The 57,671-nt window shown below is 63.9% G+C and carries 44 protein-coding genes (2 of these 44 only partly in view); 26 read left to right on the top strand and 18 right to left on the bottom strand.

Annotation, left to right across the window (positions count from 1 at the left end):
* A protein-coding gene (locus tag OPIT5_30470) for a hypothetical protein (GenBank protein AHF93850.1) crosses the window boundary here: on the bottom strand, positions 1 to 282 show its 5' portion. Its footprint begins 138 nt before the window's first position; 282 of the gene's 420 nt are visible here — the first part of the coding sequence; the start codon lies at positions 280 to 282; its stop codon lies off the left edge, out of view.
* Positions 283 to 543: 261 nt separating this feature from the next.
* On the opposite strand from OPIT5_30470, the gene OPIT5_30465 reads away from it, so the two are divergent.
* Positions 544 to 2,205 carry a sodium:proton antiporter gene (locus OPIT5_30465; protein AHF93849.1) on the top strand — a complete coding sequence of 554 codons (1,662 nt, stop codon included), beginning with the start codon at positions 544 to 546 and terminating at the stop codon, positions 2,203 to 2,205.
* 359 nt (positions 2,206 to 2,564) lie between these two features.
* Here the strand turns inward: OPIT5_30465 and OPIT5_30460 are convergent, their stop codons facing one another.
* On the bottom strand, positions 2,565 to 4,772 hold the full coding sequence (locus tag OPIT5_30460) for a hypothetical protein (GenBank protein AHF93848.1): 2,208 nt from the start codon (positions 4,770 to 4,772) through the stop codon (positions 2,565 to 2,567).
* 216 nt (positions 4,773 to 4,988) lie between these two features.
* On the opposite strand from OPIT5_30460, the gene OPIT5_30455 reads away from it, so the two are divergent.
* The 3 genes from OPIT5_30455 (at position 4,989) to OPIT5_30445 (ending at position 9,171) form a co-directional block, all read left to right on the top strand.
* Positions 4,989 to 8,024 (top strand): hypothetical protein, encoded by a 3,036-nt coding sequence (locus OPIT5_30455; protein ID AHF93847.1) that lies wholly within the window; start codon positions 4,989 to 4,991, stop codon positions 8,022 to 8,024.
* A gap of 309 nt (positions 8,025 to 8,333) precedes the next feature.
* The gene (locus OPIT5_30450) at positions 8,334 to 8,792 is read left to right on the top strand and encodes a hypothetical protein (protein AHF93846.1); all 459 of its coding nucleotides are present in this window, start codon (positions 8,334 to 8,336) and stop codon (positions 8,790 to 8,792) included.
* Positions 8,793 to 8,853: 61 nt separating this feature from the next.
* Positions 8,854 to 9,171, top strand: a complete 318-nt coding sequence (locus OPIT5_30445) for a heme biosynthesis protein HemY (GenBank protein ID AHF93845.1) — start codon at positions 8,854 to 8,856, stop codon at positions 9,169 to 9,171.
* A 220-nt stretch (positions 9,172 to 9,391) separates the two neighbouring features.
* Here the strand turns inward: OPIT5_30445 and OPIT5_30440 are convergent, their stop codons facing one another.
* Positions 9,392 to 11,977 carry a glycogen phosphorylase gene (locus tag OPIT5_30440; GenBank protein AHF93844.1) on the bottom strand — a complete coding sequence of 862 codons (2,586 nt, stop codon included), beginning with the start codon at positions 11,975 to 11,977 and terminating at the stop codon, positions 9,392 to 9,394.
* A gap of 234 nt (positions 11,978 to 12,211) precedes the next feature.
* On the opposite strand from OPIT5_30440, the gene OPIT5_30435 reads away from it, so the two are divergent.
* From OPIT5_30435 to OPIT5_30415, 5 genes are all read left to right on the top strand, one after another.
* Positions 12,212 to 13,000 carry an inositol monophosphatase gene (locus OPIT5_30435; protein AHF93843.1) on the top strand — a complete coding sequence of 263 codons (789 nt, stop codon included), beginning with the start codon at positions 12,212 to 12,214 and terminating at the stop codon, positions 12,998 to 13,000.
* A gap of 111 nt (positions 13,001 to 13,111) precedes the next feature.
* Complete coding sequence (locus tag OPIT5_30430) at positions 13,112 to 14,227, top strand: LacI family transcriptional regulator (protein AHF93842.1); 1,116 nt, start codon at positions 13,112 to 13,114, stop codon at positions 14,225 to 14,227.
* Between the two features lie 399 nt (positions 14,228 to 14,626).
* Positions 14,627 to 16,021 (top strand): MFS transporter, encoded by a 1,395-nt coding sequence (locus OPIT5_30425; GenBank protein ID AHF93841.1) that lies wholly within the window; start codon positions 14,627 to 14,629, stop codon positions 16,019 to 16,021.
* A 19-nt stretch (positions 16,022 to 16,040) separates the two neighbouring features.
* Positions 16,041 to 17,936 (top strand): alpha-galactosidase, encoded by a 1,896-nt coding sequence (locus OPIT5_30420; protein ID AHF93840.1) that lies wholly within the window; start codon positions 16,041 to 16,043, stop codon positions 17,934 to 17,936.
* 6 nt (positions 17,937 to 17,942) lie between these two features.
* The gene (locus OPIT5_30415; protein ID AHF93839.1) at positions 17,943 to 20,084 is read left to right on the top strand and encodes an acetylesterase; all 2,142 of its coding nucleotides are present in this window, start codon (positions 17,943 to 17,945) and stop codon (positions 20,082 to 20,084) included.
* Between the two features lie 103 nt (positions 20,085 to 20,187).
* Here the strand turns inward: OPIT5_30415 and OPIT5_30410 are convergent, their stop codons facing one another.
* Positions 20,188 to 21,039, bottom strand: coding sequence for an AraC family transcriptional regulator (locus OPIT5_30410; GenBank protein AHF93838.1), 852 nt, complete (start codon positions 21,037 to 21,039; stop codon positions 20,188 to 20,190).
* 72 nt (positions 21,040 to 21,111) lie between these two features.
* On the opposite strand from OPIT5_30410, the gene OPIT5_30405 reads away from it, so the two are divergent.
* From OPIT5_30405 to OPIT5_30395, 3 genes are all read left to right on the top strand, one after another.
* The gene (locus OPIT5_30405) at positions 21,112 to 21,789 is read left to right on the top strand and encodes a demethylmenaquinone methyltransferase (protein AHF93837.1); all 678 of its coding nucleotides are present in this window, start codon (positions 21,112 to 21,114) and stop codon (positions 21,787 to 21,789) included.
* 44 nt (positions 21,790 to 21,833) lie between these two features.
* Positions 21,834 to 22,607, top strand: coding sequence for a 3-oxoacyl-ACP reductase (locus OPIT5_30400; GenBank protein ID AHF93836.1), 774 nt, complete (start codon positions 21,834 to 21,836; stop codon positions 22,605 to 22,607).
* Between the two features lie 156 nt (positions 22,608 to 22,763).
* A complete protein-coding gene (locus OPIT5_30395; protein ID AHF93835.1) occupies positions 22,764 to 23,834 on the top strand; it encodes a D-mannonate dehydratase in 1,071 nt (356 codons plus the stop codon).
* 467 nt (positions 23,835 to 24,301) lie between these two features.
* Here the strand turns inward: OPIT5_30395 and OPIT5_30390 are convergent, their stop codons facing one another.
* Positions 24,302 to 26,464 (bottom strand): hypothetical protein, encoded by a 2,163-nt coding sequence (locus OPIT5_30390; protein ID AHF93834.1) that lies wholly within the window; start codon positions 26,462 to 26,464, stop codon positions 24,302 to 24,304.
* A 284-nt stretch (positions 26,465 to 26,748) separates the two neighbouring features.
* Here OPIT5_30390 and OPIT5_30385 point away from each other — a divergent pair, with 284 nt between their 5' ends.
* Positions 26,749 to 29,736: a hypothetical protein gene (locus OPIT5_30385; GenBank protein ID AHF93833.1), complete on the top strand. Its 2,988-nt coding sequence runs from the start codon at positions 26,749 to 26,751 to the stop codon at positions 29,734 to 29,736.
* Here the strand turns inward: OPIT5_30385 and OPIT5_30380 are convergent.
* On the bottom strand, positions 29,710 to 30,810 hold the full coding sequence (locus OPIT5_30380) for a LacI family transcriptional regulator (GenBank protein AHF93832.1): 1,101 nt from the start codon (positions 30,808 to 30,810) through the stop codon (positions 29,710 to 29,712). The two genes, OPIT5_30385 and OPIT5_30380, sit on opposite strands and share 27 nt — an antisense overlap.
* A 182-nt stretch (positions 30,811 to 30,992) precedes the next feature.
* Here OPIT5_30380 and OPIT5_30375 point away from each other — a divergent pair, with 182 nt between their 5' ends.
* The 13 genes from OPIT5_30375 (at position 30,993) to OPIT5_30315 (ending at position 44,836) form a co-directional block, all read left to right on the top strand.
* The gene (locus OPIT5_30375; GenBank protein ID AHF93831.1) at positions 30,993 to 32,153 is read left to right on the top strand and encodes an anchor protein; all 1,161 of its coding nucleotides are present in this window, start codon (positions 30,993 to 30,995) and stop codon (positions 32,151 to 32,153) included.
* A gap of 73 nt (positions 32,154 to 32,226) precedes the next feature.
* The gene (locus OPIT5_30370; protein ID AHF93830.1) at positions 32,227 to 33,003 is read left to right on the top strand and encodes an N-terminal cleavage protein; all 777 of its coding nucleotides are present in this window, start codon (positions 32,227 to 32,229) and stop codon (positions 33,001 to 33,003) included.
* 95 nt (positions 33,004 to 33,098) lie between these two features.
* Positions 33,099 to 34,766, top strand: coding sequence for a hypothetical protein (locus OPIT5_30365; GenBank protein ID AHF93829.1), 1,668 nt, complete (start codon positions 33,099 to 33,101; stop codon positions 34,764 to 34,766).
* Positions 34,767 to 34,854: 88 nt separating this feature from the next.
* The gene (locus OPIT5_30360) at positions 34,855 to 36,462 is read left to right on the top strand and encodes a hypothetical protein (protein AHF93828.1); all 1,608 of its coding nucleotides are present in this window, start codon (positions 34,855 to 34,857) and stop codon (positions 36,460 to 36,462) included.
* A 20-nt stretch (positions 36,463 to 36,482) separates the two neighbouring features.
* Positions 36,483 to 36,734 (top strand): hypothetical protein, encoded by a 252-nt coding sequence (locus OPIT5_30355; protein AHF94943.1) that lies wholly within the window; start codon positions 36,483 to 36,485, stop codon positions 36,732 to 36,734.
* A 123-nt stretch (positions 36,735 to 36,857) separates the two neighbouring features.
* The gene (locus tag OPIT5_30350; GenBank protein ID AHF93827.1) at positions 36,858 to 37,613 is read left to right on the top strand and encodes an N-terminal cleavage protein; all 756 of its coding nucleotides are present in this window, start codon (positions 36,858 to 36,860) and stop codon (positions 37,611 to 37,613) included.
* Positions 37,614 to 37,716: 103 nt separating this feature from the next.
* Positions 37,717 to 38,553 (top strand): anchor protein, encoded by an 837-nt coding sequence (locus OPIT5_30345; GenBank protein ID AHF93826.1) that lies wholly within the window; start codon positions 37,717 to 37,719, stop codon positions 38,551 to 38,553.
* 109 nt (positions 38,554 to 38,662) lie between these two features.
* Positions 38,663 to 40,270: a hypothetical protein gene (locus OPIT5_30340; GenBank protein AHF93825.1), complete on the top strand. Its 1,608-nt coding sequence runs from the start codon at positions 38,663 to 38,665 to the stop codon at positions 40,268 to 40,270.
* 44 nt (positions 40,271 to 40,314) lie between these two features.
* The gene (locus OPIT5_30335; protein AHF93824.1) at positions 40,315 to 40,518 is read left to right on the top strand and encodes a hypothetical protein; all 204 of its coding nucleotides are present in this window, start codon (positions 40,315 to 40,317) and stop codon (positions 40,516 to 40,518) included.
* The gene (locus tag OPIT5_30330; GenBank protein AHF93823.1) at positions 40,515 to 42,665 is read left to right on the top strand and encodes a hypothetical protein; all 2,151 of its coding nucleotides are present in this window, start codon (positions 40,515 to 40,517) and stop codon (positions 42,663 to 42,665) included. The genes OPIT5_30335 and OPIT5_30330 overlap by 4 nt, the downstream gene beginning before the upstream one ends.
* A gap of 247 nt (positions 42,666 to 42,912) precedes the next feature.
* Positions 42,913 to 43,926, top strand: a complete 1,014-nt coding sequence (locus OPIT5_30325) for a glycerate dehydrogenase (protein AHF93822.1) — start codon at positions 42,913 to 42,915, stop codon at positions 43,924 to 43,926.
* Between the two features lie 170 nt (positions 43,927 to 44,096).
* Entirely contained in the window at positions 44,097 to 44,402 is a 306-nt protein-coding gene (locus tag OPIT5_30320) for a hypothetical protein (GenBank protein ID AHF93821.1), read from the top strand.
* Positions 44,399 to 44,836, top strand: a complete 438-nt coding sequence (locus OPIT5_30315) for an XRE family transcriptional regulator (protein AHF93820.1) — start codon at positions 44,399 to 44,401, stop codon at positions 44,834 to 44,836. The genes OPIT5_30320 and OPIT5_30315 overlap by 4 nt, the downstream gene beginning before the upstream one ends.
* Positions 44,837 to 45,147: 311 nt before the next feature.
* On the opposite strand, the gene OPIT5_30310 is transcribed toward OPIT5_30315, so the two are convergent.
* The 12 genes from OPIT5_30310 to OPIT5_30255 all read right to left on the bottom strand — a co-directional run.
* Positions 45,148 to 46,968, bottom strand: a complete 1,821-nt coding sequence (locus OPIT5_30310) for a GTP-binding protein (protein AHF93819.1) — start codon at positions 46,966 to 46,968, stop codon at positions 45,148 to 45,150.
* A gap of 425 nt (positions 46,969 to 47,393) precedes the next feature.
* Positions 47,394 to 47,771, bottom strand: coding sequence for an ArsC family transcriptional regulator (locus OPIT5_30305; GenBank protein AHF93818.1), 378 nt, complete (start codon positions 47,769 to 47,771; stop codon positions 47,394 to 47,396).
* Between the two features lie 45 nt (positions 47,772 to 47,816).
* Positions 47,817 to 48,770 (bottom strand): alpha/beta hydrolase, encoded by a 954-nt coding sequence (locus tag OPIT5_30300; GenBank protein AHF93817.1) that lies wholly within the window; start codon positions 48,768 to 48,770, stop codon positions 47,817 to 47,819.
* A gap of 169 nt (positions 48,771 to 48,939) precedes the next feature.
* Positions 48,940 to 51,291, bottom strand: coding sequence for a TonB-denpendent receptor (locus tag OPIT5_30295; protein AHF93816.1), 2,352 nt, complete (start codon positions 51,289 to 51,291; stop codon positions 48,940 to 48,942).
* Positions 51,292 to 51,372: 81 nt separating this feature from the next.
* Positions 51,373 to 51,804 carry a membrane protein gene (locus tag OPIT5_30290; protein ID AHF93815.1) on the bottom strand — a complete coding sequence of 144 codons (432 nt, stop codon included), beginning with the start codon at positions 51,802 to 51,804 and terminating at the stop codon, positions 51,373 to 51,375.
* Between the two features lie 61 nt (positions 51,805 to 51,865).
* Complete coding sequence (locus OPIT5_30285; GenBank protein AHF93814.1) at positions 51,866 to 52,699, bottom strand: hemin ABC transporter ATP-binding protein; 834 nt, start codon at positions 52,697 to 52,699, stop codon at positions 51,866 to 51,868.
* Complete coding sequence (locus OPIT5_30280; GenBank protein AHF93813.1) at positions 52,696 to 53,808, bottom strand: ABC transporter permease; 1,113 nt, start codon at positions 53,806 to 53,808, stop codon at positions 52,696 to 52,698. The genes OPIT5_30285 and OPIT5_30280 overlap by 4 nt, the downstream gene beginning before the upstream one ends.
* A 107-nt stretch (positions 53,809 to 53,915) precedes the next feature.
* Positions 53,916 to 54,776, bottom strand: a complete 861-nt coding sequence (locus tag OPIT5_30275) for a hypothetical protein (GenBank protein ID AHF94942.1) — start codon at positions 54,774 to 54,776, stop codon at positions 53,916 to 53,918.
* Positions 54,773 to 55,207: a DoxX family protein gene (locus OPIT5_30270; protein ID AHF93812.1), complete on the bottom strand. Its 435-nt coding sequence runs from the start codon at positions 55,205 to 55,207 to the stop codon at positions 54,773 to 54,775. Before OPIT5_30270 ends, OPIT5_30275 begins: the two co-directional genes overlap by 4 nt.
* A 62-nt stretch (positions 55,208 to 55,269) precedes the next feature.
* Entirely contained in the window at positions 55,270 to 55,464 is a 195-nt protein-coding gene (locus tag OPIT5_30265) for a hypothetical protein (protein ID AHF94941.1), read from the bottom strand.
* Positions 55,461 to 56,129, bottom strand: a complete 669-nt coding sequence (locus tag OPIT5_30260) for a hypothetical protein (GenBank protein AHF94940.1) — start codon at positions 56,127 to 56,129, stop codon at positions 55,461 to 55,463. The genes OPIT5_30265 and OPIT5_30260 overlap by 4 nt, the downstream gene beginning before the upstream one ends.
* Before the next feature lie 100 nt (positions 56,130 to 56,229).
* A protein-coding gene (locus OPIT5_30255; protein ID AHF93811.1) for a TonB-denpendent receptor crosses the window boundary here: on the bottom strand, positions 56,230 to 57,671 show its 3' portion. Its footprint extends 688 nt past the window's final position; the window shows 1,442 of its 2,130 coding nt (coding positions 689-2,130); its start codon lies off the right edge, out of view — the gene reads right to left on this strand; the stop codon is at positions 56,230 to 56,232.

Below are 57,671 nucleotides of genomic sequence, written 5' to 3'. Positions count from 1 at the left end.
CGTCTTGATGTGGCTGGGCATGTCGTCCGGGCCTTCGACCGTGTGCGTAAAGTGCGGATCGCCTTCCGGCACGAGCCGGTTGAACCACCCCTCGAGATCGAGGCGCGCGGCGGGATCGACATTTTCGGTGATGATCAGGCTGCAACTCGTGTGCTGGCAATAAACCGATACGAGCCCCTGCCGGAGATCGCTGCGCTGCACCTCGGCCGTGACGAGTTCGGTGATCGGATGAAGACCATGCCAGCGGGTAGGCACGGTGACGGGCTGATGGTGGATTTTCATGAGAGGCTGGCGGGTTGATGTGAGCAGTTCACGGACCGGGACGATGGATCGTCCACGCCCATAGCCTGCACCGGCTGGCAGGAATTCGCAAAAAAACAATTCGCCCGGGCTCTCGCCATGTCTCTCCCTTCCTGCTGCTTTCATTCATTTGCGCGGGCTGCGGGCCGGAGTGACGGTGACGGACAGAGAAGGCCGGAATTTTTTTGCCGGTTCGTGAATTGATGTGGAAAAATCCGGCCGGAAGCGCGGAATCCGGTTCCGATGGAAACCGTTTTTCTGGTTCTGCTGTTTCTGTTCATGGTGGGGATTTCAAACGTGCTCGTGCGTTTCGTCCCCCTGCCGTTGCCGCTTGTGCAAGTCGGTGTGGGGGCGGGGCTGGCCGCCCTGCCGCACTACGGGATCCATGTCTCGCTCGACCCCGAGCTGTTTCTGCTGCTCTTCATCCCGCCGCTGCTGTTTTCCGACGGATGGCGCATCCCCAAGCGCGAGCTTTTCCGCGAGCGCAACGGTGTGCTCATGCTGGCGTTCGGTCTGGTGTTTTTCACCGTCGTCGGCGCCGGGTATTTTATCAACTGGCTGATCCCGGTGATCTCGTTGCCCGCGGCCTTCGCGCTGGCCGCGGTGCTTTCGCCCACGGACGCGGTGGCGGTGTCGGCCATCACCGGCCGGGTGCGCGTGCCGCAGCGGCTCATGCACATCCTCCAGGGCGAGTCGCTGCTCAACGACGCTTCCGGCCTGGTCGCCTTCAAGTTTGCGCTGGCGGCGGCGCTCACCGGCACGTTTTCACTGAAAGCGGCCGCCACGAGTTTCGTCTTCATCGCCGCGGGCGGACTGCTCGTCGGCGTTGTTCTCGCCTTCGCGGTGGGCTGGGGACGTCACCGCATCGCCCGCTGGCGTGGCGAATCGGCCGGCACGCACATCATCCTGACCCTGCTCCTGCCGTTTGCGGCCTACGTGCTCGCGGAGCATCTCGGCTGGTCGGGCATCCTCGCCGCCGTCGCCGCCGGCATCACGATGAACTACACGACCTTCACGCGCGACAGTTCGCTGGAAACGCGTATCCAGAGCGCCGCCATCTGGGGCATGCTGGAAATGTCGTTCAACGGCATCATCTTTCTGCTTCTCGGGCTGCAACTGCCCGGCATCCTCGACAAGGCGCCGCAAGATGCGATCGAGGCCGGGGTGCGTTCGCCGTGGGTGTTGCTCTGGTACGTGCTGGCGATCGGCGCGGCGCTTCTCGTCCTGCGATTCCTGTGGGTGTGGTGTTCGCTCAAGCTGACGTTGCTCCGCGCCGCGCTGAAACGGCGAAAGCTGCCGCCCTCCATGGGCTGGCGGCTGATCGCGGCGACCTCGCTTGCCGGTGTGCGCGGGGCCGTGACGCTCGCCGGCGTGCTTTCGCTTCCGCTGCTCATGCCGGACGGCCTTCCTTTCCCCGCGCGCAACCTCATGCTTTTTCTGGCGACCGGCGTGATCCTCATGTCGCTGCTCGGGGCCAGTTTCGGGCTCCCCTTTCTGCTCAAGAATCTGCAAATGCCGCCCATGAGCGCCGCGGCGATCGAGGAACGCATGGCGCGCCGCCTGGCGATCGAGGCGGCGATCGGGGAAATCGAACGCGAAAAAGAAAAAATCTCTCCCGAACAGATACCCGACGCTTCCCTGCGGGCGGATCTCTGCGAGCGGGTCATCGCGTCTCTCCGGCAAAAGCTCTCCATCCTCGATGATGACCAGGGCGCGAGTGAACCGGCCCGGCACGCTTTCGGGATCGAGAAGCAGTTGCGTCTGTCAGCCGTGCGCGCGGAGAGGGCCAGGCTCAACAACCTTTATCAGGCCCGCCAGATCAACGACCAGACGCTCGATGCTCTCGTCAAGGATGCTGACATGCGGGAGGCCGCGCTGTCGGGCACCAACATCGGCCATTTCTAGCCCGCCTGTTTCATCCTGAAAACCGCAGCAGAGGGAACCGCTAAAGGACGCTAACGGACGCTAAAGAAAGACATGGTCAGACAGGAGAACCCGGCGATGCCTTCACCCGGCAGGTGGAATGTCCCGGCCTCCTGATTCCTTCATCAACCGGCTCTCCTTTAGCGGCTTTTAGCGTCCTTTAGCGGTTTCAACTTCTGAATCCAGGTTCATACGCAGGAGCGCCTGCCTCGTCTCCGGCCGGGACTCCTTTCGGCGTGGTTTCCCGGAACGTGTCCCTCCCCGGCCGGACAAAAAAAGACCCGCCGGCAAGGGCGGGTCTGTGAAGGGAGCGACGGTTGCGGCGTGAAACCGGCGGCCGGTTACGATCCGGACGCAGGTTTGTCGGCTTCTCCGGCTTCCGGATCCGCTTCGGCAGTGGCGGTGTCGGCCGCAGGCGTGTCGGCCGCCGCCGCCGGCTCCGCGGTTTCGGCCGGCGTTTCCGGCGGGGGAGACGCTTCGGGCTGCTCCGCGGATTCCGGTGTGGATTCCGCTTCCGGCGCGGCAGCGGTGGCAGCAGCCGGTGATTCTTCCCGGGTTGCGGAAGCGGGTGCGGGCGGCGGGGTCTGGGCCGGAGCTTCCGGGAAGTTTTCCGGATCGTGCTCGCCGCCTTCGATCTCCTTCTTGCGCGCCTCGACCATCGGGGGGGGCGCGAACAGGCGTCCGTCGCGGAACTCCGTGACGTAGCCTTCGCCGACCAGCCAGCGCAGGTCCATCTGCATGCGGTTGATCCTTGCCTGATCCTCCGGCGGGAGCGCGGGGGCCGCGGGTTCCGGCGGCGCGCCTTCCGCCGGAGCGGAAGCGGTTGCCGGAGTGGCCTCGCCTTCGGCGCCGGCAGCAGCGGCGGGCGCGGCTTCGGAGGCCGGAGCGGGGGCGGGCAGATGGATGCCGAGGAATTTTTTGGGAAGGTCCGACTGGCGGATCATCGGATGCTCCTCGATGTAGCGGATGAGGCCGTCGATCGAATCGGCAAAGGTCTGGCCGGGGACGCGGAATTTCCGCTTCACGGCGCACACGTAGCTGATGCCCTTGGAGCCTTTTTTGAAGATCGTGAATCCTTCACGACGGAGGCGGCCGCGGAGGGCATTGGCGGTATCGAGCGGGAAACGGCGCTGTTTTTCCAGATACCCTTCGAGCGCGCGGCGGATTTCACCCTGCGGCAGTGTTTCGAGCAGGCGACCCGGGAAACGGAGCTGGCCGGTGGTGCGGAGAACCTTCTCGCGGGCGTGGGTGAGCAGGTACTGGCGGGCCTCTTCGAGCGAATCGAAGGAGGGTGCCTCGGGCGTCGGCGCGGCCGCGGCCTCGACAGGGGCTTCGGCTTCCGGAGCAGGCGCGGGAGAAGCGACGTCGTCCGTCGCCGCGGCAACTTCCGCGGGCGCTTCGGTTGCCGGAGGATTGGCGGGCGTGTCGTCTGCCGTCGGGGCAGCGGCCGGTTGCGGGTCGGAGGAGGCCGCTTCGCCGGCGGGTTCAGCAGGCGCCGCCCCGGGCGCGGCGTGCTTGCCGGTGAGCTTCCAGGTGTAGCGTGTGACCTTTTTCATCAGGTCGAGCCACTGGTTGATGAGCTCGGGATCGCGCACCGTTTCGATTTTCGCGCGCCAGGCTTCCAGCGGCATGCGGATATGGGCCGCGTGGTGTTTTTGTACGATCTGGTTGTACCGATGGTAATTGGGAGGCGCGAGGAGCGTGCCGGTCAGCGGGCAGCGGTTGATGACCTGGAAACTGCCCTTGGGCGGATCGATCTCGACTTCGCTCGTTTCGAAGAAGCGGTCGAGGTGATGGGTGAGCACATGCTGGATGGCGTCTTCCTCGTTGTCGAAGGGCAGCCCGTCGGGCACGGAGATGTAAAAGGGCGCGGGCTTCACGGGCGGCACGCTGGTCCCTTCGGCGGAGGCCGGGGCGGGGGAGGGAGCCTTGCGCTGGACGACGGCGATGAAGCGGTCGTTCTTTTCGACGACGACGCGGGCGATGTCGAAGAGTTCATAGGTGCGGCAGGAGGCGCGCACGGCCTTGGCGAGCGCACTGAATCCGCCGTCTTCGGTATAGAGCGTGATGTCGAAATACGGGCTGATGTACGGGCCGCGGTCCTGGATCGGGAAGGGGCTGCCGCCGCCTTCGCGGCGATGACCGCCACCCCGGAAATCGCGACGCTGGCCGCCGTAACCCTGGCCTTGGGCCGGACCCTGGCCGGGGCCGCGTCCGCCACCGGGCTGGCCGTCGCGGCGAGGCTCGCGAAATTCGCGGCGCGGATGCGGCGGGCGATCGCCCCCGGGGGCGGATTCGCCGGGAGCGGCGTCGCCGCCGGGCTTGCGGAAACCGCGCCGGTCACGACGCGGATCTGCCGGGCCTCCGCCGCCATCGCGACGCGGACGGTCGTCACGGCGTTGATGATCACGATGTCCGCTGCCGCCGCCGGCGCCGCCGCGGTTGCCCGCGTCTTGCGTCCATTGCGTGCCAAAGCTGAAGCCCTGGAGTTGCGACAAATCGATCTTGTTGAGGCCCTCGGCGGGTTTCTCGGTTGGTTTCTCGTCCATGCTGTATGCGAGCGGGGCAGTTCCCGCGGGTTGTGTGGCTGGATTCTTCTTGATGAAAGCTGCAGGAATTGAAGCGTGTGCCAGCTTCGCGCCCGCCACGGGGCTGGCAAGCTGTTTCCTGCAAGGGAACGTCGATGCGGACGCGGAGGGAGAACTTTATTTGGTGGAACCAGGCGGAACATGATGTCGTCGTATGATGATTCCTTATTTTGTCATATGACCCGTCGCCGTAAACTTGTCCTGTTCCTCCTCCTGCCGCCGGTGCTCGTCGCGCTGGTGATTGCCCTCGCGTTCGTCCCGGCGGTGCAGACCGCCGTCGCCCGCCGGGTGCTGGCCTCGCAACCGGGCATGACGGCCTCCGTCGAGCGCGTGGCGGCGGGGCTCTCGGGCGTGCGTGTCACCGGGTTGCGGATCGAGCAGCCGGGCATTTTGCTCGATGTGCCTTCCGTCGAGCTCGACGTGCCGCTGATCGATGCGGCGCGTTCGCGGGTGGACGTGCGCCGGCTGGTGGCCAACGGCTGGAGCGCCACCCTCACGCCGGCGGCGCTGGTCGCGGCCGGCGCGGAGAAAGGCGCCACCGGCAAGGAGCCGGCGGCTCCGGAGCCGTTCGACGGCCTGTTCGCCCTGCTTGGGCTGCCCGTCGACCTGTCGGTGGGAACGATCGAGAGTTCGGGGCGCGTGACGGTGATCACCACGCCGGGGGCGGCAACAAAACCGCTGGTCGCCGACATCTCGCTCGGGGGAGGCAATTTTTCGGCGGGGCAGACGGGGAAGCTGACCGTGGGAGTGACGGCCGAGGGCGTCGATGTGCCGGGTGGCGCCGGCGCGGAAAAGATTTCTCTCGAAGGCGTGCTCGAGGCGCACATGCCGACGTCGCGGAGTTTCGATTCGCTGTCGCTCCACCTCGCCGCGCGCGCCGGCCAGGAATCGGCGACGGTCAAGGTCGCGGCGCTGGCCGCCGCCGCCGGCAAGCCGGAAGCGTATTCGCTTTCGCTGCAAACCCGCGACACCACCCGCGCGCTCGTCGAGGCGCGGCGGGACCCGGCGGCGCAGGCGGTCGAAGGCAGCTGGCAACTCGATCTCGGCGACGCCGATCTCGCGCCTTACGCGGCGGGCATCGTGCTCCCGAAGTTCGCGGCGGCCGGCAGTGGCTCCTTCAGCTATGGCTTCGCCTCCGGCAATGCGACCGGATCGGGCCGCCTCCAGGTGCAGGGCAACCTGGCCGACTTCGTGCCGGAGATGCCGCGCACCGAAGTCGTGGTGGCGACGGAGTTCGACGCCGCCCTGACGGGGGACACCGCGCGCATCGAAAAATTTTCCGCCACCGTTTCCACCGGGCAGCCGCTGGTGACGGTGCGCGCGGAGCAGCCTTTCGCCGTCGATCTCGCCACGGGCGTCGTGACCGCAGGCGACACCTCCGCGGATCTCGTCCGTGTCGCCCTGGACGGCGTGCCGCTGGCGATGGCCGAGCCCTTCCTCACCGGCTCCGGGATTCGCGTGCAGGGGGAACCGGTGCGCGGCGCATGGGTGGCGCGGCTGCAAGGCGACACGGCCCGCATCACCACCATCGAACCGCTGACCGTCAACCTCACGGAGGTGACGCAGGATGGCCGCGCGATTGCGGCCCGCCTTGCCTTGTCGGTGGACGATCTCGCTGCCACATACGCTGCCAGCGGCTGGAGCGCCTCGATCGGCAAGATCACGCTGCGAGCGGCCGGAGCCGATGCCGTGCAGCTCACGGCCAGCGCGCGGCAGACCATCGACCCGGCGGCGGCGGCGCGGGCCGCGGGCGCCACCGCGGCCGGAGCCCCGGTCACTTTCGAGGCGAACGGCACCGTGCAGCCCGCCGCGCTCGCCTCGCAGCCGCTGCTCGCCGCGCTCGAAGGCGTGACGGCGGGCAAGGCCACGTTCAGCGCGCGGGGCACGCTGTCTGCCGTCGGCGATCTCGCGGCCAGGGCGACACTCGCACTTGACGGCCTGCGCACGCGCGCCGCTCCCGCGACGTTGCCTGCGCTCACGCTCGACGCCGACGTCAGCCGCACGGCGGCGGGTACGCTCACGGTTTCCGCTCCGGTCACGCTCCGCAACGCCGCCGCCGGCAACCGCGCCTCCGATCTCACGCTCAAGGCCACGCTCACGCCCGCTCCCGCGGGCAACGCGCTCGATGCCCGCGCGCAGATCACGAGCAACCTGTTCTATATCGAGGACGCGCAGGCGTTCGCCGCCCTGGTGCCGGCGGACAATTCCGCCACCGCTCCGTCCGCCTCGCCGACGTCTCCCGCCTCGCCTCCGCCGCCGGCAACGACAACACCCGCCGCCGGTCCGCTCTGGGCCGGCCTCACCGGCGAAGTGACGCTCGCGCTCAAGCGCGTGGTGTACTCCGGTGAACTGGAAATCGCCGATGTCGGCGGCGCGATCCGCATCACGCCCGAGGCCCTGAAGCTCGAGGCGATCAAGGCGATCTTCGGCGCGGACAGCGACCTCAAGCTCAACGGCGCCCTGACCTTCGATGCGAAAAAGCGCGACGCCTACGCGCTCGCCGCCGACCTTGCGGTCAACAACTTCGCCACCGCGCCCTGGTTGCGCGCGTTCAATCCCGGCCAGCCCGCGGTGCTCGAAACCCGGCTCAACGTCGCGAGCAAGCTGACCGGCGCCGCGCCCACGCCGGCCGGACTGGTGGACGACGTGCGCGGCGACTTCAGCATCGCCAGCGCGGGCGGCGGCATCTGCCGCGCGCTGTCGGGCGATCTCGCCGAACAGGTCAACAAAACGGGCAACCTCGCCTCCACCGCGGTGAGCATCCTTTCCGGCGTGCTCGGCAGCAAGGGAGGCAAGGCCGCCAAGGCGGCCGAAACGGCGCAGGAAGTGGTCTCCGCGCTCCGGCAGATTGCCTCCTCCTTCGAGGAAATCAAATTCGACCGGCTCAGCCTGGTGGCGAGCCGGGATGACAACCTGAATGCGGTGCTCAAGGATCTCACGCTGGTGTCGCCGGAGCTGCGGTTGACCGGCGGAGGCCAGCTCACCTTTGCGGAAGGCGTGCCGCTGGTGCGCCAGGCGCTGAACCTCAACGTCAACCTCGCCGGCAAGGGCAAACTCGCCACCTGGCTGGAAGCAGCCCACCTGCTCGGCGGCGAGGCCGATGCGGATGGCTATGCGCCGTTTTTCACGCCGGTGGTGCTCGGCGGTTCCCTGGAAAAAGTGGACACGAGCGCGCTGACCAAGGCCATCATCGGCAAGGCGATCGGGTTCTGACCTCGCCGACAGCTTGCCATGCCGCCGCTCCTTCCGGTGCGGGCACGAAAAAGGCCAGGATTTCTCCTGGCCTTTCCCTCAACCCTTTGCCTGATCGACTTTTTTATGTGTCCTCGCGTCCCTCACGTTCGGACACAGCCAATCAAGCGGGTTGAGAAACCTGATACCTGGTTTTTCGCGCCGCACAAATCGCGGGAGCATTTTCTTTGAAATTTTTTTCGGGACGGGTCGTCCGGACAAAACCGGAAAAAACGCAAATCCATGATCTGCCGCTTGTCGAAACACCAAAAGCGGTCAGGTTTTTTTGTGATGAAATTTTACCCTTTTTCTTTTTTGGCGCTCCTTGCCGCCCTGTTTTTCGTCTCCGGCTGCAACACCTTCGAAAGTCGCAGCCGCGAGAAGGCGCAGGTGTTCGAAAACCTCGATCCGTCCACGCAGGAACGGCTGAAGGAGAAACACATCAACGTCGGCGATACCGAGGACATGGTGTACATCGCGCTCGGCGACCCGAGCGAGAAGCAGGAATCGCTGACGGCGGACACCGGCCGCAAGACGATGTGGATCTACAACTCCTACTGGCAGGAATACCGGGGTACGGTTTTTGTCGGCTACCGGCGCGAGGTGATTCCGGACGGGCGGGGCGGGTACCGGGTGCTTTTCACGCCGGTCGAGCGTCCGGTCTACGAGCAGCGCATGGAAGAGCGTTTCCGGGTCACGTTTGTCGACGGCAAGGTGACGGTGATCGAGCAGGTGAAACCGTCGCGGTAAGGCCGATGAGGGCATCCCGCCCGGTTGACAGCGGGAGCGGGGCGAGCAACTTGCAGGAGCCATGATCACACTCAGCCCGCGCGCCGCCGACCAGATCCGTCTCATGCAACGTGAAAACGATGCCGGGGAAAAAGTGCTGCGCGTGCTGGTCGAGTCCGGCGGCTGCTCGGGTTTCCAGTACGGCATGTCGTTTGACGAACCGAAGCCGGACGATGCCCGTTTCGAGAGCGAAGGCGTGCCGATGCTGGTGGACCCGACGAGCCTCGCCTATCTCGACGGATCGGTGATCGAATTCGACGACGGGCTGCAAGGGAAGGGATTCGAGATCCGGAACCCCAACGCGCAGAGCACCTGCGGCTGCGGCAAGTCGTTCAGCTGACCGGGAAATCGCGCACAAAAGCGGATGCTCTCCCCCGGTGTCGATGCGTTCCGGATTCAAACCGGGATGGCCACAAAAAACACAAAATTTCTTTCTGTCCGACGAGAATCTCCCGCGCGCTTATAAGCGCGATGGAGGATTTCATGCGCAGTGTGTCTTTTTGTGTTTTTCGTGGCCATTCTTCCCCCCTCGGTTGCGGCTGAGCCGCCGCGGGCCGCGTTCAGGAAACGACGGCGACGGGCGGGAGGCGCCAGATGTCGCGGGCGTATTCGGCAATCGTGCGGTCGCTGCTGAAAAAGCCGACGCGGGCGGTGTTGAGGATCGCCTTTTTCGCCCAGGCGGACTTGTCACGGTAGGCCGCATCCACTTTTTCGTGACACTCCACATAGGCGCGATAGTCGGCGAGCACCTTGAACGGATCACCGCCGTCGAGCAGGCTGTGATGCAGCGGCCAGAAGGCGCCGTGCTCGCCGGGAGTGAAGTAGTCGGAACCGAGCCAGTCGACCACGGCGCGGAGCTCCTCGTCGGCGTGATAGTAGTCCCAGGGATGATACCCGCGGGCGTTGAGCGCCTCGACCTGATCCACCGTCATGCCGAAGATGAAGATGTTTTCGTCGCCGACCTCTTCTTTTATTTCGACATTGGCCCCGTCGAGCGTGCCGACGGTGAGCGCGCCGTTGAGGGCGAGCTTCATGTTGCCGGTGCCGGAGGCTTCCTTGCCTGCGGTCGAGATCTGCTCGGAAATGTCGGCGGCGGGGATGATGCGCTCGGCGAGCGACACGCGGTAGTTGGGCAGGAAGGCGACCTTGAGCAGGCCGCGGGTACGGATGTCGTTGTTGATGCGGTCGCCGATGATGTTGATCGCGCGAATGATGTTTTTGGCGAGGTCGTAGCCGGGGGCGGCCTTGGCGCCGAAGATGAAAACGCGCGGCACGATGTCGAGCGACGGGTTTTGCAGGAGGCGGCGGTAGAGCGTGAGGATGTGCAGCAGGTTCAGGTGCTGCCGCTTGTATTCGTGGAGACGCTTGATCTGCACGTCGAAGAGCGCGTCGGGCGAGACTTCGACGCCGCAGTCCGCCTTGATGATGGCGGCGAGCTCGACCTTGTTCTCGCGCTTGATGTCCATGAACCTCTTCTGGAAGTCGGGCTTGTCGGCATGGGGTTCGAGGCCGCGCAGGAGATTGAGATCGCGCACCCACTTGTTGTTGCCGAGGGTTTCGGTCAGGAGCGCGGCGAGGCGCGGGTTGGAGGCCTCGAGCCAGCGACGGGGCGTGATGCCGTTGGTCTTGTTCTGGAATTTGCCCGGATAGAGCGCGTTGAAGTCGGGGAAGAGGTCTTTTTTCAGGAGTTCGGTGTGGAGGGCGGCGACGCCGTTGACGGCATGCGAGCCGACGACGGCGAGATTGGCCATGCGGAAGGATTTGCCGCCGTTTTCCTCGACCAGGGAGAGCGTGCGTTTTTTGTCGTTGTCGCCGGGCCAGACCGTCTCGACGTGCGCCAGGAGACGGCGGTTGATCTCGAAAATGATCTGGGCGTGACGCGGGAGGACGCGCGTGAAGAGAGGCACGCTCCACTTTTCGAGCGCCTCGGGCAGGAGCGTGTGGTTGGTGTAGCCGAAGGTGGCGGTGACGGTCTGCCAGGCGGTGTCCCAGGGAAGATTTTCCTCGTCCACGAGAATGCGCTGGAGCTCGGCCACGGCGATGGCGGGATGGGTGTCGTTGAGCTGGATGGCGACTTTTTCCGAAAAATTCTCCCAGGTGTTGCCCTTCTCGCGGAAGTGGCGGCGGATGAGATCGCGCAGGGAGCAGGTGACAAAAAAGTACTGCTGCACGAGGCGGAGCTCCTTGCCGTTCTCGGTCTTGTCGTTCGGGTAAAGCACCTTCGAGACGGTCTCGCCCACGGCTTTTTCGCGGACGGCCTCGACATAGCCGCCGCTGTTGAAGGCGGCCAGGTCGAATTCCTCGGTGGAGCGCGAGGCCCAGAGACGGAGGAGGTTGACGGTTTCGGTGCCGTAGCCGGCGATGGGGATGTCGTAGGGGACGCCGAGGAAGGTTTTGGTATCGACCCACCGGGGATGGGCGTTGCCCTTGTCATCGAAGACCTGTTCGACGCGGCCGTAGATTTGCACGGTCTGGGTGTTCTCGGCGCGGACGAGCTCCCAAGGGGTGCCGAAGATCATCCAGTTGTCGGGGTGCTCGACCTGGGCGCCGTTGACGAATTCCTGTTTGAAGAGGCCGAATTCGTAGTGGATGCCGTAGCCGATGGCGGGAAGGTCGAGCGTGGCGAGCGAGTCGAGGAAACAGGCGGCGAGCCGGCCGAGGCCGCCGTTGCCGAGACCCATGTCGACTTCGGATTCGCGGATGGCTTCCCACTCGATGCCGAGTTCCTTGAGGGCCTGGAGGGTCTGCGTGTAGAGGCCGGTGTTGTGGAGATTGTTCTCCATCAGGCGGCCCATGAGGTACTCGAGCGAGAGGTAGTAGAGGCGGCGGGAATTTTGCCGGTTGTGGACGCCCTGGGTGGCGATGAGGCGGCAGTGGATGTACTCGCGGATGGCGTGGGCGGTGGCGAGCCACCAGTCACGGTTGGTGGCGGTGTGCGAATCGCGGCCGAGGGTGTTGGTCAGGTGGCGGAGGATGGCGTTCTTGATGCGGGTGGCATCGACATCGGAGCCGTTGCCGGAAGCTGTCGGCGTGGAGGAATCGACTGCGGAAGGGTAAAAGGGAGGGAGGGTTTTGCCGGAGGATCGGGCGCCGGTGGCGGCGGAGGCGGTTGTTTTCTTCGACTTCGATTTGGATGAGGCTGGCATGGTGTTGGAAAGGATTGGAAAAAAACGCTAACAGGAAACGTGCCACAGGCGAGGCGAGGGGACCAATCTTTTTATTGCCGATGACCGGCGGCGCCGACGGGTATGACTGGCAGGAAAGCGGCGAGGCATCGCTGCTTCTACTTCCGGGGATCGTGCAAAACGGTTTCACACCGGGGAGGAATTGTGTTCGGATGACAGCTTATGTCTTCATCGTCCGCAGCGGCGCCGGCCGCGTTGTCATCCCGCATCGAGGCCGCGAAGCGCGCCGTCATGGCGCAGACGGAGCTGATGCACCGCGAGTTCGGCCGCGCGCAGAGCAACTGGAAATACGACGGCACACGGGTGACGCCGGTGGACGTGGCGATTTCGGAGAATATTTTCAGGGAACTGGCCGCGCAGTTTCCGGACGACGAGCTGCTGAGCGAGGAGCTGACGGAGACAGAGCGCCCGATCCCGCTCGTGAAGCGGTTCGCGTGGGTGCTCGATCCGATCGACGGCACCAACAACTACGCGCTGGGCATCGCGCACTGCGCGATCTCGCTGGCGTTGCTGGAAAACGGCGTGCCGGTGTATGGCGTGATTTACGATCTGGCGCGTCGCGTGCTGATGCACGGCGGACCGGGTTTCGGCGTGAGGGACGGCGAGCGGGAGGTGCGGGTGCAGCCGGCGCCGGAGGCGACGAAGGACCGGACGCTGCTCGGCTTTCACAGCCCGATGGATCGGGAGTACGCGAAGGAGGCGGCGATCATCATGGAGCATTTCAAGATTCGCGGGCTGGGGAGCAGCACCCTGCACCTGGCTTACGTGGCAGCAGGCATTCTGGGCGGCACGGTGGACCACAACGTGCGCGTGTGGGACATCGCGGCGGCGGTGCCGCTGTGCCTCGCGGCGGGCGGCGAAGTGCGCTACCGCAGCGTATCGCCATTTCCGTTACGCAGTTTCAACCTGAGGATGGACCGCATCCGCTACGTGGCGGGCAACGCCGCGGTGTGCGACCGGGTGGAGGCGTTGCTGGGGAAGTGACGGCAGGGGGGCGGGTGATTCCCGAACGCGTCCCGAGCCGGAGCTTGCATAAAGACCGGATGTGACGCGGAGCGTCGTCGCGTCACATCAGTAAAGACGGAGACGGATAGTTTGACCATCGGGGCGCGCCGCCTCACGGTCCTTGCCTCTCAGCCGTCTTTTGCGATGCCTCCCCGTATTACACTGGATGATGTGGCTGCGGCCGCGGGTGTGGCCACGTCCACGGTCTCCCGCGCCCTGCGCTCCCATTCGCGCATCCCGCGCGAGACGCGCGAGCGCATTCGCAAGATTGCCGACTCGATGGGCTACCGCCCCGATCCGCTGTTGACGGCCCTGGCGGTGCGACATCGGCTCAAGGCGGCCTTTTCAGGCGTCACGACCATCGCCTACGTGACGAACAGCCGCGATTTTGTCCGGCGCCGGAAAATGGCCGGGAGAACCGCATCCCCGGGCATGACAGCCGAAAGCAACTACCAGGAGATTTGCCTGGCCGGGGCCAAGGCGCGTGCAGAGGAACTGGGCTATCAACTGGAACCGTTCGGCATCGAGGAAATCGAGATGCCGGAGCAGCGCCTGAGCGACATCCTCTATGCACGCGGCATCTGCGGGGTCTGCGTTGCGCCGATGGCGACATTTGACGACCGGCTGGCGCTGGACTGGAGCCATTTCTCGTGCGCGGCCATCGGCTATTCCCTGAAATCCCCCGTGCTGCACCGCTCCGCAGCCCATCACTTTCAGGGCATCCTGCTGGCGCTGGAAGAACTGAAGCGACTCGGGCACCGGAGAATCGGCGTCACACTCGCCGCCGCCACCGACAAACGGGTCGGCGAACTCTGGCACGCCGGGTTTTTGTTGTGCAAACAACACGCACGCAGCCCGCGGCTCTCCCTCCTGATCCAGGAAAACGCGCCCTCCTCGAGGCAGGCGGCCCTGGACTGGTATTGCAGGGAAAAGCCGGACGCCATTCTGGGCAACGCCACGACAAAAAACTGGCTGGAGGCGGCAGGTGTGAAGATTCCGCAGGAGGTCGATTTCACGTTCCTGCACTGGCGGCCGGGGGACCGTCCGCTCGGAGGCATCGACCAGCAGACCGAGCGGGTGGCGGCGGCGGCGATCGATCTGGTGGTGGATCAAATCCAGCGCAATGAACGCGGCATCCCGGATTCACCCAAGACAGTGCTGGTGAATGGCATCTGGCGGGCGGGCGGCGGCGTGCCCGCCGTCTGAGGCAGGGGCAGGGGGGAGAATTGGCGGCTTCGCTGCCGGGTTGACTGAAGTTACGCGCGTGCGACGTGGCACGGGCATCTTGCCCGTGGACGGCGCTCCGCGCCGCAAGCGTCCCTCCTTCCCCCTCTCTTCCCGGCAATCATGGGCTGGACGCCCGTGCCACCGTCGGCCTGCGTACCATCAGTTCTTGATTCTTCATTTCCCCGCGTCAGCGGGGACGGGGGCTGCGCAACCAATTGCGCGTCGGGGCTCTTGCCCGCCGGTTTTCCCGGGCTCCATCGTGGCGGCGCTCCGGCGAGGTCCCTGTCTGCGCCGCGGCAACTCCACCCTGTAATCCTGTTGAAAACACACTCCTGCGTTCCTGCCTCCCCGCCTCCCCCGTCCGTGCCGGAATCCCCTGTGTCCGCCGTCGCTTCCGCCGCCCCTGCCAAAACCTGGACGGTCGGCACGCTCACCTACACCAGCGGTGGTCTGGTAGTCCTCTTCTGCTGGTTGCTCTTTGGTGATTTCTCGTGGTCGATGCGCGAGCGTTCTGTCGGGCCGATGGCGCAATGGTATCTGAACCAGTTGAAGGTGCCCAATCTTCTCTTCGGCCTGCTCCTCAGTTCGTTTCCCGCGCTGATCGGCGTGACGCTCGGGCCGGTCATCAGCGTCAAGTCCGACCGCCACCGCGGACGCTGGGGGCGCCGCATCCCGTTTCTGCTGGTGACGACGCCGATCGCGGCGCTCGGCATGATCGGCATCGCGGTGACGCCGCTTGTCGCGCGTTGGGTGCACGGGTTTTTCCCGGAGCAGAGCGAGATGGTCGTCGCTGTCGTGTGCTTCGGCGTGTTCTGGACGGCGTTCGAGTTTGCCACCATCGCCGCCCAATCCGTCTTTGGCGGGCTGATCAACGACGTCGTGCCGAAGCCGTTGCTGGGTCGCTTTCACGGGCTGTTCCGCGCCGTCAGCCTGATTGACGGGATGATCTTCAACTACTGGATCATGGGCAAGGTGCCCGATCACTTCACGCTGATCCTCTGCATCATCGGCGTGTTTTATGGCACGGCCTTCATGTGGGTGTGTTTCAAGGTCAAGGAAGGCAACTATCCTCCGCCGCCCGCCCCGGCATCGCCGCCGGGAGGGGCGCAGAACGCGAAAACCAGGGGGCATCTTTCCGGATATTTTCACGAGACCAGACGCTACTGCAAAGAGTGCTTCACCAACCCCTATTATCTCTCGATTTTCATCTTTATCAAGGTGGCCGCGCTCGGTATCGCTCCGGTCAATACATTTGCCATTCCCTACGCCCGCAGCCTCGGCGTGAACATGGAGGTCTATGGGAAATTTCTCGCGCTGACGTATCTGATTTCACTCAGCCTCTCGTTTTTTCTCGGATGGCTGGCCGATGTGTTTCATCCCCTGCGTATGGCCATTGTCATGCTGGTCGGATACATTGCCGTCACCGCCTGGGGCAGCATTTACGCGACGACGCCCACTACGTTTCTCATCGCCTGGGTGGCGCACGGCGTGCTCTCCGGCTGCTACTTCACGAGCGTGGCCTCGCTCGGCCAGCGGCTGTTTCCGCACACGAAATACGCCCAGTTTGCCTCCGCCGCCGGCATCTGCACGGCCTTCGCCAACATGACCATGGCTCCGCTGATGGGCCTCGCGATCGACCAGACCGGAGGCGTGTTTCGCTACACGTTTACGGTGGGTTGCACCTTATCGGTGGTAGCCCTTTTCGCCGGACTTTACGTTTACAGGAAATTCATGAAGCTCGGCGGCCCCAAGGGTTATGTCGCTCCGGAATAAACTGCCTGCGCTTCGTCTCATGCTCGGCCCTCTGATCGCGGGTCTTGCGGGCATCGCGTTGTCGGGGGGAGTCTGTATCCAGACAGCAGCGTTTGCGAATGACGGACCGGCTTCCGTGGCCCGGTCTGTCCTTGCGGCAACGAGCGGGCAACCGGATTTCACCATCGATCCGCCGGCCCCGGCAGCCGGTGCCGCAACCGTGGATGCAGCCCGGTTCGGCGTGAGCGAAAACAACAGCGGGGAGGAAAACGAGGCCGCCTTCCGTCGTGCGCTCGATCATTGCCGGGAAACCGGCGCCGCGCGCCTCACCGTGCCCCGCGGCCGCTATCGCATCGGCCGTTTCGTGCCGGGAAAAGGCAGCCGGCAGGCGAGCGGAGGCATCATCGAGCTGCGCGATTTCAAGGACTTCACCTTCGATGCGCAGGGGGCGCAGTTCGTGTTCGGGAGCAGGCGGGATTTTTTTGTGATCGATACCTGCGAGCGCGTGCTCGTCACCGGTTTCACGATGGACTGGAACCGCGACCTGGAGCCGCCGCAGAGCCACGGGATTATCAGCCGGGTCGATCCGGCGGGCAACTTCATCGAGGTCGAATTTCCGGACGATCAGCCGGCCGGACCGGAGATGACGTTTTACGAGATCATCGAACTCGATCCCGTCACGCTCGACGTGCGTCACACCACGGGCAAACCCATCACCGGGGTGTATTTCATGGACCTGTCCCGAACAGAGCAGGTGCGTCCCGGCGTGTTGCGTTTTTACCACCATGCAAACCGGCACGGAGCCGGATGGCTGGGACGGCAGGGCTACGCGCCGGGCCAGCATTACCTGTTCATGCGCCTGCGCTACGAATCGCACGGCATCGTGCTGCGCAATGTCGTCCACGGCACGCTCTCCGACATCACGATCCACGGCACGCGGGGTCACGGCATCGTCGGGGCGGAGGGGAGCCATCATTACCGGATCCGGCGCGTCCGGATGATCCGGTCTCCGGATCGCGCCTTCGGCTTCAGCAGCGCGGCCGACGGCATCCACATCGGCGGCTCCTCCGGCTGGCTGAAAATCGAAGACTGCGAACTCGCGCAAAACGGCGACGACTGCGTCAACGTGCACGACAATTTCCCGTCCGGCGTGAGGCGCAGCCCGGACCGGCCCGACACCCTCGTCCACGAGACCGCGCCGCAATGGCGTTATCGTTTCGAGCCGGCCGACCTCGTCGAGCTGCGCAATGCGGACCTGTCGCCCGCCGGATTTTCGTCGCGTGTAGTGGGTGTTTACTACAAGAGGGGCGGAGGATTTTCACTGACGCTTGCCGACCCGCTCCCGTCCGGACTCGTCCAGGGCGACAGGGGATTCGTCCTGTTCAACCGCCGTTTCGACTCCGGCCACTACCGGATTCGCAACAACGTGTTTCGCGACAACCGCGGGCGTGGCCTGCTCATCCGCACGCATTCCGGCACCATCGAGGGAAACCGCTTCGTGCGGAACTTTTATCCGGGCATGCACGTGTCCGCCGGTTACGGGAGCTACGGCGAAGGTTTCGGCCCGGAGAATATCATTATCCGAGACAACCATTTTGAGAATACCCATTCGGCGGAGTGGAGGGAACACGGCGACGCGCCGGGCGATCTGGCGATCCACGTCGAGGCGCCGGCCGGGATCGAGCCGGCGCGCCTGTGCCGGAACATCGTCGTGGAGAACAACCGCTTCGTGAATTCGCGTCCGCCGGAGATTTCTGTTTCGGCGGCGGAAAACATCCTCGTCCGCGGCAACCGTTTTGCGCGTCCCGCCTTCGCTGACCGGAGCAACGCCTCGCCCGGCGTCGTGGTGACGCACTCGGCAAACGTGGCCGAGCAGGGCAATATCACCGAAGTCGTCCCGGCGTCCGCCACACCAGCTCCCGCAACCATCCCGTAAATCCCTATGCACACCCTGTCTCTCTCCCGGATCATCCGCGCTATTTCTGTTTTCAGCGTCGTTCTCGCGGCCTTGTTCATCGCCGGATCGCTCGCCGCCGAAGTTGCCCTGCCGGCGATTTTTTCGAATCACATGGTTCTCCAGCGGGCGGCGAATGTGCCCGTGTGGGGAACGGCCGAGCCTGGCGAACGCATCACGCTATCGCTCGCCGGACAGACGATCGAAACCACGGCCGGCGCCGATGGGCGCTGGACGACATCGCTCAACCTTCAGGAGACAGCGCAAGGTCCATTCACGATGACTGTCCGGGGGAAAAACCGGATTACGATCGACGATGTGCTGGTGGGCGAGGTGTGGCTGGCTTCCGGGCAATCCAACATGGAATTTTCCCTCGAAAGGACTCTCGATGCGGAAGCGGAAATCGCCCGCTCCGCCAGGCCGGGCATCCGCCAGTTTGCCGTGGAATCCGCGTCGTCACGGAAACCTCTGGCGGATTGCAAGGGCCGGTGGATCGTCGCCGCGCCCGAAACCACCGGCAAGTTTTCGGCGCTTGCCTGGTATTTTGCTCAAAAACTCGAAGCCACCCTGCAAACGCCGGTCGGCATCATCAATAGTTCCTGGGGCGGTTCTCCGGCCGAAGGCTGGATGAGCGCCGAGGCCATCGACACCATTCCGGAACTGAAGTCTGCCCGTGCCCGGCAGGCAAGGGCTGCGGCTGCTTACCCGGCGCAGAAAAAGCGCTTTGTGGACGCGTTCTCCGCCTGGCTGAAAAAGACCGGACGCGAGGACCGTGCCGCCGCGGCGACGGCAGACAACATCGCCGCCTTTGCCAGCGCGAATATCCCTGTTTCCGGTCAAAGCGAATGGACGCCGGTTACCTTGTCCGGAACGTCCGGCGTCACCTCTGCTACGCCTGTATTGCCGGTTTCTTTTGGCGCTCTCTGGTTGCGCCAGGAGGTTGTCATTCCAGCGTATGTAGCGGGCAGGAAACTACGCATCGATATCTCCTCCCTGGATGGTTACGAAACCGTCTGCTGGGATGGCCGCATCGTCGGCCAGACGACATTCCGGAGCGATCCCGGCCAGGGTTCCCTGCGTCGCGCCTGGATCGCGGAAGAGGACGTCCGCGAAGGGAGGCACATCCTGGCGATCCGCATCTGGTCTCCGGCGGCGCCGATACGCTTCGGTGGTGTGCCTCGCGCCAATCTGGTGAACCTGAGCCGGGAGTGGATGGCCAAAGTCGAATACACGCTTCCGTCCCTGCCGGTAGACGCCGCGCCGCCCCGTCCGCCTCCTGCGCTGCCCCGTGCCAACAGAGCGGCGGTCGGGATTTTCAACGCCATGATTCACCCGCTCGTGCCTTTTGCGATTCACGGTGTGATCTGGTATCAGGGCGAGGCCAATGCCGGTCGTGCCTGGCAATACCGCACCACGTTTCCTCTCCTGATCGAGGACTGGCGCAGGCAATGGGGACGCGACGGGCAGGATGGCCGCGATGTGCTGCCCTTTTATTTCTGCCAGCTCCCGGCCTACCGCGACAAGCAGCCCGAGGCGGGCAAGGACAGCTCCTGGCTCGAACTGCGCGAAGCGCAGTCGCAGGCGCTCAGGCTGCCTCGCACCGGGCAGGCGGTTCTCGTGGATACTGGGGAGGCCGCCGACATTCACCCGCGCGACAAGCGGACTCCCGGAGAGCGTCTCGCGCAGCTCGTGCTGGCGCGCGAGTATGGCCGGAACTTTCCGTCTTCCGGACCGGTCTGGCGGTCGATGACGATCGAGGACGGAAAGATTCGCATCCGCTTCGACGATACGAATGGCGGTTTGAAGGCGGGCGCTCTCCCCGCCGTTTACCCGGTGAACACGCTGGCCGGACGGACCGCCCCGCTCGTGCGCAACAGCCCCGGCAGCGAACTGGAGGGTTTTGCCGTGTGCGGCGAGGATCGCCGGTGGGTGTGGGCCGAGGCCCGGATCGATGCGGACGCCGGAGATTCCGTCATTGTCTGGTCGGACAAGGTTCCCCGTCCCGTCGCGGTCCGTTACGCCTGGGCGGACAATCCGACCTGCAACCTTGTCAACGGCGAGGGCCTGCCCGCCGCGCCTTTCCGCACGGACGACTTCCCGGCCATGACGCGGGACGCGATTTACCGGTGATTCGTCTCTTCCGCACAAGGCATCGTCCTGCTGGCGAGGGCGTCGCAAGCGACGCTACGGCGCATGCGAGTCCGTTTGTGGATACAAAACACAAGAAGTCCGCCTATCGCCTGAGAGAAGACGGAGTGTTCCCTGTTTTCAGACGATAGAAGCGGGAGAAGTCGTGGATGTGGCGATAACCGAGGTCCAGAGCCACATTTTTGACGGGGTCTCCCGCCTGGAGACGCCGGGTGGCCGCACGGATTTTGTGCTCGTTGACGATGTCCTGGGGAGGGCGGCCCAGATGCCTCCGGAAGAGGCGGGCGAGGTTCGAGGGTTCCATTTCCAGCCGGTCGCACAGATCGGCCACCGGCCGGGTGGACGCAGGGTGGCGTTCGATCCAGTCCAGGGCGAGGCGTAGCTTTTCGGGCAGGCGGGCCCTGGCATCTGCGTGCGCGATTTCGCGTGACCGGGCCAGTTCGATGTCCAGTTCCGTCTGCAACTTTCCGAGGGCGAGTGGAGAATACCGGTCCGCCCGGGCAAGCTCGTTGCGGGTGGCGCGGTGCAGGCGTTGAAGGGTCGCCGTGGTTTCCGCAGGCAGGTGCCAGTGCAGCCACTCTCCTCTGGCAGGCCGGAGGTTTCTGATCTCCGGAGGATGTTTCCAGATCCAGCACAGTATCTCCTGCACGCTTCCGGGCCGGTCGATCCAGCCCATGGGGCGCGCCGGATGCAGGATAAAAAACAATCCGGGAGCGCAGGAAAACTCGCCCTCCTCGAATCGCAGCACCGGCGTCCCGCGTAATATCAGAAAATAGACATGGCCGGCCTGCCTGGCCACGGGAATGGGATCGTCGCCATAACGCCTTCGGCCCCAGGCAAGGTAACACAGACCGCCGCTGTCGGCTTCACCGGGTATGAGCCAAGGCCGTCTTCCGCGCGGCGGGTTGATGGAACCCCGGGGATCTGGATCAAGCATTATTCGTCAGTAAAGGGATTTGCTGCATCATTCAAGTCGCCATGTCCCGTTCCCTTCCCTCATTCAGGAGGCATGTCGCACCCCGCTGTGGAATGGTCGGATGACCGGCAACTCTTCGATCTTGTCCGTCGTGAACTCTACACGCCGGTTGTCGGTGATATTCTGGATACGTACGGGCGTTTCCATCAGACGCTCCCGGCGCAGGTGCAGCCCATGCGCGAGGCGATGGTGGTCGTGGGGCGCGCCATGCCGGTTGTGATGGTGGATGTGTACGGTCCCCAAAAAAAGCCCTTTGGCCTCCTGACCGAGGCCCTTGACGATCTCCGGCGCGACGAGGTGTACCTGGCCTCCGGAGGCGACATGCGTTGCGCGTACTGGGGCGAGCTGTTGACGGCCGCGGCGCGCACCCGCGGGGCAGCCGGGGCCGTGATCAACGGCTACCACCGGGACACACCCAAAGTGCTGGAGCAGGGGTGGCCGGTTTTTTCCCGGGGACGCTATTGCCAGGATTCGGCCGTGCGCACGCAGGTGGCCGATTTCCGGTGCGCTCTGGAAGCAGGCGGTGTCCGGGTGGAGCCGGGCGACCTGGTCTTCGGCGATCTGGACGGCGTGGTGATCATTCCCCGGGCGATCGAGAACGAGGTCATCACCCGGGCTCTGGAGAAGGCACGCGGAGAAAAGGTCGTGCGCCAGGCCATCGAGAGCGGCATGAGCGCCACGGAGGCATTCGCGACCTACGGAATTCTGTAACCATAGAGCGAATACACTTTCACCTTTCCTGAAAACGACAACTTATGGAAAACGACGAACTGACAGCTTTTTCCCTGCGGGGAGAATGCGCCCTGATCACCGGTGGCGGCAGCGGGCTGGGTTTTGCCATCGCGCGGTGCATGGCCGCCGCCGGCGCCCGCGTGGTGCTGGTCGGGCGGCGGGAGGGCCAGCTGGCCGAAGCCGCCGCGGCGATCGGTCCCTCCGCCTCCTTCGTGGCGCATGACGTGACCGCACTGGAGCGCGCCGGTGAACTGGTGGGAAGGGCCCGGGCATCGGCGGGCGGAGCGATCGGCATCCTGGTCAACAACGCCGGCATCCACCTCAAGAAGGCGGTGGACGAGACCAGCCCGGAAGAATTCCAGTCCGTTCTGACGACGCATCTCTGCGCCGCGCATGCCCTCAACCGCGCGGTGCTGCCCGGCATGCGCGAGCAGGGCAGGGGCTCCATCCTCATGATCGCCTCGATGACCTCCCTCTTCGGCATCCCTCTGGTGGTGGCCTACAGCGCGGCCAAAAGCGCCTGCCTCGGCATGACCCGGAGCATGGCGGCGGAGCTGTCCGGGGCGGGCATCCGGGTGAACGCCATCGCTCCCGGGTGGATCGAGAGTCCGATGTTGCGGCAGGCCCTCGACGGCGACCAGGCCAGGACCGACAGGATTCTTGCGCGCACGCCCATGAGACGCCTCGGGGAACCGGAGGACATCGGCCGGGCCGCCGTTTACCTGGCCAGCCCGGCGGCAAAATTCGTGACCGGCGTTTGTCTGCCCGTGGATGGCGGGGCTTCCATCGGCTTTTGATTTCAACTCATCGTCCCCCTCTCCCCGCTGACGCGGGAAATGAAGAATTAAGAAAACGAACCAACGCACACGAACCACTCATGACCTGCGTAACTCAACCCGACGGCGAAGCCGCCAATTCTTAATTCTTCATTCTTAATTTTTAATTTCTCCTCCATGCACCTCGGATTCGGACTCTATCGCCACATGCTGGACCGCGATCATCTGCGCTTTGCCAGACAATGCGGCGCCACCCATATCGTCGTTCATCTGGTCGATTACTTCAACCGGACATCGAACCGCCAAGACCAGCCCGTCGACGGCGGCCGCGGGGGCGGCTGGGGCCACGCCGGCGACCCGGACACCCTGTGGTCGGTCGATGAACTGGCGGCCATCCGGGAGCTCATCGAATCCGAAGGCATGGTCTGGTACGCCATCGAGAATTTCGACCCCGCCCATTGGCACGATGTGCTCCTGGACGGCCCGAAAAAGGAGGCGCAACTCGCCGGCCTGCAAACGATGATTCGCAGGGTGGGGGAGGTCGGCATTCCGGTGATCGGCTACAATTTCAGTCTGGCCGGCGTTTACGGGCGCGTGCACGGGAATTGGGCGCGCGGAGGCGCCGCGGGCGTGGGACTGGCCGGTTCCGTCGACCAGGAGCCGATGCCCGACGGCATGGTCTGGAACATGACCTTCGACGAGACGGCCAGGGGCACCTCCATCCGCACCCGGGTGGACTCCGCGACGCTCTGGCAACGTCTGGAAACCTTTCTGAGAGCCTGCCTGCCGGTTGCGGAGCAGGCGGGCGTCCGGCTGGCCGCGCATCCGGACGATCCGCCGGTCGAACGATTGCGCGATACGCCGCGCCTGGTTTACCAGCCGCACCTGTATCAGCGCCTCCTGGACATGGTTCCCGGTCCGTCGAATACCCTGGAGTACTGCCTGGGCACCATCGCGGAAATGAGCGAAGGCGATGTTTACGAGGCGACGGAGCAGTACGCCGCCCAGCAGAAAATCAGCTACATTCATTTTCGCAATGTCCGGGGACGCGTGCCTTCCTACCGGGAGGTTTTTGTGGATGAGGGGGACATCGACATGAAGCGCATTCTTTCGATCCTCAAAAAGCACGATTACTCCGGCATCCTGATTCCGGACCACGCTCCGCAGATGAACTGCGCGGCTCCGTGGCATGCCGGGATGGCCTATGCCATGGGTTATATGAAATGCGCCCTGGAAAGTTACACATGAAGACCCTGAACATCGACATTTCCCGGCCTCCCGGATTGGCCGGGTGACTGCGGGACAGTCCGACCGTCAGGCGACGCATCCTTTTCAACTGGCACAACTTTCCCGGCGGTTGCTCCGGCTGGAACCTGGAAGACTGGATACAGTGGGTCGAGGCCGGGCACCGTCACCGCTTCAACGCCATCATGGTGCATCGTTATGGGAACAGTCCCCTGCCCGGATGCAAGATCGACGGCGTCAATCTCTTCGGTCACGCTACTTTTCCCGGCTACGACTTTGTTCAGCTGATATTACGCGGAGCGTGGTGGCGCGGGCGTCTCGTCCGCTTTTGCGGGAGGTGCCTTTCACCCTTGTTTCAGGGCGGCGCTCCGCGCCGTCTGCGGGCGGGACGCCCGCGCCACTTCCCCGGGAGGCGTAACATCAGTTATTCAGGATGGCACCCATACCCCGCAGCCTGCTGCGGGGAGGGTTCATTCTTTTGAATACAGGAGGGGGAAGTGGTCGGCAAAGGGAGTCTGATATTCGCAGATTCTTTGGTATCGCATTTTTTCGCTGAAAGAGGCGTCGCGCCGTTTGCCGCCGACGATTTGGCAGGTTTTCTCATACCGCGTTTTTTGCCTTTGCATGGGAATGATCCGCCCCGCCAGCATGGCCTCCACTTGCCGGAGAAACTCTCGCACCGCCTCTACTCCGACAAACTGGTCGCCGCGATACCACCCGCGCCACCTGCCGGTTTCTCCCGCGCGCAACAAGGCAAACACCTTGTCCATATGGGTCAGTGCGATCCGGATCTGACCCGTCGCCTCCGCCGTGCGTTTTTCCATCAGAGCCGTGACGGCAAGAATGTAGGCCTGCAAGACGTAGCTGAGGTGAAGGTGAAGATGAACCTGCAAGCCGATATGGGTGCGATAGAACTCGCGGCGGGAGGCGGGGATTTCGGGCAACAGAGTCTCCACTTCCCTGGCCAGCGGTTCAAAGTGCGCGATATTCCCCCGGGCGACAGCCAGTCCCTCGGACAAAGTCCCGCCGAGGAATTCAGGAAACGAAGGAAGCCCGTCCGGATGGAAATATTCGATCACGGCATCGGCCAACCGGTCCATCTTGCCGAACAGGTCGTCCTTTTCCCCGAGCGCCGGTTCGAACTGGCGGGCATGGAAATGGAGAATCCAGGAACAGAGATAGTGTTCGCCCAGCGTGCGTTCTTCGTCGCGCATGAAAGGCGCTAAAAAATACTGACGGCAAACCGTGCGAACCTTGTCCGCGATCCCGTCACCATACATCCGGCCCGACCAGTCCAGAAAGAAGTCGTCCGCTGTGTCCGCCGGACTCTTGTCCAGCCACGGCGCGGCGTTCCAGGCAAATGTCATGACGCAGTCCGAAGAGAGCGGAACCGGCCGGATGTCGCTGACATTGAGAAGCAAATACTCCGTGGCTCCGGCCCGGACGAAGCGGCCGAGTTCCTTGAAGATTCGCTCGGGGCTCACCATCTCGGTGAGCTGGTTGCTCCGGTTGTTCATCATGGCCGTGTGATAATAGACTCCTTCGCCCGGCCGGACTTTGCCACCGTCGCAGATCATGCCGTTGCCAAAGTCCGCCCATACCGGCGTGACCCCTTCCGGCAGGTGCAAGTGGCCGTCGCGGTAGAGCTGGTTGCCCTCCATGAAAAGGTTGGCCACCATCGGAGCCCCCGGCTGGACGGCCTGGACCATTTCCACCTGGCGGGCCATGGCACGGGAAATGACTTCGCCCCGTTGCTTGTCGGTAGCCTGGGAGGCATCGTCGTCATGCACCCAGAACGGCTGGTCGTGCCTGCCGCGGTAGCCGATCGTCCAGATGACCTCCTTGTCCCGGAACGCATCGACGCATGTTTTCCAGTGCGCCTCCAGAATGTCCGGATGCTTCGAATGGGAATACGGAATATCCTCGGGCCACCGGTACGTGTTGAGTCCCAGGCCAAGAACGTGGTGCATGTGCAGGGCCAGCCCGCGGCGGCTCGCCAATTCCTGGCATCGCTCGTCGGGAAACGGGAAGGTGGCCGGAACCACCATGTTGCCTCTCAGCCGGAGGAGGGTTTCGTAGATCTTGTCGTAAAGATCCAGCGAGAAGACATTTTCCCGCAACGGGTCGGGCGCGAAGCCGTTGAGCAAATCCTCGTCGTTCAGGAACCAGCCGCGCCACTTGAAAGTCGGCGGGCCGAAGGAAAGATCCAGACCGGCGGGAACCTCCGCCCGCCCCGAAAAGACGGGCCGTTTGTCCACCCAGTAATGCCACGGATCGACGCCGAGAATTTTTTCCGAAAAACAATAGATGGCATAAATCGCGCCCCGGATGCCCGAGCCCGTTGCGACGACTGCATCACGTCCGTCAGCGTCCTTTTGGGTCCGGAGCAGAAAACACTCCGGCGCCGCAAAGGACTCGGGCACGAGTTCCTTCAGCCTGGAGTGGTGTGACCCCAGGTAGATGACGGGCCCGCTGACCGATTCGGGCGGCGAATCGAGCAGCAAGGGCAGATGGCCCATTACATCATACCAGTCGTTCCGGACATCCTCGAGGGCGCGGCGTACGGGCTCCGGTTCGTCGGGCGAAAGAATCCACGGTGTGTCGGGGTCAAGAAGAAGGGTGGGAGAGGGCATGGAAGACAGTGGTTTGAAACAAGGCGTTCACCGTTTGCTCAAATCTCTCGCCAGACAACGGGGCAGTCACGAAACCGTTTCGTGAAAAATCAAAAGAACGTCACCATGCGTGACACTGCACGAGGGGGGGGCCGTCTCCACGGTCTCCAGGGCCCTGCGGGTGGATGCGGGTTGGGTGGAGTGAGAAACGCCGTTCGGTTTTACGAAACGGTTTTCGTAAGCCCGCCCTTGTCGGGGTTGACAAAGACCCGGAGGTTCCGGCAACCCGACTCAGCCCTCTCGCCATGTTTATTCCGAAAAACCACGATCTCTCGCTTCCCGACTGGGGACCGTATTCAAAATGTTATGCCGGCGCATCGCATATCGCCGACCGGCGACTCGGGTTGCGATTCGACCTGAGCGTGTTTCCCGCCCTTTACCGGCGGCGGATCGACGTGCCCAACGTGACCTGGGAATCGGGCTGGCATCCGTGGGAATGCGGACCGGCGTTCGAATACTTCAGCACGCGCCACGAACTGGTCTGGAAGGACAAGGTGTACGCCGACATCGCCTGGTTTCCCTTGACCGACGGGGCTGACGTCGGCGAGGGGTTGCGGGTGCGGTGCGAGCTCGTCAACGCGACGGCGCGCGACGTGCCGGTCGCCTTGCACGCGATGGCGTCGATGAATTTTCCGACGGCGTCCAATTATTCCGCCGAAGCCCTGCGCCGGATTGAGGTGACGGCGGCCAGTGATGGCGGTAGTGGTGGCGGCGGCAGCAACGGCGGCGGACCCCTCGTGAAACATCCGCTGGATTATGACACGCTCGACTTTGCGGTGCCCGCGCCCGACAACCATCTGGTGGCGGACGGGTTGCTGCGCGGCGAAGTGCGCGGCCATGGTTTTCTCGACGGCAGCGGACTTGGCGGTCGCTTCGGCCGCGATGTCGGCGACGCGGTCGGCTATACGTTTACGTTGCCAAAGCCGATGGACGACGCGCGGCTCGTCGTTCGCGGGCGAGGGCAGGGGAGTTTTCGCGTCACCGGGTTCGCCGGGCCGGATGCGCAGGAGAAAACGGGAACGCTGGCATTTGCCGGCGGCGACTTCCGGAACATCGAAATGGCGATCGGAAAACTCGCGCCCGGGCAGCATTCGCTGCGACTCGAAGCGATGGAAGCCGGCGGGGCGGCGGAGATCGCGTTTCTGGCCTTGGTGCCGGCCGCATCGGGACCGGTTACCGTGGTCGAAAAGGAATGGTCACCGCGGCCGGAGATTTTGCGGAGCGGCGGCATTCCTGCCGCTGCTTTTCCGGACAACGTATCCGGATTTCCGGACGCCTTGCGTACTACGAAACAACCCCGTGGCGTTCACGGCAGCGGCAGGAATGCCGCCGCTCCGGACGATCCTGGCGCCCGGTTGATCCTGAAATACCCCGACGCGCCCGCGCATTACGGCATCGCGTGGGACACGGCCGATTTCGAGGTGCGGCAAATCCTCAACAGCGAGCTCGACAGTTTTGTCCGCTACAAGGCGCACGATCACGTCAACGAAACCCTGCGCGGCAATGGCGAGGGGCATTTCACCAATGTGTTTATCCGTCCCGTCACGCTTGCGCCGAAATCCCGCACGGTAATTTGGGGGCTTGTGTGCCAAGGGACGCCGGAGGCCCTGGCGGAAAAGTTCGCACTATTTTTCGAGGGCGACGCTGCTGTGCGCGCGGCGCGGCACGAACTGGCGCATCGCAAGGCACGGAGGCGGGCGTTTACGTTTGCGGCCAATCCGGCAGGGCGGGCGTTCGCCTTCAGTCAGAACCGGATGGCAGCCACCACGTTGAGCAACGCCGTGTTTCCGGTTTACACGCAGCGCCAGCAGGTGCGGCATCGTCCGCCGGGCCGCTGGTGGAACAGCCTCTACACCTGGGACTCGGGTTTCATCGGACTCGGGTTGCTCGAAATCGACGTCGTCCAGGCGGAAGACAACCTTTCGCAATACCTGACCGCGCCCGGCAATCCGCACGCGGCCTTCATCCATCACGGGAGCATGGTGCCGATGCAGATCCACCTCGCGCACGAAGTGTGGAACCGGCTCGGCGCGGGCGGAGCCGCGGGCAAGGCGTCGCTGAAAAAACACTACGCCTCGCTGCGGCAGTACTACCGCTTCCTGGCGGGGCACGCGGAGGGATCGACATTGCGCACTCTGCGTTCGGACCTGCTGCGGAGCTGGGACTATTTTTACAACTCGGGCTGGGACGATTATCCGCCGCAGAAACACATGCACGAGGCGGGGCTGGCGGATCGTGTGACGCCGGTCGTCACCACGGCGCTGGCGATCCGCTGCGCGAAGACGCTGGCCTTGGCCGCACGCGAACTCGGCGAAGCAACCGGCGGCGGCGATGCGGCGCTGGCGGCGGACGTCGCCGGTTACGAGGTCGACATCGCGGCGTTCGGCGAGGCACTGGAACGGCACGCCTGGGATGCAGAGGCAGGTTATTACTCGTATGTCGTCCATGATGCCGACGGGAATCCCGCCGGGCCGCTCCGGCATCCGGCGAGCGGGACAAACTACAACCGGGGACTCGACGGACTGTTTCCGCTCGTGGCGGGCGCGGCCGGAGCAGTCGGCGATGCGGGGCGGCGCGGGTGGTTGCTGGAGCGGTTGTTCGATCCGGCGCGGGTGTGGACGGAGATCGGACTGACGGCCGTGGACCGCTCCGCGCCTTATTACCGGCGCGACGGTTACTGGTCGGGCACGGTGTGGTTTCCTCAGCAGTGGTTTTTCTGGAAAACGATGCTCGACCTCGCCCGCCCCGATCTGGCGCTGGCCATTGCGCAGCGCGCGCTCGAAACGTGGCGCGCGGAAGTGGACGAGTCGTATCACTGTTTCGAGCACTTCCTGATCGAGACCGGACGCGGCTGCGGCTGGCACCAGTTTTCCGGACTTTCGACGCCGGTGATGATTTTTTACGCAGCCTGTTATTGTCCGGGGCGATTGAGCGTCGGTTTCGACGCCTGGGTGAGGGCATCGCGGTTTTCGGCGCGGGCCACGCAGTTCGAGAGCGAGATTTTGTTCCCCGGAGGGGGCGGGAGGATGGCGCGTTCGGTGCTCGTGTGCATGAGGGCCGGGCCGCGCTATCGCGTGACATGGAACGGGGGCGAACTGGCTGCGCCGGCGGTGTCGGAGCCGGTGCCCGGCTTGCTGGCGGTGACGCTGGCGGCGGAAGCGCGCGCCGCGACGCCGGGACGGCTGGAGGTGCGCGCCGTCCAGCCTTCAGAGCAGCCGGCTCCAGTCGAGTGAAGGACCGATTCCCTGGTCTCGCACCGTCCAGCCGTCGTTCCATTCGCCTTCGACGAGGACGATTTTCTGGAAGGCGGGGATACCGGTGCGGTTTTCGTAAAGTTGCTCTGCCATCAGCTCGATGGCCGTCATGCCGATGTGGCGCGGATTCTGGTCCATGCCGGCGAGTTTTTCGGCGCGGATGTCGCGTCCGGAAAAAAACGCCACCCCCAGGTCTTCGGGCACGCGAATGCCCGCTTCCTTCAGCCACTTCAGCGCATCCGAATGGCTGACCACCACGGCATCGGGCCGGTGCTGACGGATCCACTCGATCAGGTCGCGGGAATTCTGATGCTCCACCATGAGCGGGGGCACGTGGAGCGCCTGCGGAAGATAGCTCTGGTAGACGGACGTTGCGGCGAACAGATAATTGAGGATACTCTGGTCGGAAGATTTCGGATACATCAGTCCGATGCGGCGGTAACCGAGATGATCGAGCCGCGAGAGCAGGCGCAGCAAGGTGCGGTACTGGTCATTGGTCACGCGATGGCAGGGCAGATTCTTGAGACCGTAGCCGAATGCGACAATGGAGAACTGTGTCCAGTCCATGTCGATACGGGTGACGGTGGTGGCGGGTGCGGGCGCAAGAAGCACCCCCCGGATGGCGCGTGTTTGCAGGATATTCGACAAGCGTGCGCCCTGCCAGTTGACGCTACCCAGCCAGAACTCTTCGAGGCGAAAGCCCAGTTCCTCGCAGCGTTGGGTGGCTCCGTCGAAATAGGCTTTGTACTGGATCATTGATCTCCATTTGTCCGGGGTCGGGAATGCGGTGACAAACGCGACCGGCTCGAAATGTTTCCGGTGCCGGTTGCGCCGGAGCTGGCTCATCAGGGCCGAAACGGCGGGGCTGGGCTTGTAACCGAGTTTTTTCGCCTGCGCCTGAATACGCCGGCAGGTTTCGGCCGGAATCGTCGGATCGTTGCGCAACGCCTTGGAAACCGTTGAACGCGCCACGCCCGCGGCCTTGGCGATGGATTGCAGGGTAATGCCGGGAAGAGGGTTCATGCGTGATTCGAGGAACATGCCTGCCAGCATGACCCCGCCGGGGAAATTCCGCCATTACGAAACGGTTTCGTAATGCGGCGATTGAACCTAGATCATTCCGGACCCAAACACTGCATCATGATGACGCCCCCCGTTTACCCCCGATACCTCGCCGCCGCCGCTTCTGCCCTTTCCCGACAAACCGCGTAAAGCCAATCCGAACACCCAAATTCATGCTTATGAATACCAACAAAACCCTCAGCACCGTGGCAGCATTTGCCATTCTTGCGGTCACTTCCGTGTCCGCGCAAACGACTATCAACTGGGCCAGTCCCTCGACCGGCGGCCTGTCGGTTGATGCCAATTGGGAAGGCGGAGCCCGCCCGACCGCTAGCGACCAAATCGCCAATTTCGGGAATGCCACGGCCAACCGGACGGTGATCGCCTACAACGGGGGGATCGGCGGGTTGCTGCTCGGTATCGAGTTTTCACAGACGTCCCCTTTCCAGAATATCGTGGAACTTCGTCGCAACGTCGGTTTTACCAACGCGATTGTGCTTGGGGCCTCCGGAGGAGGGCAGGTGATCCTTCGCCTTGACACGGCGCTCGCCGCCATTGCTTCCGCCGACACCGTCGATGGCGGCGCCTATGCGGCAGTAGCCGGCGCCTCCGTACGTTCCCTTTCTGCGGCGGGCGGCATCACTCTCAACACAGGTGGAGCGTTGCATCTGGGCAAGATCATCAATGCCAGTGGTGCCACCATCGAGACAGTGCAGCTGTTCAATGCCGACACGACCATCGCCGGCGGGGAACTTGTCGTCCAGAATGCGCGGAAAACGGGCTCCGGTAACGCGACTCGCGTGACCTATACCGCCAGCGGCGTCGGCAAGGGCAACATCACCATGAGCTCCGGTAAAATCGAGGTGGGCGCCGCCTATACCGGGAGCACTTCCGGGACGACCATCACCGACACCAATCTCAAACTCAGCGGAGCCCTCACCCTGACCGGCGGCACCACTCTGTTGCACCTGTTCTCCACGACCGATGCGGCCAAGATCGTCTCGGCCACCACCATCACGTTTGGCGGCGACCTTGTGATTGATCTCGCTTCCGGCGCACTCGCGGACGGCGCCGTCTTCAAATTATTCGAGACTACCGAAGGGCTGACCGGCGACTTTGCATCAGTCACCCTGTCCGGCATCAGCCAGTCGCTTGCGAGCGACGGGAACGGACTCTGGACAACCGACTACAACGGTTTCAATTACGCCTTCTCGGCATCCACCGGCAATCTCTCCATCAGCACCTCGCAGATTCCCGAGCCTTCCGCCGTCGCGCTCCTTGCCGGGATCAGCACGCTGGCGCTGGTTATCGGCTTGCGTCGACTGAAACGCTGATTGCTCTCAGGCCCATCAAAACAGGGCAGGCAACCGTGCATGTCTGCCCTCAAATCCCCGACTTTCTTCCCCTATGAAAAACAACACATCCTTCCGGAATGGAAGCGGCCGCATGCAGGGTTTTCCCTCTCCTGTCGGCTTCATGTCATCTACCCGTTCGCGACATCGCGCTTTTACCCTGATCGAACTGCTCACGGTCGTGGCCATCATCGGTATCCTTTCCGCGATTACACTGGCCGCTCTCGGCAGCGTACGCCAGACCGCCCGCCGGGCGCAAAACGTGGCCAAACTGCGTACGCTCGGCATGGCTTGCCACCTCTACGCCAACGATAACAAGGGCAAGATGCCTGTGGTCGTGATCAATTCTTCGGGCGATGCGCAGCAGACCGAAGGCGTGAACCTGTTCAGCAACCGACAGGACTTGCTCCGAATACTTGGAGAAGGATTTCCCGGCGGTTCGGGCGCCGGCCAGGTTCCCAATGCGGATGTGTTTTATGGTCCCTTCACGCCTCCGCTGGAAGAAGGACGCACGCCCGGCCAGCTCAAGGCCACGTCAAACGTCGGCTTCCGTATCAGCTATTGTTTTTATTCCCTCCCCGCCAGCGGAACCGCCATAGAGCCTGATCTGTTCAATGACCGCAATGATGCGAATTACGTGCGGACCACGCCCCTGCTTGCCGACCCCACCAGCGCGAGCAAGATACAGGATACGGGCTTTACGGATACAAAAGCCGCCGTGGTGCGGCTGGATGGAAGCGTAACGGTGTTCCCGCTGTCCCGCTTCACCGGGCTCGGTTCATATGACACCATACGAGTGCTTGCCGGACTGAAACAGCCCACTTCTCCATGAGGCTGCCCGCTTCCCGCTTTTCCTAAATCATGAATGTCGTTCCCTCTCATCCAAAAATGCCTTCACAAAACAAACCGTTTTTCAGGACTTCTCTCATGAAGCGCTCCTTCCGTCGTCTGCGTTTGCCGGCCTTGCTGGCCATCCCCGCGTTTGGCATGTGCACCTTGCCGGGCATGGCCGCACCTGCTCTTTCCACGACGCCGGAAGGGCACCCTCTCCCCCCCGCTATGACTGCCACCCAATCCGCCACGCCAGCCCCCGCCTTCACCTATGACCCCGCCGCGCGCGAGGCGGGAGGTGTCATGGTGTTCGACGGCGCCGCTCCCTCGCGAGTCGTCACTCGCGAAGGCCGCAGCGGCCTGACCTTCCGGAGCATTCGCGGACGCGCCATGCTCCCGCGCCACACAGCCGACAAGCCGCGCGGCACCGCCACACTCTGGGTTCTCCCGCTCCAGGAGCTCTTTCCCGCCACGCAACTCCCCGCGCACAGCCGCTCCAATCCCTTTTTCAACCGCTTCGTCTTCCTCTCCGACCGCGAAGCCGTCCAGGAAGTGGAGGCCGCCAACTTCACCCTTCTTTACGAGACCCGCTGGTACCCCGCCTTCCTTGCCAAATTCGGCCAAGGAACCATCAACCAGAGCAAATTTCCGGCAGACCACACCGCCAGCGCCCTCGCCGGCTTTCTAGCCATGCCTGCGCTCGTCTGGCAACAGCTGGCCGTCACCTGGGACCACGAGGCTGGCGTGTATCAACTTTTTTCCGACGGAGTGATGATCGGGCATTCCGACGTCACGGTCTCCCATCCGCCGCACGACGCCCCGGCCCCCGCGCTCTACTTCGGCAGTCCGGCCATCGTCACCGGCGAAATCGCCTTCTATGACCAGGTGCTTTCCCCCGCGCAACTTCGCGCCTTGTTCGACTCCGGTCTCAAGCAAGCTCCCGCCAGCGCACCGGCTTCCCTCGCAACCCGCACCGAAATGGAAAAGATCTACGAAGGGCGCGATCTCCCCAGGCTCGACTGGCGGCCGGGCGGGGAAAACGCCACCCCCGTCGGCTGGGCGCGCCAACTCGCGCTTCCGCTGCGCGACTACGCCGATTACGCCCACTTCTTCCACCAGGGAGGGGGCCCGACTGTGCGCTTCGGCCCCGACGGCCTGCGCGTGACTACACCCGGCCTCGACGAGTTCGTCCGACGCGAAGCCAAAACCGCGACCGGCGACGTCCTCGACATGACGCGCATGTACCTCTGGACGCGCCGCGTGTTCGAGGGCGACCTTTACCTGAGCGTCCATTTTCAAATCCACTCGCACGGAGGACTGGCTCTCCTGATGACTCAGGCCTCCGGTATGCAGGGCGAGGATTTCCTCGCCGATTACCCCCTCCGCTCCACCGGTTCCATGAGCGTGGTCCACATGGAGGACGTGCGAAACTACCACTGGGAATTTTACCGCGAGATGACCGACACCCGCAACGATCTGGTTTCGCACGCCGTCATAAAAAATCCCTGGCTGCGCCCCGTGGCCTTCCAGATCGAGAACCGCCAGTGGGAGACCGGCCGCTGGTATCGTCTCGAATACTTGCAACAGGGCGCCCGCCTTCGCGGAGCCATCGACGGGGTAACGGTATTCGATGCCACCGACACCGGTTTCGACAACAATGGCCCCGTTCTCCGCCACGGACACGTCGCACTCCGTGCCATGATGCGTACCGACATGACGTTCCGGGATCTGGAAATCTGGACGAAATCCGATTTCGAAAAATAAATGAGACCGGCAGGCGGAAGAACTGAAATCTGCCATAAGCTGCCGCACACGCTGTTCCGTGCGAACATCCTCCCTTTCTTTCTCGTCCATGAAACCTCCCGTCTCCCGCCTTCTGTCATTTTTCCTCTCGCTGGCCGTGCCTGCCTGCCTCGCCTTCGCTGCCGATTCACCTTCGGTAACGCTCGATGCATCGACGCATCGGCTCGTTTATCGGGCGGACGAGCAGGGCAATACGATCCCCGACTTTTCCCGCGCCGGTTATCACGGCGGAGGCGTGGCGCTGCCGGTCGTGGCCGTCGTCCGGACACTCGAACCGGTTGTAGTCGAAAGCGGCAGCACGCCGCCCGACGACGGTAAGCGCATCCAGGCCGCGCTCGACGCTGTCGCCGCGCTGCCTGCCAATGCCGAGGGGCATCGCGGTGCGCTCCTGCTCAGGCGCGGTGTTTATCGCGTGGCGGATTCGCTGCACGTGCCGGGCGGTGTTGTCCTGCGGGGCGAAGGCTCCGGCGAGAACGAGAGCACCGTCATCATTGCCACGGGCAAAAAACGCCGCGGGCTTGTCACGGTGGGCGACCTCAGCCTTGGAAAACCTGCCGGCGCCATCGGCACGACGCCCGCGCACATCGGCTCGGCGGAGATCGAAGGCACGCGTCACCGCGTGACCGATACGTATGTTCCGTGGAGCGCGAAAACCCTCACCCTCGAACACACCGAAAAACTCTCGGTTGGCGATCGTGTGGTGGTGCTTCGTCCCGGTACCCCCGAATGGATTGCCGAGCTCGGCATGGATCGCATCGTGCTCACCAATCCGGACTCGGGCCGCGAGCTCTACCAGTGGAAACCCGCCGAATATGATTTTCCGATCGAACGCTTCATCGTCGCCATCGACGCTGCCACAAACCGGGTGACGCTCGACGCTCCGCTCATGATCGCACTCGACGTCCAGTATGGCGGCGGCTGGCTCTACCGCGCGGAGTCGCGCCGCACCGCCGAATGCGGTGTGGAATCCCTGCGACTGGTGTCCGAATACAGGAAAGGTCAGGAAAAAAAGGATACCGAACACGCCACGGTGGGAGTCACTTTGCTGGCGGTGGAAAACGCCTGGGTGCGCGACGTCGTCGCGCTGCATTTCAACCTGGGTTTTGTCGTCGACCGCACCTCCATTTTTACGACGATCCGGGACAGCGCGCTGCTCGATCCCGTCAGCCCGATCAAGGGCGGCTATCGCTACGGCTTCCATCAACGCGGCCAATACGGGCTCGTGGAAAACTGCCGCACGCGCAACGTCCGTCATTCCTTCGTCACGAATTACCGGGCGCGCGGTCCCAATGTGTTTCTCGACGGCGTTGCCGAGCTTTCGCACAACGATTCCGGTCCGCATGAGCGGTTCGCCATTGGTTCGCTTTACGATAACATCCGCGAGTCGCTGGACATGATCGTGCAGGATCGCGGGGATCACGGGACGGGGCATGGCTGGTCCGGCGCACAGCAGGTGTTCTGGAACTGCGAGGTAGCCGGGAGCATCATCGTGCAAAAACCGCCCACCGCGCAGAACTGGGCCATCGGCAGCATCGGCAAGTATTCCGACGGCCGATACCCGGACAGGCCTCGCGGCGTGATCGAATCGCCCGATGCCCACGTGCAGCCCGCGAGCCTGTATCGGGCACAACTGGCCGAGCGGCTCGGCGCAGACTGAATGTCTGCGACTCTGCTTTCATGATTCTCCACCGGCTGCTCTCATTGGCCGCACTGGTGCTGGCAACGATCACAACCGCCACATCCGCAGCCATCGAAGACTTGGCTGTGCCCGCGCTGGAGTTTGTCGAGCGTCGCGGCGGTTCCCTCTGGATGACCGCCCGCACCCGCAACGGCATTTATGAGAGCACGATCATGTTCCGGCCTGGCGGAGCGGCGGCGTCCCCGCCGCCGGACGGGGCGGCAGCCCCGCAGGACAGGAAGGCGCGCTGATGCACGTCCGGCGGCGAGACGCCGCCGCTCCGGTCCTCCCTCCCCCCTCCCGGAGCTTGCGCAACCAATTGCGCAACGAGTCGCTTGATACCTTGCCTCCGCCGAACTTTCTTCCTTCTCACGATGAACCCCGTATTTCCCTACCCAAAAAAAACGACCGTCATGCGTTCGCGCTTGCCGCGAGGAATCCTCCTCGCCAGCGAGACTCGGCAAGGTTTCACCCTGATCGAGCTCCTTACTGTGATCGTGATCATCGGCATCCTCGCCGCGATTCTGGTGCCCGTGGTGTCGAAGGTTCGCCAGTCGGCGGCCAATGTGCAATGCGTGTCGGCGCTGAGACAGTATGGCCTGGGCATCCAGATGTACGTGAACGACAGGCGTGACGGAAAGCTGCCGGGGCCGCTGTACGGGCACGTTTTGCCCCAGACACGCACCAACAATGGTGAGCCTCAAAACAAACACCTGTTCAGCTTCATTGCCCCCTACCTCTCGCTCAAAACGACTTATAATGACCGGTATTTGCCGGACGAGTACGTCTGCCTTGGCTGGCGTCGCAACGTCCCCGTCGTTGACTGGAAAACCAAGGATGGGCCGCCCGTCTACTTGCTCACCTCGGGGGTAAAATCAGCCCGCTACAGCAGCAAGAACCCGTGGGGGAACGCCAACGACGAGAACAGCACACCGCTCACTTGGGCGGAGGTTGTTTCGGAAAACCCTGCCTCCCGGACGTGGGCCTTGCGGGATGTGGATGCGATGAACACCTCCTCCTATTCCGGCAAGCTCCCGAAGGAACCCGTCCACGGCGATCACCGCAACCAGCTCTATTTCGACTGGCACGTCGGCCGCGTCAGCAAGGCCGATTCCGACAAGGCACCCTGACAACGCCTCCCCTCCGCCCCCGGGCTCTTCCCGACCCGTATTTCCCGCACAAACATCGCAAATCCGCACAACCACAACCCGCACAGAACAAAAACAACCTGCCATGCAAACACATAGTATCCTTCTTCTGCTCACAGGGCTCCTGACCTGCGCCACGTCCGTTTGGGCAACACCGGTCGAAATCGACCTGCTGGGCCGTTCCTGGTATCGGAGCAGCACAAATATCACCACATGGAGCAAGACCAGCACACAGATTGTTTATCGCCCCAATACCGAAAACACCGAGGCGCTCGCCTACTTCGCCAACCAAAGCTCGCCGGTCACGCTCGATATCGGTGAAAAACTCACGCTTTCGTTTGATTACACGATTACAGGTGCCGTCAACAACCGGGCCTCTTCGTTGCGCATGGGCCTGTTCAACTCCGGCGAGGCAACGCGTGTAAGCGGAAATTTCTCCAGTGCAGCAGGAGCCGACGACTACACGGGGTATTTCATCACGACCAATCCGGGAGCCACCGGTGAGACCGGCACAGCCCTTCGCGCAAGAACAGACGGCAGTTCCACATCCTATCTCCTGGGTGGAGGCGCCAGCAGTGTCCCCGGTGTGGTGCTGGATTCCAGTGCTTCGACCAAAGTCACTCTGAACGCTTCCTACAGCGGCTTCTTGGAAATTGCGCGCATCAGCGCCACCGAAGTCAGAATCACTTATTCATTCGGAGGCGAATCTGTCGTGTGGACGGATTCCGTTTACAACTACACCTCCTTCGACACGATTGGCGTGAATTTTAGCAAGGTATCCAGTGCTGACTCAACTACCCTGACGATCAATCGGCTGACGTTGGAGGTCACCGCCATCCCCGAGCCTGCGACGGTCGCCCTGCTCGGCGGACTGGGAAGTTTTTTGCTGGCCGTCGCCTGTGGGCGCCGTCGGCAACGCTGACACCGGCTGCGTTCACTCGCCTGTATCCGGGACGCGGGCCCGAGGGTGACGCAGGGAGCGTCGCCGCTCCCGGCCCTGACCTTCCCGGCAACGCCACTACCATTTTCCCATGAAACATCCTGCCTTCTCACTCCTTCCGTTGTTGCTTGGCTTGCTGGCCGTGCTGGCCGGCGCCTTCGCCGCCGAATCCCCCTCGGTCACGGTCGGTTCATCGACGCATCGGCTCGTCTATCGGGCGGACGAGCAGGGCAATACGATCCCCGATTTTTCCCGGGCCGGTTATCATGGCGGAGGCGTGGCGCTGCCGGACGTGGCTGTCGTCCAAACCCTCGAACCGGTTGTCGCCGAAAGCGGCAGCACGCCGCCCGACGACGGTGAGCGCATCCAGGCCGCGCTCGATGCCGTCGCCGCGCTGCCTGCCAACGCCGACGGGCATCGCGGCGCGCTCCTGCTCGGGCGCGGTGTCTATCGCGTGGCGGATTCGCTGCACGTCCCGGGCGGGGTTGTCCTGCGCGGCGAAGGTTCCGGCGAAACCGACGCCACCGTCATCATCGCCACGGGGACAAAACGCCGCATACTTGTTACCGTGGGCGACCTCAGCCTCGGCAAACCCGCTGGCGCCATCGGCACGACGCCCGCGCATATCGGCTCGGCGGAGATCGAGGGCACGCGTCGCCGCGTGACCGACGCTTACGTGCCGTGGAGCGCGAAAGCCCTCACCCTCGAACACACCGAAAAACTCTCCATCGGCGATCGTGTGGTGGTACTCCGTCCCGGCACTCCCGAATGGATCGCCGCCATGGGTATGGATCGCATCGTGCTCACCAATCCGGGCCCGGGCCGCAAACTCCACCAGTGGAAACCCGAGGAATACACGTTCGCGATCGAGCGTTTTGTCACCGCCATCGATGCCGCTACACGCCGCGTGACGCTCGACGCTCCGGTCATGATCGCGATCGACGAACAATACGGAGGCGGCTTTCTTTACCGTGCCGAGTCACGCCGCGCCGCCGAATGCGGCGTCGAATCCCTGCGCCTGGTTTCCGAATACGAAAAAGGTCAGGAAAAAAAGGATACCGAGCACGCTACGCTGGGCATCAGCCTGACGGCGGCGGAAAACGCCTGGGTGCGCGACGTCGTCGCCCTGCATTTTAATATGGGTTTTGCCGCCGACCGCACCGCTATTTTTACGACGATCAGGGACAGCGCGTTGCTCGATCCTGTCGGTCCGATCAAGGGAGGCTATCGCTATGGCTTTAACCACCGTGGCCAGTACGGGCTCGTGGAAAACTGTCGTACGCGCAACGCCCGTCATGCCTTCGCCACGAGCTACCGGACGCGCGGCCCCAACGTGTTTCTCGATTGTGCCGCCGAGCTTTCTCACACGGATTCCGGCCCGCACGAGCGGTTCGCCATCGGCACGCTTTACGACAACATCCGGGAATCGAAGGACCTGATCGTGCAGGATCGCGGGGATTACGGCACGGGGCATGGCTGGGCCGGCGCGCAGCAGGTGTTCTGGAACTGCGAGGTCGCCGGGAACATCGTCGTACAACAACCGCCCACGGCGCAGAATTACGCCATCGGCAGCATCGGCAAGTATTCTGACGGCCGCTACCCGGACCGGCCCCGCGGCGTTGTCGAATCGCCCGATGCCCACGTGCAGCCGGCGAGCCTGTACCGGGCACAACTGGCCGAGCGGCTCGGCGCAGACTGAATGTCTGAGACTCTGTTTTCATGATACACAGTCGGCTGCTCTCAATGGTCGCCCTTGTGCGACCCGCGCGCATGCCGCACACTGCGGGTGTTGACATGCTCGCCCCGGAATCTGGCGGAAAACTTCGCGACAAGCTCAACGCCCTCGCGCACTACGGCAGCGAGTCCGCGCTCGTGCGCCTGCTCGGGGTGGCTTATGCTAGGGCGATGCTCACACTCCTCAACCTTGATACTGCCGCATCCCGATGAGCTTTTTATTTCGCTGCGTTCCGGTTCTGGCATTCGGCGCCGTTACGCTTGGCGGCGCGGTCACCCGCGCCGATGTCGAGTTCGCGCCCGGCGTGCCCGTGCTCATTGTCGGAGCACCCGGCGTCGCGGAGCAAACCGCGCTCGAACACCTCATCCGTGATCTGAAAAAAGTGCTTGGACGCGCGTCCCCCCTGGTTACCGACGCGAAAGAAATCGCGGGCAAACCCGCCCTTGTGATTCTCGCCGCACCCGAGCCGTCCGGCGACTTGAGGCGCGATCCGCGGCTCTCCGCGCCCGAAGCTCACGGCATGCGTCTGGTCCAGACCGGCGACGGTCCCCGGCTCGTGCTTGAAGGTGGTGGTGTGCGCGGGCTTCTTTACGCGATTTATGCGTTTACCGAGGAATGCCTCGGCGTGCCGCCTCTCTGGCATTGGAGCAACTGGCAGCCGCAGCCGAAAGCGGGCCTTTCGCTGCCCGACGGATTCGAGCACCTGCACCCGGCCCCCTGCGTGCGCTGGCGCGCATGGTTCAACAACGACCAGGATTTCCTTTCACCGTGGAAACAAGCCAATGGAGGGGCAAACGCCGAGGCCATGTTCGAGACGATTCTCCGGCTCAAATACAACACCTACGAAGTTGAGACGGTGGCCAATCTTGGCAAATCCTCGCCCCCTTACGAGCCAGACAGCGAGGCGCTCGCCGCGCACAAACACGGGCTGGTGATCACCACGCATCACCACTCGCCGCTCGGAGCGCGGCTTGGCCGCCGCCTGGAATACTGGAACCGGTTTTGGACCAGGATGGGCCGCGGCGGCGACATCCCGAAACTCAGTGTGCGGCATCCCGAGCCGCTCTGTGAATACTGGCGTTACCACGTCGAGACCGCAGTGCGCACAGGCTTCGAATGCGTCTGGACGATTACGTTTCGAGGCGGCGGGGACATCCCGTTCTGGCAGACATTTCCGGATGCACCGCCCGACATGCCCGCCCGCGCCCGCATGATCGAACAGATGCTGGCAAGGCAGGTCGCCATCGTGAAGGAAGTCACTGGCAATCCCGCCCCGTTGATGCGGACGACGTTCTACAATGAAAGCGCCGATCTTTTCGCAGCCGGGTTGTTGCGGCCACCCGCCGAGCCGACCTTGATCTGGAATTTCGTCGCCGCCCGCCGCGACCATTTTCCTGCCGCCGATGTGCGCGGCTTCAAGGCGCCGCCAGATCTGTTGGTCGGGTATTATTTCAACTTCCAGTTCACGTCCACCGGCTCGCACCTCGTCGCGGCGGAAGGGCCATGGAAGATGGCGGCCAACTACCGCGTGCTCGATTCGCTCAACGCTCGTCCGCTCGCCTTCACGGTTGTCAACGCCGGCAACATCCGCGAGCACGTCACCGAACTCTCGGCCAACGCCGCGATGATGTGGCGTTTTGATTTCTTCGATCCTTCCGCTTTTCTCACGGATTTCAGCGCACGCTACTTCGACGCTGTCCGTGCTCCGGAGATCGCTCGCCTGTATCACGATTATTACTACGCATTCTGGCTCCAGAAAAAGGCCGACTTGCCGGGCTTCGATCGACAGTATATTTTTCAGGATCTGCGCTATGCCCGCGCCGCCGGGATGCTGCTCAAGGCGCTGCAGGGGGACACCCGCACGGCGAATCCGCTCGATGGCCATCCGCTCGATAACCCCGATACCGGCAGCGTCGGTTATTTCCGCGTCGAGTCCGAGCCTGGCGACCACGGCCAGATCGGCGCCATCCTGCGTGGCACGGCGCAGTCCGGAGCCGCGTTTGCCGCGGTCGGCCGGGAGGCGGAGCGGTTGCGCGCGGAAATTCCGGCGCGCAACCGCTGGTTTTTCGACCAGAATCTGCGCATCCCCGCACAAGTGATGGAACGGCTCAACCTCATGCTCCACGAAATCGCCGAGGCTTGCGCCCGGCCCGCCGCTGCGCACGAGGAAGTTCTCACGCATCTCGCCGCCGCTCGCGTCGCGCTCGCCGATGCCCGCGAATTGCTGTGCTCCACCGACACCGGTGTGTTCGCGCACTGGCACGACAGCGACGAAAAATTCAACATCAACAACCTCCTCCAATTGCTCGATGCAACGGGTGCAATTCGAACCCGTGTCAGACAGAATAAGCAAAGATGAAAAAAAACACCTGTACAAGTAGAGGCTGCCTCCGGCCGTCCGACACTCGGAATGTGTGCCCGGTACATTATGAAAATCCCCATGCAAACGGGCGAGATTCTCGCGCCGATCCGGAAGCCGCGTCTGCCCGGAGAGAACGAGAGCAGCATGAAAAGCGCAGCAGCGCCGGCTCCCATGAAATACTGAATACAGAAACCATCCCGGATACTGTCGTGCTGTCAAAGACATCCCGGTAACCTGCAAACCCATGAACACTCCATCAAGACCCGTCGCCGTTTTCCTGCTGAATCCGGCTTCGATGGATCGCATTTACGGCGAGGAAGAACGCGCCGACATCAGCCGGCTGGCGGCTGTACCGCCTCCGTTGCTCACCGCCCAAACGTGGCGCGAGCATCCTGATGTCTGCCGAAGCGCCGAAGTCATTTTCTCGGGATGGGGCATGCCCTGCGCGGATGAGGAATTCCTCGCGGCGTTTCCCGCCCTGAAAGCCGTTTTTTACGGAGCCGGTTCGGTCAAGGGATTCGTTACCGACGCGCTCTGGCAACGCGGGATCATTGTCTCCAGCGCCGGCGCGGCCAATGCCGTGCCGGTCGCCGAATTTGCCGTTTCACAGATTGTCCTTTCCGCCAAACGCGTCTGGCACCTCGCAGCCGTGACGCGTGCGCGTCGCGCCTTCCCGCCGTCTGCCGACCGCGAATCGCCCGGCATGTATGATTCCACGATCGGCCTGATCTCACTGGGCACGATCGGCCGCATGGTCGCGCGGCGGCTCCAGGATTTTCATGTCCGCGTAGTCGCTTGTGATCCGCTGATCGACCCGCTCGAAGCCGCCCGTCTCGATGTGGAATTGTGTTCACTGGAGGACGTTTTCCGGCAGGCCGATGTGGTGAGTTGTCATACGCCCTGGCTGCCGGAGACCGAGGGGCTGATTCAACAAAAACACTTCGCCTCCATGAAGCCGGGCGCGACCTTCATCAACACCGCCCGCGGCGCGATCATCGACGAAAGCGGCCTGATCGCCGTCCTGCGGGAGCGTCCCGATTTGTGGGCCCTGCTCGATGTCACCTGGCCGATTCCTCCCGAGCCCGGTTCGCCGCTCCATGATTTGCCCAATGTCATGCTCACGCCGCACATCGCCGGCAGCATGGGGCCGGAATGCCGCCGCATGGGCCGCGCCATGGTCGAGGAGTTTCAGCGTTACCTGAGCGGCGCACCGCTCGGTCACGTCATTTGTCGCGAACAGGCGCTCGTCATGGCCTGATCTGATATACCCTGTTGTCTGTAGTATCTCCTCGATCGGGAACATGCCGTGGTGCCGGGGGTGTTTTTCTCCGGCCGAAATCCGGCATGGATTCGCGATCTGTTTTTCTTTTTTTTCGAAATTCCGCTTGCCGATGTTGCCAAAATGGCAACATTCTTCCCGCCTCAACCGTGCGCATCATCAAAAACAACCGATTGCAGGAACTCGCTGCCCGGCATCCGACTTGCATCCCCGCTGTCAAGCAATGGAAACGGAACATAACCCGGAACACATTTACCGATTTGGTCAGCCTGCGGAAGCTGTTCCCCCATGCCGATCAGGTTGCCGTCAAAAGCAGGAAAACCGTCACCGTCTTCAACCTCGGCAACCACTACCGCCTTGTCACCGCCATCCACTACAATCGTGCCCAGGCATTCATCCTGCGTCTGTTGACTCACGCTGAATACGACAAAAATTCCTGGAAAAACGAATTATGAAAAAAACCAGAAACAAACTCAGCTTCGAGAAACTCCCCACCACCTACGAAGGGCTGGTGAAGCTCCACATGCCCCGCCCCATCCGCGACAAGGTTGCCTATGACAACACCGTGGAAGTGCTGGACATGCTTGTGCTCCCCTATTGCGCCGGCGAGCTCAATGCCGATCAGGATGACTACGCCCAGCTGCTCACCGATCTTGTGGAAGCCTATGACAAGGAGAACGCCCCGGACGAACCGGAAGCCAGCGGGCTGGATGCGCTCAAGTATCTGATGGAAGAGCACGACATGACCGGAAGCGACCTTGCCCGGATACTCGGTGTGGACCGTTCCGTTGCCAGCCGCATCCTCAAGGGGGAGCGCAACCTGACAACCGCGCACATCAAAGCCCTGTCTGCGCATTTTGGCGCCAGCCCGGCCACCTTTCTCGACTGATGGGCCTGCGCGACTACGCAGATGCGTAATATCAGTAAAGATATGCGAAGCCGGTGAGGGCGCGGCGCCGTCCTCGCCGCTGGACACGCGCAAGCTCGCCTGTTCCAGTCAGTTCAGGCGGGACTTCGTCCCGTCCGGCGGCGAGGATGCCGCCGCTCCTTTTTGATACAACCGACTGCAACCCGGTATCAAGCAGTGGAACGTGATCCCTGCGGTGCAAATCGGGTTCGACTCCCGGGTTTTGACGGGCCTCCTCTTTCCCGGAGGCCTGTTTTTCTGTGGCGCTGCGGGGAAAAGCGCCGGCAAGCCGCTCAGCTTTTCCCGGCGCGTTCGGCCTTGCGGCGTTCGTTGCCGTTGAGGATGCGTTTGCGCAGGCGGAGGCTTTTCGGCGTGACCTCCACAAATTCGTCGGCGGCGACGTATTCGATGGCGCGTTCGAGCGACATTTTCACCGCCGGAGTGAGCTGGATGCCTTTGCCATCGCCCTGCGAACGGAAGTTGGTGAGCTGTTTCGCCTTCATCGCGTTGACCGGGATGTCTTCCTGGCGCGGGTTCTCGCCCACGATCATGCCTTCATAAACATCCTCGCCCGCTCCGACGAAGAGGCGTCCGCGTTCCTGGATGCTTTCGAGGGCGTAGGCGGTGGTGGTGCCGGCTTCGGTCGCAATGAGGGTGCCGGTCTGGCGTGTGGTGAGCTCGCCGGCCCAGGGGCCGTACTCCTTGAAAAGGTGCGACATGATGCCGTGTCCGCTGGTGGCGTTGACGAGATCGACCTCGAATCCGATCAGGCCGCGCGTGGTGATGGTGGCCTCGATCATGGTCGTGGTGTTGTGCTTCTCCATGTTCGTGATCTGGCCCTTGCGGTTGGCGAGGTTTTGCATGATCGCGCCGACGCAGTCTTCCGGCACTTCAACCCAGAGGGTTTCGTAGGGTTCCTGGCGGGTGCCGTCCTCGGCGGTGCGCTCGATGACGGTGGGACGGGAAACGAGCAACTCGAAGCCTTCGCGGCGCATCGTCTCCACGAGGACCGCGATCTGCATGGCGCCGCGGGCCTTGACGTTGAAGGCGGCGGCGGAGCCGGTGTCCTCGACGAAAATGGAGATATTGGTTTTCACCTCCTTGTAGAGGCGGTCGCGGAGCTGGCGCGAAGTCACGTACTTGCCGTCGCGGCCGACGAGCGGACCGTCGTTGACGCAGAGCTGCATCTCGAGCGTGGGCGGGTCGATGTCGGTGAAGGGCAGGGCCTTGGCGTCCTCGTTGGCGGCGAGGGTGTCGCCGATGTCGATGTCCTCGAAGCCGGAGAGGCCGACGATGTCGCCGGCGGAGGCGGTGCCGGATTCGGTGGTGCTGAGGCCGGTGTATTCGAAAACCTTGCTGATCTTGCCGCGCACACGCTTGCCGTCGGAGTGGCGGATGACCCACACGGGGTCGCCGATGCTGATGGTGCCGCCGAGGATTTTTCCGACGGCGATACGGCCGACGTAGTCGCTCCAGTCGATGTTGGAAACGAGCATGTGGAAGGGCTGGTTGGGGCGGGCGAAGGGAGGCGGGATGTGCTCGAGAATGACGTCGAAGAGCGGGGTCATGTCCTTGTTCTCGTCGGTGAGCTTGCGCTTCATGTAGCCGTCGCGGCCGGAACCGTAAACGACGGGGGCGTCGAACTGTTCCTCGGTGGCGTTGAGCTCCATGAGGAGTTCGAGCACCTTGTCATACATGCCGGCGGGGTCGGCGTTGTCGCGGTCGATCTTGTTGATGACGATCACGACCTTGAGGCCGTGGTTGAGCGCCTTGCGGAGCACGAAGCGCGTCTGGGCCTGCGGACCGTCGTAGGCGTCGACGAGCAGGAGCACGCCGTCGACCATGCGCAGGGCGCGTTCGACCTCGCCGCCAAAGTCGGCGTGGCCGGGGGTGTCCACGATGTTGATCGTCTTTTCGTGCCAGCGGACGGCGGTATTCTTGGCCTTGATGGTGATGCCCTTCTCGCGCTCGAGGTCCATGGAGTCCATGGCGCGTTCGGCGACCTGCTGGTTGGCACGGAAGGTGCCGGCTTGCTTGAGGAGCTGGTCAACAAGAGTGGTTTTGCCATGATCGACGTGGGCGATAATGGCGATATTTCGGATATTCTGGTTCATAAGCACGACAGGGCGTGGTAGCGTTTTTCGACTAAAAGGGGTCAAACGTGCCGACGCCCGGGACGAGTTTCAAGACGGATCGGCAGAAGGGGGAGGGATGTCATCGGAAGTGAGGGTGGCATGGGCATCCTTGCCCATGAAGTGGCACGGGCTTCCAGCCCGTGTTCCGGAAGGCGGCGCTTCGCGCCGTCCACGGGCAATGATGCCCGTGCCACTTTTTCTGCCAATCCGGCATTCACCACTTCCGATTACACTCCCCCCGTTTGCCGTGGAGCCGAAATTAGGGTTGAACAGCAGCGGACGCGCCGCACTGTCCGCGTTGGCCAGGTGCCATGCATGGGCAGGCGCGCGAATCCCGCCAGGACCGGAAGGTAGCAACGGTAGTGACGTTCTCCCAGTGCCGTGGAGTGCCTGGCCACTTTTTTTTACCCCGCAGGCAGGAGCGCCTTTTTCCAGGCGTCGGGCTTGAAGCCGACCAGGCCGGTGCCGTCGGACGCGAGGACGAAGGGACGCTTGACGAGGTTGCCGTTGCCGCGGAGCAGGTCGAAGGCTTCGGCCTCGGTCAGGTCGGGAAGTCTGGCCGCCAGATTCTGCGCGCGGTAATCCATGCCGGAGGTGTTGAAGAGCCGGCGGATTTCGCCGCCCTGGGCGCGGAGCATGGCGCGGAGTTCGGCGAGCGCAGGCGGCGTTTCGCGGATGGGGCGTTCCTCGAAGGCGAGGCCGTGGTCGCGCAGCCACCGGGTGGCGTCGCGACAGGTGCTGCATTTGGCGTAGGTGTAGATGACGAGCGGCGGTCTGGACATGAGGCAGGCAAGGTGGCACGGACGGCGGGGCCCGCGCCATGTTTTTTACTCTGCGGAGGCGGCTGGCGCGGCTGCGGGTTCGGGGGCGGCAAAGGCAACCTGCACGGCGCGGTTGATGGCGGGCACACGGGCGGCGCCGTGGCCTTCGTCCTCGTAAAGGTAAAAACGGGTGGAGAGTCCGCTGGCGGAGAGGGTGGCGGCGAGTTCGCGGGCGTTGTCCACCTGGCGGCGCCGGATGACCATTTCCGCGCGATGGGCGAGGCGCGGGTCGGGGCGGGGGGTCTGCTCGCTGGAACCGACGCCGATGACGAGATCGGGAACGGCCCCGGCGGCCTTGAGTGGCGGGAGCAGGTTTTTTTCGAACGCTGCCTTTTCGGAGAGGATGTGGCGGTTGGCCCACCAGATGGAGGGACTGCCGGCGACGTAGTGCCGGAAAAGGGCGGGGCGGGTGAAGAGAACGTGCAGGGTGAACAGGCCGCCGTAGGAATGGCCGAAGAGCGTCTGGCGCGCGGGGTCGATTCTGAATTCCGAGGCGATGAGCGGCTTCAGGTCTTTTTCGAGAAAATCGAGAAAACGGTCGGCGCCGCCTTGGACCGCACCGGAGAGGTCCCCGGTGTCGGAGAGGTCGGCGGCGGGCGGCGTGTAGTCTTCGGCCCGGGCGTTTTTGTTTTTTTCGTCTCCGGTGTACCCGATGCCGACGACGATGCCGGGAGTGATGCCGAAGGCGGCGGCGCGGGGTTCGGCGCTCTGGACGAGAAAGGCGGCGAGCGGGAAACTCGTATCGCCGTCGAGCGTGTAGAGCACGGGATAACCGTCGGCGGGCGGCGGGGTTTCCGGGACGGAAACGAAGATGCGGTAGGTATGTCCGGTGATGGCGGAGGGCAGGTCGAGCTGCCGGCTGCGGACGAAGGAGGGAGAGTCCTGCCAGTCGGCCGCCGGGGAAAGGCTGACCGACGCAAGGAGGACTGCTGCGGTGATGGCGGTGCGGATCGGATTCATGGCGGGAAAAGAGAGAGGAGGAACAGCGGGGTTGCCGGCGCCGGGCCGGATTGCGGTCAGGTTGAGGCTGATTTCGCAGTCCGGAGCCCGGGCCCGGAACGTGGCGGTTGCGGTTGTCGCGGGATCGCCCGTTTCGGGTTGAAGCTCCGGACTGCGGTCCAGCCGGCGTTTACCAGGCGTAGCGGAAGCTGAGCGAGACGTTGCGGCCGGAGCCATACCAGGCGACGCCGCCGCCGCCGGCGCTGGAGGTGGCGACGTAGGTCTTGTCGGCGAGGTTGCTGGCGGTGAGGGCAACCGAGGCGCCCTTGAACGAAGGGAATTTTTTCCCGAAATCGTAACGGATGGCAGCATCGAAGAGCGTGTAGTCGGGCACGCGCAGGGCGGGGTTGTTGGTGTTGTCGCCCCAGGTCTTGCCGACATAGCGCACGCCGGCGCCGACATTGAAGCCTTCGAGGAAGCTCTCGGGCAGGGTGTAGTCGAGCCAGAGGGAAGCCATGGTGTCGGGGACGGCGGTCATTTCGTTGCCTTTGTTGTTGGTGTCCTTGGTGATCTCGGAATCCATCCAGGTCCAGGTGGCGATGGCGTCGAAGCCCTTGAAGAAGGAAACGCGGCCTTCGAGTTCGACACCGCGGATGCGGACTTCTCCGGTCTGCACCTGGTAGCCGGCGTAGAGGGGGTCGGGTGTGCTGACGTTGGTCTGGGTGAGCTGGTAGACGGAGGCCGTGAAGAGCGCGTTGAGGCCGGCGGGTTTGTACTTGAGGCCGACTTCATACTGCTCGCCTTCGGTCGGGTCGAACGGGTTGCTGCCGCGGGCGGGGGCGGTGCTGCCGCTGACGGGTTCGAAGGAGGTCGAGTAGCTGGCGTAGGGGGCGAGACCGTTGTCGAAAAGCCAGGTGAGGCCGGCGCGCCAGGTGAACTTGCCGGGGTCCATCTCGCTGGTGACGCCGCTCAGGCGATTGAGGGTCTTGTTGTCGGTCCAGTCGTAGCGGGCTCCGAGGGTGGCGCGCAGGTTTTTCCAGGATGCCTGGTCCTGGAGGTAGACGCCGGTTTGCCATTCGGTGACGTCGCTGCTGCTGCGGGGCAGCAGGTAGAGAGGGTTGGTGGCGTTGCCGACGCCGGAGTAGACGGGATCGAAGATATTGATCGGGGGCACGGCGCCGGGGCCGGTTTGCAGGCGGTTCTCGCGGTTGACGTCGTTCCAGTCGGTATGGAAATAGTCGATACCGGCGAGCACGGCGTGGGCGAGGGGGCCGGTGTCGAAGTTGGCCTGGAGATGGGTGTCGACGGCGAAACCGTCGGATTCCCCGGTGCCCCACATGAAGCGGCGGGGCCACATGCCGGTGGTCGTGTTGACGGCGCCGACCCCGCCGACAACGGCCTTGTAGTCGGTCTCGACGTGGGTGTAGCGGAAGTTTTGCCGGAAGGTGAAGGTGTCGTTGAGGATCTGCTCGAGGGCGTAGCCGAGGGAATACTGGGTGCGGTCGTAGTTGTTCCAGTCGGGTTCGCCGAGGAAGGTGGAGGGGCTGATCTTGCGGCCGTTGACGGAATGGAGGGTGCCGTTGGCGGGGAGGAACTGGTAGGTGGAGCCGCCGGAGTCGTCCTGGTACTGGGCGAGGAAGGTGATGCTGGTCTTTTCGGTGGGGTTCCACGAAAGGCTCGGCGCGAAGAAGGTGCGCCGGAGTTCCGTGTGATCCACCTCGGCGTCGCCGTCGCGGACGAGGCCGACGAGGCGGAACTGGACCTTGTCGCTGGCGGGAGAGGCCCCGCCGATGTCGAGGGTGCCCTGCACGGTGTTGTGGCTGCTGGCCTGGACACCGATTTCGGTGTGTGATTCCACGGAGGGACGTTTGCTGACGGAGTTGACGAGACCGCCGGGGGAGACCTGGCCAAAGAGGACGGCCGAGGGGCCTTTGAGGACCTCGATGCGCTCGAGGCCGAAGGTGTCGAACTGGGCCCGGGTCCACTGGCCGCCGTTGAGGGTGCGCAGGCCATCGAGATAGACGTTGTTGCTGCCACCGCTGTCGCTGGCCTTGAAGCCGCGGATGGTGAGGGTGTCGTTGCGGCTGTCGATTCCCTGGAATTCGGACTGCACGCCGGCCACGTAGCTGACCGCTTCGGTGAGGCGCTGGACACCGCGTTTGTCCATTTCGTCACGGGTGACGATGGTGAGCGACTGGGGAATCTCGACCAGGGAAGTGTTGGTCTTGGTGGCGGTGGCCGTGCGCCCGGCAACGAAACCGGAAACGCTGGCAAGGGCGTTGTCCTGCGGACGGTCACCGGTGACCTCGATACCGGGGAGAACGGTGGCCTGGTTGGCGGAGCCGGCCGGAACCGGGGATGACGAGGAGGCAGGATCGCCGTCAGCGGGGGCTGTGGCGGACGGTGTGCCGTCGGAGTCGCCGGCGGTCGCCGCCGCTACGGGCAAAACCGGTGCGCCGAGCAGGCACGCCAGAAGGAAAATCGGGTTGCGGGTGTGTTTGGTAATCATGACGGGAATCCTGGTTCGTATGAGGGAGTGCATAACGAATCACTTGAATTGGAGACTCATTCTCAAATAAAGAAAAAAAGTCCCGATTCCCGATTATTGGCAGGTGATATCCGCTCAGTTGGTCTTGCTGGCGATGACGAGGACGCCGGCGAGGATCAGGGCGCCGCCGGTCCAGTGGGTCCAGGTGAGGCGTTCGCGGAGGAAAACGGCGGCGAGGACGATGGCGAAGACGACGCCGAGTTTGTCCACGGGGGCGACGCGCGAGGCTTCGCCGAGTTGCAGGGCGCGGAAGTAGCAAAGCCAGGAAAGGCCGGTGGCGAGGCCGGAGAGAACGAGAAAAAGCCAGGTGCGGCGGGAGAGGGTGGCGAGTTCGCGGACCGGCGCGGGCGCGGCGGCGAGGGCCACGGCCCAGGCGAAGACGAGGATGACCACGGTGCGGATGGCGGTGGCGAGGTGCGAGTTGACGCCGGCCACGCCGACTTTGGCGAGGATGGCGGTGAGGCCGGCGAAGAAGGCGGAGAGGAGAGCCCAGAGGAACCAGTTCATTGGTCGGTCGATGAGGGAAGAGGGAGGAAGGTCGGCTGGCAGGCGGGCGCTCTTGCGCGGATCACGCGCTGATGACCAGCGGGCAGTCGAAGCAGGGGTGGCGCTGCACGCGGACTTCGTGGCTGAAAGCGTGGCGGAGGGTGTCCTCGCGGAGCACGGCGTCGGGCGTGCCGCAGGCCGTCACGCGGCCAGCCGTGAGAAGCGTGATGGTGTCGGCATAGCGGGCGGCGAGGTTGAGGTCGTGCAGGACGGCGAGCACGGCGGCGCCGCGGTCGCGGGTGAGGGAACGGGCGATTTCCAGAACCTGGTTCTGGTGATGCAGGTCGAGGCTGCTGGTGGGTTCGTCGAGAAAGAGCAGCGGGCGGTGGTCGGGCGAGGCGGCGTCGTCGGGATGGGCGTCGCCGGGTGTGACTTGGGCGAGCACGCGGGCGAGGTGGACGCGCTGCTGCTCGCCGCCGGAGAGCGTCAGGTAGTTGCGGTCCTCGTAACCGGCGAGGCCGACGCGGTGCAGGCAGTCGAGGGCAATGGCGACGTCGGCGTCGGTCTCGATCTGGTTGCGTTGATGCGGTATCCGGCCGAGGAGCACGACTTCGAGCGCGCGGTAGTCGAAGTGGAGTTCGGTGTGCTGGGCGAGCACGCCGCGACGGCGGGCGAGGTGGCGCGCGCGGTGCCGGGCGAGCGGGATTTGCCAGAGCTCGATCTCGCCGGCGGTCGGATGGAGTTCGCCGGTGAGGAGCTTGAGGAGCGTGCTCTTGCCCGCCCCGTTGCGGCCGATGATGGCGTGGAATTCGCCGGGGCGAAGCGTGAGGTCCACGTCGGCGAGGAGCGTCTTGCGGCCGGCGTCCACGGTGTAGGCGAGGCCGCGGGCGCTCAGTACATGGGAGGCGGTGGTCATGGCGTGCCGAGGCTTTTTTTGCGGAGGAGGAGGTAGAGGAAGAAGGGGGCGCCGATGGCGGAGGTGACGATGCCGATGGGCAGCTCCAGCGGGCTGACAATGGTGCGGGCGGCGAGGTCGGCAAGGACGAGCAGGAGCGCGCCGAGGAGGGCGGAGGCCGGGAGCAGGAGGCGGTGGTTGGGGCCGCGCCAGAGGCGTATCAGGTGAGGCACGACAAGGCCGACGAAACCGATCATGCCGGTCATGGCGACACTGGAACCGACGCCGAGGGCGACCATGGCGACGATGATCCACTTGGCGGCTTCGACCGGGATGCCGAGGTGGCGGGCGTTGGCCTCGCCGAGGAGGAGGGCGTTGAGCGTGCTGGCGAGGAAGGGCATCACGCAGAGGCAGAGGAGGATGGGAGGGGTGGCGCTGAGGACGGATTTCCAGGTGGCGCCGCCGAGCGAGCCGAGGAGCCAGAAGGTGATGGCGCGCAGTTGTTCCTCGTCGGAAAAATAGGTGAACAGGCCGGTGCCGGCGCCGCAGAGGGCGTTGATGGCGATGCCGGCCAGCAGCATGGTGGCGACGTTGGTGCGGCCATCCTTGCGGGCCAGCGTGTAGATCACGCTGATGGCGGCGACGCTGCCGGCGAAAGCGGCGACGGGGAGCGTGTAGAGGCCGAGAAAACTGAAGCCGAGGACGATGGTGGCGGAGACGGCCAGGGAGGCTCCGCTGGAGACGCCGAGCAGGCCGGGGTCGGCGAGGGGATTGCGGAAGAGGCCTTGCAGGGCCGCGCCGGAGACGGCCAGGGCCGCGCCGACGAGCACGCCGAGGACGACGCGGGGCAGGCGGATGGCGTGGAGCACGGCGGCTTGCTGGTCGGCGAAAGCGAGCTTCGGATGGAGCGCGGCGAGCGTCTCCGCCGGAATGCCGAGCTTGTGGAGCAGGATGGCGATGACCTGCAGGGGGCTGATCTCGACGGCACCGATGCCGGTGGAGACGATCATCGCAATGACAAGGAGCGCCGCAAGGACGAGGAGGACGGGCCAGCGACGCGGTCGCGCCACGCCGGGATGGGCAGCGGGTGTGGCGGACCGGACCTGGTCACGGGTCGAGGATGGTGACATGTTGGCGGCGAAAGTGGCGTCGGGCTCGATTGTACAGGTGAAAACGGAGCACGTTGACGGCCCGACGCCGAACACTCAACAAGCCAGATCCCGGGAGAGGGAAATTTTTATTCCGGATAGAGATCGCGGTGGAGTTTTTCGACGTGGTCGAGGTAGCGGGTGCCGATCCAGCGGATGCTGCTGTCGACCGGGTAGATGGCTTTGTCGCGGCCGGCCGGGGTGTCCGCCACGCCGGGCAGGGTGAGGATGTTGTCGATGGTGAAGCCGCGTTGCAGGACGATGATGACGTCGGGGGCGAGGGGGGCGAGCGTCTCGGGTGAGACGGGCGTGTTTTCGGTGGCGGTGGAGGCGTAGCGCGCGCCGGCCAGCTCGACCAGCCGGGCGGGACCGCTGCCGGCTCCGTAAAAGATGCTGTTGGTGGCGCCGCGCCGGTAGATGAAGAGGACGTTTTTCTTTTGGGTGATCCTGGCGTTGGCGGCCTGGAGACGGGCGAGGCGGGCGTCGATCGCCTGGGTCAATTCCCTGGCGGCGGCTTCCTTGTCGAGCAGGGCGCCGATGGCGGCGAGGCGGCGTTTGAGACCCTCGATGCCGTCCTTGGAGGAGTTTTCGAGCACGAGCACGGCGAGGCCGGCGGCGCGCAGCTGCGTTGCCGGTTCCGCCCGCAGGGCGTCCTCGGTGGCGAGGACGAGATCGGGCTTGAGCCGGGTGATGGCCGCGACGTCGGGGCGGTAGGGATGACCGAGGTTGGCGATGGTCTCGCCACCGAGGAACTCGGCGGCGGAGCTGTCGGCTCCGATGACGAGAGCGGCGGCGTCGAGGTCGCGGAGAATCTCGGCGGAGGAGCGGTTGAGGACGACGATGCGCCTGGGACTGTCAACCGTCACTTCCACGCCGTCGGCGCCCTGGACGGGAGCCGCGCGCAGGGTCAGGCCGGAGAGAAGAAGCAGCAGGAGGATGCGTTTTTTCATGATGAGGATTTGGTTGTTTTGTCGGTGGTGGAAAAATGCAGGAAGAGGGCCGCGGACAGCAGGAGGAGGGCGCGTGCAAGGGCGAAGCCGGGAGTGGCGGCCCAGGCGAAAAGAGGCCGGCCGAAGCAGCCGCAGCTAATGTCGAGGCCGCGGACGAGCGCCTGCCCGAGGGCGAGGACAAACAGGGCAGTGATTGCCACCGCCAGGGGGCGAAAAACCTCTCGCCACCGGTTGGCGAGCAGCCCGGCGCCGACGAGCAGTTCGAGCCAGGGGAAGACGGCGGCAGTCAGGCGCAGCAGCGAATCGGGCAGGGGCAGGCGATAGGCGAGCAGGTCGAGATAAAACTCCCGGGTGGCCGCCAACTTGGTCAGACCGGCCCAGAGCAGGAGCAGGCCAAGCGCGAGCCGGGCGAAAAGCACCCCGAGGCGCATGCGAGGCGTGGGGAGGTTTGTGGCCGCCGGTCGGTGTGGCTCAGTTGTCGGAGAGGACCGGCTCATGGTTCTACCGGGACGATTTCCAGGCGCGGAGGCGTGTCGCGCTCGGGGAAAAAAACACGTCTGGCCCGCAGGGCGTCGGTCAGCAGGCCGGCGGCGATGGCCAGCAGCAGGACGAGGCCAAGCCTGCCGATTCGGGACCGGATACCGGGCGCACGTCCCGGCGCGGCGGAGGAGGCGGCGGGAACGGTCATTTTTCCAGCATCTGCCCGATGGCGTTGGCAAAATAAGCGGCGGATTCGTAGCCTTTGATTCTTGCCTGAACGTAGCGCCCGTCGGGGGTGCGCTTGCGCAGGAGAAAGTAGGGGGTGGCGCCAACACTCAGGTGGGTGAATTCGGCGTGGTCGGCGGCGACTTCCCGCTGGTTGGTTTCGTCGCGGGCCCAGCGTTCGATTTCGGCCGCATCGGGACCGCCGGGGCGGGCGAGGGCGGCGAACAGCCCGGACGCGGGCCGGTGGGCCTCGCGGAAGAGCGAGTCCGCGAGTTCCCAATAGAGGCCGGCGCGAAGGGCTCCGCGGGCAATGGCGAAGGCGGGCGCATTTTGCTCGTCGGCTTTCGGGGCGTTGACAACCACCCAGCGGACGAGGCCGGTGTCGATGAAGCGTTTCCTGATCGTGGGAAACTCGCGTTCGTGAAAGGCCTGGCAGTGCGAGCAGAGGAAGCTGGTCAGCTCGATCACTACCAGCGGGGCGTCGGCCGGACCCAGCGTCGGGCGTTCGGCGGGGCGGAAAGGAGGACCCAGTTGCGGGTCAATGGCCGCCGGGGGGGCGCCGGCGGCGTTGTCCGCCCGCGCATGGCTCCCGGCCAGCAGGAGAGCGGCGAGAAAGGGAAGGATTTGTTTTCGAAGGGAAACAATCATGCTTTTTCGGGAGGAATGGCGGAAGGAGGATGCGGTGGATACAAGGAAGGGAAAAACGCAGTCCGCACCCGGGGAATGCGGACCGCGGCGGAGGGAAGGCTCAGAAGCTGGCCTTCACTCCGGCCCAGATACGGGCGCCATCGATCGTGTAGCTGGATTCTTCGTAGCTGATCTGCTTGTCGAAGAGATTCATGACGCCTCCGTAGAGGGTGAAGGTCTTGTTCAGCTTCCAGGAGCCGCCGATATCGACGGTGGCGTAGTCGGGCGCGGGACTCGCCGCGGCGGCGGAGCCCGAGTTCGTGACGATGTCACCAGCGGGCACCGATTCCTTGCCCCGGTAGATCACCCGCACGTAAGCGGTGTAAGGCCTGGTCCTGGGACGCCAGTTCAGCGAAAGGCTGGCTTGTTTCTCGGGCAGGTCGTTCAGCGAACCATGCCGGTTATTCCGGGTGTCATCGATTTTGGAGTCGAGCAGGGTTCCCGTGAACTTCAGCGCGAGGGATTCGGTCAACGGCACGTCAAGCGTTGCCTCCAATCCCCGGATTTCCGCTTCGTCCACATTGGTGTAAGTGGTGCTGCCGGCGGGAGCCCCGGTTTCGCACCAGGCTCCACTGCCGACGCAGGGGACGCGCATGATCTTGTCATTGAAGTTGGTCTGATAGGCCGTCACACCCAGTTCCACGCCAACCGGGAATTTGTAGATGAAGCCCAGTTCGTAGGTGCGGGAGGTTTCCGCATCCAGGTCGGAATTGCCGTAAATGCTGCCTCCCCGGCTGCTCGATCCCCAGTCCTCGATGGTCTGGCGCAGGTCGGGGGCGCGGAAGCCGTAGGACACGCCGGCCTTGACGGTGAGGGCGGAGGTGGGCGTATAGACGCCATAAACACGCGGCGTCCAGTGGGCGCCATAGAATTCGTCATCGTCCATGCGCAAGCCGCCGGTGAGGGCGAAGCTGTCGAAGATCCGCCACTCGTCATCGGCAAACAGAGCCCAATTGGTGTGGTCGGTGCTGTCCGAGGCCGTGTTGTTCAGCTTCTGGTTCGCATCGGTCAATTTCTGGAGGCGGTAGAAGAGGCCGGTGTTGACGGTATTGCGTCCGGGAAGAGGAATGATGAACGAAGTCTGCCCTGTGAGGTTGCCGAGTTCCTTGTCGAAGGTCCCGGAATTGCTGGGCGTCTTCGCCGTGGCATCTTCGTATTGGACATAGCTTTCGGAGGTGGCCCAGCCCCAGTTGCCGGAGTGGCTGACCGCATACACCATGCGCTCCTGCTCGCGCTCCGTCAGGGAGTCGCTCAGGGCCAGGGACTTGCCGGGGGTGGAGATCGTCTCCTGCTGGTAGTGGCTGACCTCGAAGATCAGGCTATGGTCGTCCGACACCTTCCAGGAGAGCTTGGCGGTCAGGCTTTCATCTTCACGCTTGGGGGAGCCGCCGATGTAGTCGCTTTCCTCCGTGCGGGCGACGGAGCCGGAGAGCTGGAGGCCCAGCTTGCCGGCGATCAGGGGGCCGGAGACGTAGAAGTTGGAATCCAGGATGGTGCTGCCAT

The sequence above is a fragment of the Opitutaceae bacterium TAV5 genome, assembly GCA_000242935.3.
In the GTDB taxonomy this organism is placed as follows: domain Bacteria; phylum Verrucomicrobiota; class Verrucomicrobiia; order Opitutales; family Opitutaceae; genus Geminisphaera.
The sequence above is the reverse complement of the archived record's forward strand: the minus strand, read 5'-3'. Positions and strand labels throughout refer to the sequence as shown.

Excerpts from the sequence above, each read along its gene's own strand:
- OPIT5_30380 (AHF93832.1), bottom strand. The coding sequence starts at position 30,810 with ATGCTGGCAGGCATGTTCCTCGAATCACGCATGAACCCTCTTCCCGGC.
- OPIT5_30400 (AHF93836.1), top strand. The coding sequence starts at position 21,834 with ATGGAAAACGACGAACTGACAGCTTTTTCCCTGCGGGGAGAATGCGCC.
- OPIT5_30405 (AHF93837.1), top strand. The coding sequence starts at position 21,112 with ATGTCGCACCCCGCTGTGGAATGGTCGGATGACCGGCAACTCTTCGAT.
- OPIT5_30335 (AHF93824.1), top strand. The coding sequence starts at position 40,315 with ATGGTCGCCCTTGTGCGACCCGCGCGCATGCCGCACACTGCGGGTGTT.
- OPIT5_30415 (AHF93839.1), top strand. The coding sequence starts at position 17,943 with ATGCACACCCTGTCTCTCTCCCGGATCATCCGCGCTATTTCTGTTTTC.
- OPIT5_30450 (AHF93846.1), top strand. The coding sequence starts at position 8,334 with ATGAAATTTTACCCTTTTTCTTTTTTGGCGCTCCTTGCCGCCCTGTTT.
- OPIT5_30270 (AHF93812.1), bottom strand. The coding sequence starts at position 55,207 with ATGCGCCTCGGGGTGCTTTTCGCCCGGCTCGCGCTTGGCCTGCTCCTG.
- OPIT5_30385 (AHF93833.1), top strand. The coding sequence starts at position 26,749 with ATGTTTATTCCGAAAAACCACGATCTCTCGCTTCCCGACTGGGGACCG.
- OPIT5_30465 (AHF93849.1), top strand. The coding sequence starts at position 544 with ATGGAAACCGTTTTTCTGGTTCTGCTGTTTCTGTTCATGGTGGGGATT.
- OPIT5_30290 (AHF93815.1), bottom strand. The coding sequence starts at position 51,804 with ATGAACTGGTTCCTCTGGGCTCTCCTCTCCGCCTTCTTCGCCGGCCTC.
- OPIT5_30305 (AHF93818.1), bottom strand. The coding sequence starts at position 47,771 with ATGTCCAGACCGCCGCTCGTCATCTACACCTACGCCAAATGCAGCACC.
- OPIT5_30390 (AHF93834.1), bottom strand. The coding sequence starts at position 26,464 with ATGCCCTCTCCCACCCTTCTTCTTGACCCCGACACACCGTGGATTCTT.
- OPIT5_30330 (AHF93823.1), top strand. The coding sequence starts at position 40,515 with ATGAGCTTTTTATTTCGCTGCGTTCCGGTTCTGGCATTCGGCGCCGTT.
- OPIT5_30325 (AHF93822.1), top strand. The coding sequence starts at position 42,913 with ATGAACACTCCATCAAGACCCGTCGCCGTTTTCCTGCTGAATCCGGCT.
- OPIT5_30300 (AHF93817.1), bottom strand. The coding sequence starts at position 48,770 with ATGAATCCGATCCGCACCGCCATCACCGCAGCAGTCCTCCTTGCGTCG.
- OPIT5_30295 (AHF93816.1), bottom strand. The coding sequence starts at position 51,291 with ATGCACTCCCTCATACGAACCAGGATTCCCGTCATGATTACCAAACAC.
- OPIT5_30445 (AHF93845.1), top strand. The coding sequence starts at position 8,854 with ATGATCACACTCAGCCCGCGCGCCGCCGACCAGATCCGTCTCATGCAA.
- OPIT5_30455 (AHF93847.1), top strand. The coding sequence starts at position 4,989 with ATGACCCGTCGCCGTAAACTTGTCCTGTTCCTCCTCCTGCCGCCGGTG.
- OPIT5_30460 (AHF93848.1), bottom strand. The coding sequence starts at position 4,772 with ATGGACGAGAAACCAACCGAGAAACCCGCCGAGGGCCTCAACAAGATC.
- OPIT5_30350 (AHF93827.1), top strand. The coding sequence starts at position 36,858 with ATGAACCCCGTATTTCCCTACCCAAAAAAAACGACCGTCATGCGTTCG.
- OPIT5_30275 (AHF94942.1), bottom strand. The coding sequence starts at position 54,776 with ATGAAAAAACGCATCCTCCTGCTGCTTCTTCTCTCCGGCCTGACCCTG.
- OPIT5_30265 (AHF94941.1), bottom strand. The coding sequence starts at position 55,464 with ATGACCGTTCCCGCCGCCTCCTCCGCCGCGCCGGGACGTGCGCCCGGT.
- OPIT5_30360 (AHF93828.1), top strand. The coding sequence starts at position 34,855 with ATGAAACCTCCCGTCTCCCGCCTTCTGTCATTTTTCCTCTCGCTGGCC.
- OPIT5_30260 (AHF94940.1), bottom strand. The coding sequence starts at position 56,129 with ATGATTGTTTCCCTTCGAAAACAAATCCTTCCCTTTCTCGCCGCTCTC.
- OPIT5_30280 (AHF93813.1), bottom strand. The coding sequence starts at position 53,808 with ATGTCACCATCCTCGACCCGTGACCAGGTCCGGTCCGCCACACCCGCT.
- OPIT5_30440 (AHF93844.1), bottom strand. The coding sequence starts at position 11,977 with ATGCCAGCCTCATCCAAATCGAAGTCGAAGAAAACAACCGCCTCCGCC.
- OPIT5_30375 (AHF93831.1), top strand. The coding sequence starts at position 30,993 with ATGCTTATGAATACCAACAAAACCCTCAGCACCGTGGCAGCATTTGCC.
- OPIT5_30395 (AHF93835.1), top strand. The coding sequence starts at position 22,764 with ATGCACCTCGGATTCGGACTCTATCGCCACATGCTGGACCGCGATCAT.
- OPIT5_30410 (AHF93838.1), bottom strand. The coding sequence starts at position 21,039 with ATGCTTGATCCAGATCCCCGGGGTTCCATCAACCCGCCGCGCGGAAGA.
- OPIT5_30370 (AHF93830.1), top strand. The coding sequence starts at position 32,227 with ATGAAAAACAACACATCCTTCCGGAATGGAAGCGGCCGCATGCAGGGT.
- OPIT5_30310 (AHF93819.1), bottom strand. The coding sequence starts at position 46,968 with ATGAACCAGAATATCCGAAATATCGCCATTATCGCCCACGTCGATCAT.
- OPIT5_30420 (AHF93840.1), top strand. The coding sequence starts at position 16,041 with ATGCTCGGCCCTCTGATCGCGGGTCTTGCGGGCATCGCGTTGTCGGGG.
- OPIT5_30340 (AHF93825.1), top strand. The coding sequence starts at position 38,663 with ATGAAACATCCTGCCTTCTCACTCCTTCCGTTGTTGCTTGGCTTGCTG.
- OPIT5_30355 (AHF94943.1), top strand. The coding sequence starts at position 36,483 with ATGATTCTCCACCGGCTGCTCTCATTGGCCGCACTGGTGCTGGCAACG.
- OPIT5_30365 (AHF93829.1), top strand. The coding sequence starts at position 33,099 with ATGAAGCGCTCCTTCCGTCGTCTGCGTTTGCCGGCCTTGCTGGCCATC.
- OPIT5_30345 (AHF93826.1), top strand. The coding sequence starts at position 37,717 with ATGCAAACACATAGTATCCTTCTTCTGCTCACAGGGCTCCTGACCTGC.
- OPIT5_30315 (AHF93820.1), top strand. The coding sequence starts at position 44,399 with ATGAAAAAAACCAGAAACAAACTCAGCTTCGAGAAACTCCCCACCACC.
- OPIT5_30285 (AHF93814.1), bottom strand. The coding sequence starts at position 52,699 with ATGACCACCGCCTCCCATGTACTGAGCGCCCGCGGCCTCGCCTACACC.